Genomic DNA, 57,671 nt, shown 5'->3' with positions numbered 1-57,671 from the left:
CGCGATTCCGGACGCAAGATTCCAGACGGAGGCGGGCCGCTCCCCGCGTCCGACACCCCTCCTCGATAGAAAGTGGATGTGAGATGAGCAGTGTTCTCGAAACGTCGTACTTCCCCGCTGACGTGTCTGACCCGATAGAGGAGCAAACGGTGGGTGGGCTGCTGCGAGAGTGCGCCGCGGACTCGCCGAATCTGATTGCAATCAGAGAAGTGGTTCCGACGCAATCGCATTCGCTTTCCGGGGCGGCTGAAACCGATCGCACGTGGACCTTCGCGGAGCTTCTCGACGAAGCAGAGGGGTGTGCGCACTACCTCTTGTCTCGGTTCGACTGTGGAGATCGGATCACTGTCTGGGCTCCGAACGTTCCGGAATGGATGATTCTGCAATACGGCGCCGCGCTCGCCGGGATGGTTCTGGTGACCGCCAATCCGGCGTTGGGTGCGGAGGAACTCGCGTACGTCCTGTCGCAGTCCCAGTCTCGGGGGCTCTTCCACACCGGAAAGTTCCGCGGTGGCGATATGGCAGCGGTTGCATCCGAGGCGATTTCGATTTCGGGAGAAGAAGTTCTCGCAGTCAACTTCGAGGAGTGGGATCGCCAGGTTCGAGGTTGGGCGGGCGAGCGGGGCGCTCTGCCCGAAGTCTCGCCTGACGACAATGCGCAGATCCAGTACACGTCGGGAACCACCGGGGTTCCCAAAGGTGCTCTGTTGCATCACCGAGGATTGGTCAACAATGCCGATTTCGTGAGTCGGAGAGGCCGATTCCCTGAGCGGGGTTCGGTTGTGTCGGCCATGCCGCTGTTCCACACCGCCGGGTGCGGCATCCTGGTTCTCGGCGCCGCGCAGCGAAGAATGTCCATCGGCCTGATCCAGTACTTCGATCCGACTGCGGTTCTCGATGCGGCGGAACGCTTTCACGCTGACGTGATCAGTGGAGTGCCGACGATGCTGATCGCGATGATCAACGACGCCAGCTTCGCGAGCCGCGACTTCTCGGCCTGTTCGGTGGTCGTATCCGGCGGGTCGTCGGTCCCGCCCGAACTCGTCAGCACGGTGGAGTCGGCCTTCGGGGCGGGGTTCAGCATCGTCTACGGACAAACCGAGGCCAGCCCCGTCATCACACAGACCAGCCCGGCCGACACCCACGAAGACAAGTCGGAGACGGTCGGACTCGCGTTGCCGCAGGTCGAGGTGAAGATCTCCGACGTCGTGACCGGGGACAGCGTGCCGCTCGGCGAACAAGGCGAGATCTGCGCGCGCGGGTACCTCGTCATGACCGAGTACTTCCGTAATCCGGAGGCTTCGGCCGACACCGTGGACAAGGACGGTTGGTTGCATACCGGCGATTTGGGGACGATGGACGAACGTGGATACGTCCGGGTTACCGGCCGCCTCAAGGACATGATCATCCGCGGCGGTGAGAACATCTATCCGCGTGAGGTCGAGTCCGTGATCTTCACACATCCGAAGATTCTCGACGTGGCGGTCGTGGGTGTGCCCGACGAGGTGTGGGGTGAGCGAGTTGTCGCCGTCATCCGCTGGAAGGACGAGTCCGACCAACCGACCGCCGCCGAGCTGGTCGAGTTCTGCACCGAGCGACTGGCGCGCCACAAGGCGCCCAAGGAGTGGTTCAGCGCGGAGGCGTTCCCACTGACAGGGTCGGGCAAGATCCAGAAATATCGAATTGCAAGCCTGGTCGGCGAAGGCGTGTACGGCGTCGTCAACTGATCGGTGCACATAGCACGTCGGAGCGATTCTGTCTGGGTTATCCCCGTAAATCGCTTCGACGTGCCCTGTTTATCCTGGTGCCGTGAGTTCAACCTTCGGTGAGACCGGACACAACGCCACCTCCAACCGCATTCGCGCCACAGCGTTTGCGTCGAAGGTGATGTCTGCGTCCGACGCCGTGAAGTTCATCAACCCGGGCGACACCGTCGCGATCAGCGGTTTCGCGAGCGCCGGTACACCAAAGGTTGTCATTCCGGCCCTGGCCGAGCGCATTCACCGGACCCGCGGCAACGGATCGAACTTCACGATCAATCTCCTGACCGGCGCTTCTGTGTCCACCGAGACCGAAAGGCTGCTCGCGGAGGTCGATGGAATCGCGCTGCGCATGCCGTATCAGTCCGAGGCCACCGCACGTCGCCGGATCAACGACGGTCGTATGGACTACGTGGACATCCATCTCTCCCACGTGGCTCAGCAGGTGTGGGAGGGCTACTACGGCAACGTAGACGTCGCGGTGGTCGAGGTCGCCGGTATCACCGAATCAGGGGAACTGATTCCCTCCGCGTCGATTGGCAACAACAAGACCTGGCTGGACGTCGCCGACAGGGTCATCCTCGAAGTCAACTCGTGGGTGCCCGAGGCGATGGAAGGTATTCACGACGTCTATTACGGCACCGCGCTGCCGCCGCATCGCAAGCCGCTCGAGATCATTCGTGTCGAGGACCGGATCGGCCAGACCACGTTCCGAGTAGATCCCACGAAGGTTGTGGCCGTTGTCGAGACCAACTGCCGTGACAGCGCGAGCCCTCTCACTGCACCCGATGCCGTCAGTGAGGCGATCGCCGGCCACGTCCTGGAATTCTTCGACTTCGAGGTGCGCGCCGGACGGATGCCGGCCGATACGTTGCTTCCGCTGCAGGCGGGCATCGGCAATGTCGCCAACGCGGTGCTCGGAGGGCTCGATCGGGGGCCGTATCGCGGCCTGACCTGCTACTCCGAGGTCATCCAGGACGGGATGCTGAAGCTGATCAAGGACGGAACCGTCGCGCATGCGTCGTCGACGGCTTTGGCGCTCACCGAAGAGGGCATCGAAGAACTGACCGCGAACATCGACTTCTACCGCCACCACATCACTCTCCGTCCGCAGGAGATCAGCAACCACCCGGAGGTGGTGCGCAGGCTCGGAATCATCGCCATGAACGGCATGCTCGAGGCCGACATCTACGGCAACGTGAACTCGACGCACGTCATGGGGACGAAGATCATGAACGGAATCGGCGGCTCGGGGGACTTCGCCCGCAACGGCTACGTGTCCATGTTCCTGAGCCCGTCGACGGCCCGCGGCGGTGAGATCTCGGCGATCGTGCCGATGGTTCCGCACGTCGACCACACCGAGCACGACACTCAGGTGTTGGTGACCGAGCAGGGGTTGGCGGATCTGCGCGGTCTGTCGCCGCGGCGACGCGCGCGCCTGATCGTCGACAAGTGTGCTCACCCGGAGTTCCGGCCACTGCTCCACGATTACATCGCTCGCGCCGACGCTCAACCGGGTGCGGGGCAGACGCCGCACATCCTGGGCGAGGCATTCTCGTTCCATCAGCGGTACATCGACACGGGTTCGATGCGCTTGTCCTGACCTTCCGATCGGTGCTTGTACGATCTTCGGACGCCGAGCAAATCAGGAGTGAAGAGCGACATGGCTCGACCGTCGAAACCGTTGATCAGCCGAACCACCGCAGTTGCCGCAGCAATCTCGATTATCGATGCCGAGGGCTTGGACGCTTTCAGCCTTCCGCGTCTGGCTAAGTACCTCGACGTCAAAGCTCCGTCGTTGTATCACCATTTCTCCGACAAGAACGAGATTTTGACGGAGGTTGCGCGAGCAATCGTGTTCGAGACCAGGATTCCGCGTCAGCCCGCGTCAGGTGATTGGCAGGACTGGGTTGTCGCGTACGGCTTGAACTTTCGGGATGTGATTCTGCGTCACCGCAATGCCGCGCCGGTGATGTTGCAGTTTCTTCCGCGAGACCTCGTGACTGACATGTTCGAGGCTGCAGCAGATTACCTCGAGGGTTCGGGAGTTCCTGTGCGGCTGCATGTTCAGATCCTCGACGGCCTCGAGAAGCTGACCTTGGGTGTCACGCTCACTGAGGCGGTGAGGCCCGAGGCCAAGCGTTCCGCCGTTTTTGCCAACGTAGATCGAGTTGCCCACCCGGTCCTCGACGCCGCACTGAAGTCCAATCAACGTACGCCCCGGCAGTTGTACGAACAGATGATGCGAAGTTTCCTCTACGGGGTTCTTCACGCCGACCAGGTGGACAACTCGATCTGATCAAGCGGCAGGTACAGATGCCTTTTCGCCGTCGACGGCAAGTGCGACGGATTCCTTGGTATTGCGAATCTGTGCGTATGTGATCGTTGCGGTGGCGAGCAGGGTCGGTACGACGAAGAGGAAGAAGATGGATTCTGTCGTCCAGGAACGGTCGACGAGTAGACCGATCCCCAACGGCGTCACGATACTTCCGATGCGGCCGAGTCCCGCTGCGATTCCGAGAGCGGAGACACGTGCTTCGGGGCGGAAGAGGATCGGCACCATGACATACAGGCCGGTGTAGGCCGCGGTCATACACAGCCCGAGCAGAGCTGACGCCACCAGCGCGGGGCCGAGTTGAGTCGAGACCAGAGCGAGGACGCCGAACAGTAGCGAGCCGGCGAGGATGAAGCCCATCGTGATCCACATCGAGGCGAATCGAAGGGCCAGGCCGGCGAAGACCAGCGTTCCGAGCGCGCCGCCAAGCGAGAACATCAGTCCACCACTGATTCCGGCGTTGTTGGACATGCCGGCAAGCTTGAGAAGTTTCGGTGTCCAGGTATTGCCGAAGAAGTATGCGATGTTGACCAGGCCGAAGACGATGCATGTCGTCGCCAGGGCCCAGGACTTCAGGTGAGCAGATCCGGAGACGTTCGGTGACCGCCGCACGGGTGTCGCGTGATTACCCGTGGCCGGGACTCCGGTCAGTTTCATCTTGGAAATCAGTTCGTCCAGCTTCTTTCGCGACGACTCGGTTCCCTTGGCGGCGAGGAAGTCCGGCGATTCGGGGATTCCGAAATAGGCGACACCCGCCATTATTGCCGTGACGACCGCGCCGAGCAGGAATGCGGAGTGCCAGCCGTACGTCGACATCAGCACCGCTGCTCCGGCGCCGCCGAGTACACCCCCGAGTGGAATGCCGATCGCGAACAGCGCGATGAGCGTCGAGCGCTTGCGTGCAGGTGCGTACTCGCCGACGATGATCGGCGAACTCGGGATGATGCCGCCCATACCGACGCCGGCCAGCAGACGCGCAAGCGCAAGTTGTGTGACGTCGCCGCTCGCTGCGGACAGTAGAAGACCGACTGTGATGACGACCAGCGAACCGATCAGCAGAGGGCGGCGCCCGTATCGGTCGCCGACCGGTCCCAAGGCGATCGAGCCGACTGCCATGCCGATGAGACCAGCGCTGAAAAGCATGCCGGACTGGGTGCCGGATATTCCCCAGTCGTCCGTGATCGGCAGTATGGCGAGTGACATCGAAAGGATGTCGTATCCCTCGGCCATATTGACCAGCGTGCACAGAAGGACGACCCGTATTTGGAGTCTGCTGAGTGGAGACGCATCGATCAGTTCGCGTGCTGAAGCCATCGTGTTCCTTAGTCGGAAGGGGTGGTTGCGGGTGTGACTTGGCTTGTGCGCTCGGGTGTTGTTCACCAGCAGCAGTTTTCGAGTGGGCACCGAGTCGGTGTGCCTCAAGTCACATTCGTCAATCTAACGCAGTTCGGTTAAATGGTCAAAGCATGCGCCGCCGGTAAACCTAATGACGTATGGTTTAGTGTACGAGACGGGATGATTCTGCTGAGTCTGTTCGACCGTTGGCTCTATTCTGTTGTCGTGCAACAGTTTTGCAGTTGTCGATGGTTGACAGGTCGGTCAGGGGAGCCTACGTTTCGGCGAGATGTAAACAGTTACTGACAACTTCCTGGGACGCTGCGGCCCGCAGGAAGGAAGGAATGGTTTCCCATGGCCCTCTCCGATTTCTTCGACCAAGGGTGGAGCGTCGATCCCGCTGCCATCGCATATCGTCACGGCGACGTCGACTGGACGTTCGAAGAAGCGGGTTCGCTGTCCTGTCGTGTCGCGAACGCGTTGCTGCGAGACGGAATGAAGCCGGAAACGAAGATCGGCGTTCTCTCTCCCAATGATCCCGCGGCGTGGTTATGCGTCATCTCTGCCTGGCGTGCCGGTGGAACCTGGGTGCCTCTCAATCCGAACAGTCCGATCACGGACAGCATCGGGTTCATCAACCAGTTCGATTGCGAGATCCTCTTCTATCACCCTGTGCTCGCCGCAGCTGTAGACGAGATTCACGCTGCAGTCGGCGACCGCATCCAGTACATCCGCCTCGAAGGAGAAGCGGACGCCGCCGAGTGTGTTCGTGACTACGCCCGCGCTTTGACGGACTGGCTCGGCGATTCTCCGTCGACGCATCCGAGGGTCGACGTTCCGCAGGATTCCGTGGCGATGATTTCGCCGACCGGCGGTACGACAGGCGCTCCCAAGGGTGTGATGAACACCCACCGCAGCTTCTCGATGTGTGTTGCGCAGCTGATGCTTGCCATGCACTATCGCGCCGACGAGAAGGTGGTCAACCTCGCGGCTGCCCCCATGACGCACTCCGCCGGAATGCTGACCCTGCCGGCAACTGCCCGCGGCGGCGCCGTGGTCGTGTTGAAGCGGCCGGATCCGGAGACCCTGCTCGAGTCGATCGACCGATACAACGTCACCGACCTGTTCCTGCCTCCCACCGTGATCTACCGGTTGATCGAACATCCGGATCTGGCGAACTACGATCTCACGTCGCTGCGGTACTTCCTCTATGGTTCTGCCCCGATGTCGGCCGAGAAGCTGCGCAAGTGCTTGAAGGTTCTGGGTCCGGTGATGATCGAATGCTTCGGCCAGACGGAAGCTCCCGGCTCCATCAGTTTCCTGCGCCCCGAGCAGCACTTTGTCGCCGGCGAGATCGCCGACGACGCCCGATTGCTGTCTTGTGGTCGGCCGTCGCCGTTGATCAGAGTCGAAATCCGCGACGACGAAGACAACGCGCTTCCGAGCGGTGAGCGTGGCGAAATCTGCGTACGCGGAGACCTGGTCATGAAGGGGTACTACAACAACCCCGAGGCGACCGCCGACACCATACGTGACGGTTGGCTTCACACCGGCGACATCGGATACCTCGACAACGAAGGGTTTCTGACGCTCACCGACCGCAAGAAAGACATGATCATCTCGGGCGGATTCAACGTCTTCCCAGCTGAGGTCGAGCAGGTGATTTGGTCGCACCCCGCTGTGCAGGACTGTGCCGTCATCGGCATTCCGGACCCGGAATGGGGCGAGGCCGTCACCGCTGTCGTCGAGCTCAACGAGGGCGCAGAAGTAGGTGCCGACGAGCTGATTGCTCTGTGCCGCAACAAGCTCGGAGGTGTTCGTAGTCCCAAGCGAATCGACTTCGTCGAACGACTCCCGCGCAGCGTCAACGGGAAGGTCCTCAAGAAGGATCTCCGAGAACTCTACTGGGCTGATCAGGCTCGACGAGTCTGAAGAACAGGACTGACGAATAATGCACCCTTCATTCGACGATGCCGCCCTGCGATGTGAAGGCACGAGCATCAGACTGCTGGCTTCGCAGTGCAGTCGGTGCGAGAACATCAGCTTCCCTTGCCGTGAGCGTTGCGCCAAGTGCTACGCCCCGGCGACCCAGATCGAACTGGCCGAGTCCGGTACCGTCTTATCGCATTGCACTGCAGCATTTCCGATTGCCGGAGCGCAACCTCCCGTGACCATCGCGCAGGTGCGTATCGGTGACGCCGACATCGAAATTCTGGGAGTCAGTGCCGATCCCGTTCGAATCGGTGATGTGGTTTCCGTTGTTCCCCGGAGTGCGGGCACGGAAGACTCACTGTTCACGACATACGGTTTCGAAAAGGAGTCGCGCGATGCGTGAGGTATACATCTCGGGCGTCGGAATGACGCCGTTCGTTTCCAAAACGACGACACCGCCACATGTTCAGGGTGGACAGGCGTTGAACGCGGCCCTCGGGGATTCCGGACTGGACTGGGCTGAAGTCGGCCTGCTCGTGGTCGGTGCCGTCGGTACCGGAATGTCGACCGCTCCGCTGGTTCTGCACGAAATGGCGTGGACCGGGATTCCTGCTGTTGCGGTAGAGAACGCATCAGCCACCGGCACAGCGGCTTTCGAGCAGGCCCGCGCTGCTGTGGCATCGGGGCAGGTGGAAACTGCCGCGGTGGTCGGAGTCGGAAGCCTCGGTGCTCTCTTGATGAGCCGCGCTGCCGAAGGGGAACGTGAACCGGACTTGATTTCTGTATCCGGCATGGCAGTTCCTGCTGTTCCGTTTGCGTTGATGAAGCAGGCTCGCATGCATCGACACGGCGAATCGGCCGACGCCAGCCTCCTGGTGGTGGAGAAGAACCTCTTCAATGCAAGCCGAAACCCCATGGCACAGCGTAACAAAGCATTGACGATGGACGAGTTGAAAGCTGCACCGATGCTGGTGGATCCGCTCCGGCGCGTCGAATCCTGCCCGATCGGTGACGGCGCAGCGGCAGTCGTCATCACCAGCAGAAAACTCGCGAACGCCAGTCGGGCCGTCCGAGTGGCTGCCGCCGTAGCGGAGACGGACAAGTGGCACGGGGCTGCCGCGTTCATGCCTGATCTCGGTGTGACCAAGCGGGTCTCCGCCCGTGCCTACGAGCAAGCTGACATTCGCCCCGACAACGTCGACGTCGTAGAGGTTCACGAGGCTTTCAGCGTCGAAGAACTGCAGTACATCGAGGATCTCGGGTTGGCGGCGGAAGGGAAGGCGTCGTTCGCGATGGCAGACGGCGATTTCCACATCGGAGGCCGTGTCGCGGTCAGCCCCAGCGGTGGACTGATCGGCCGTGGGCATCCCGGTGGAGCTACCGGCCTGTCCCAGTTCGTCGAGATCACGCAGCAGATTCGTGGGCAGTCCGGGGTCCGTCAGCACGACGGTGCGCGGATCGGATTCGCGCAGATGATCGGAGCCGGCGGAGTGAGTTACGCGCACATCCTGGTCGGCGAAGACTAGCGGTTCCGGTACGACAGTCCCCCCGCCTTCGGAACGTGGTGGAAGAATGCGGGGGGTGAACGCAACCGGAGTGCCCACAGAAGTGCTTTCCCGGGTAGCCGCGGCAGGGGCGGACGACGCCGGTGGCCTACCCGTCGAACTGCTGGGTGATTTCCTGGACGTGCTCAGTGTCGCCGTATGCGAGGGGAAGCCGCTGCAGCGTCGCCAGCTGCACCGCTTCCGCGCTCGCGGGGAAGAAGCAGCGCAGCAGGGTGTCGCCCTGCGAGCCCTGCTCGATCTGTATCTCTCCTCGGCCTGGCGTCTGTGGCGTGAACTGCCTGCTGTTATTGCGGCACAATCGGATCCGAATGCCGTCGTCGCGGCCGGCGAAGTGATGCTGCGTGCCGTCGACGATGCCGTCGCCGAACTGGCCGAAGGGTTTCAGTTGGCCAGACGTTCTCTGGTCCGCTCGCAGGTATCGGCACGCCGCGAGTTCGTCGACGACTTGTTGACCGGCGGCGCTGACGTCGTCGGATTGTTGGATCGCGCTTCAGGATTCGGTCTCCACCTCAGTGGTCCGCATGCCGTGGCGGTAGTGACCGCCGCCCGTGAGTTCACCGACGACAACCCTTTGGTGCGCGCCGTCGAACGTGCCGTTCTGGGTAGCAAGGGTGACGCCGACGCGTTGGTCGCCAGCAAGAGCGGCAAACTGGTGGTCGTTTTCGCGGCGCCGGATCGCGATGCCGTCGACCACGTGCTGGCAGGGATTCGTTCGGCTCTCGGACCGGGGACCGATGACGATGGGCGAGTGCAGTTGCAGCGGCGTCCTTTGGACGGCACGTGGCAGATCGCTGTCGGGCGCCCTCGAACCACCGCTTCGGGCGTGGTGGCGTCGTACCGGGAGGCGCTGGACGCACTGGACCTGGCGCAGCGCCTGTCGTTGACCGCACCGATCATCGATGCTCGTGACCTGCTGGTCTACCGGGTTCTGGTCAACGACAGACCGGCGGTCACCGACCTGATCCACACCCTTCTCACACCGCTGCTCGAGGCGCGTGGTGGCGCTGGACCGATGATCGACACACTGCTCGCGTACTTTTCCGCCGGCGGCAATACGGCTAAAACCGCCCGAGACCTGCATTTGTCCGTCCGCGCCGTGACGTACCGGTTGGACCGCATCCGTGAACTCACCGGTCAGAACGTCAACGATCCCAACGACAGCTTCGCGCTCCACGCTGCCGTACTGGGTGCGAAGCTGCTCGACTGGCCGGCCACCGAGCTGACCTGATCAGCTTGCGCGGGCGCGTTCTTCGTAGGCAGCACGTGCCGCGGTGTCGACGTCGCCGAGAAACTGCGTCTCGACGCCGAACAGTCGGCTCAATGCCTCGTACGGCCGCCGGGGGAAGAAGCCCTGTGCCTGCACGAGCAGCCCGGACACCCGCGTAATGCGTACGCGTGGGCGCGGTTTGGTGATCAAGCCGACGACGGCTTCGGCGATTTCCTCCGGCTGAACCTCTCGGAATCCCTTCATTCCCGAAGTGCCCGAGGTGAGTTGGGTGTTGGTGAGCGTCGGCAGCACGGACGAGATGTGAACTCCGGTGCCACGAACTTCCTTGCGGACAGAATCGGTGAAGCCCAACACCGCATGCTTGGCGCCGCAGTACGTCGACAAACCGGGGCACGGGAGTTCGCCTGCAAGCGAAGCGATGTTGATGACGTGTCCACGTCCGCGCGGAAGCATCCGTCGCAATGCGAGCTTGGTTCCCGTGATCACGCCGAGGACGTCGATCTCGATGATGCGTCTGGTCACGGAGTCGTCCTCGTCGACGATCCGTCCGACCGGCATGATGCCCGCATTGTTGACCAGCACGTCGATCGGGCCGAGTTCACCTTCGACGGTGTCGAGGAAGTCGAAGAACGAGGCGGGGTCGGTGACGTCGAGGCGCCCGAACGTGCGGATGCCCAAATCCTTGGCTGCTCGCGCGAGAGTGGCTTCGTCGATGTCGCCGATCGCGACCGTCGCACCCAGGCTGATCAGCCGCTTCGCGGTGGCGTATCCGATGCCCCGGGCGCCGCCGGTGATGACCACTACCTGACCGTCGAAAGGTTTGTTCATTTACTCCAGCGTCTCCAAAGATAGGGGTTGGTTGCAGTGAGATGAATCTGCAGGGATGTGATTGTGGACCAGTCGAAACCGGGTTGCTAGGGCTTCTTGGCCGAAGTGAGACGATAGATTTGTGACTAAGTCACAATCAGGGTGACAAGTCGGGGAGGCGCCATGGACACATCGGAGTTGGACGGCTGGATTGCAAATCTCGCGCCCATCTATCTCCAGCCGGAGGTGATCGACGGTTTCGTTCAACGCATCGACGACGCCATTGCGGTGGCCAATCCTGAAGTGGCGGGTGATCGGGAGCTACGACGCGATGTGGATGCGAGCACTGCGGCGCAGCTTCGAGTCATCGTGGCCGCGATCGCGGGCGGTTCCCAGGAGGTCACGCCGCCGCCGGAGTCGGTTGCGCTTGCACTCACCGTTGCCAGGCGCGGTATGGATCTTCGAGTCCTGCTCAAGATCTACGGTGCCGGACGCCTCGCGATGCTGGGCTTCGTCGACGAGTCGATAGAAGCACTCCCGATCGGTCCGGAACTCAAGCGCGCACTTCTGGTCCGAGTGTGGGGTTCGGCGATGAGATGGCTGGAAGTGACCACCGAATTGTTGGTGGCAACGTATGCGAAGGAGCGTGAGAGCTTGGCGCGCGGCGCTTTTGCGCGTCGGTCCGAGACGGTGCACGCGATTGTCGCAGGCGAAGCACTTCACTCCGATGAGGTGTCGCAGATTCTCGACTACCCGATGCGGCGCCACCACACTGCGTTTGTTCTCTGGACGGACGACACCGATCCGGCCGCCGACGTATTGGCCCGATTGGACTCGTATGCGCGTTCCTTTGTGGACGAGTCGAATGCCGAGCGCGTGCTGACGCTGCCTTCGGGGGCGCGCGAGGTGTGGTCGTGGGTCGCGCATTTCGACGACCATGAGTGGGCGGCGCTCGATCGTGCTCGGAATTCGGATCTTCGTGTCGCGGTGGGGGCCAGCGGTTACGGAATGGAAGGATTCGCGCGCAGTCACCGCGAGGCTCTCGCCACGCAGCGCATCGCGGTCCGTTCCACGGGTTCGCCGGGGGTCACCGTCTACGAAGATGTTCAGGTTCCCTGTCTGCTCACCGAAGATCTGGACGAACTGCGTGCGTTGGTGGCTCGGGAATTGAAAGGCCTCGCCGGCGCGGACGGCGTCACGACGCGTATCCGAGACACCGTTCGGGTCTATTACGAGAACAATTGCACTGCAGCCGCTACCGCCGTGGCGCTCGGTCTGCACAAGAACACCGTGCGGTATCGACTCGATCAGGCCGAAAAGCTGTTAGACCGCAGCGTGGACCAGCGTCGGCTGCCAACAGAGTTGGCGCTCATCGCGCTGGAGAGCTACGGAGCCGCCCTCCTGGCGAACCCGTGACTCGCTACTGCATGTCGTCGAGCCCGGGGAGCGAATAGCCGGAGCTGTCATCCCAATCGGCGGGGGTGTCGTCGAGTGAAACGTCCCAGTCTGCGTCGGGCACCGCTCGCCGGAGTTCGGTCAGAGCGTTGAACCAGTAGACGAGCGAAGGGATTACCTCGGTCGGGTCGCTCGAGATCTTTGTCGAACCGTTGAGCAGAGTGTCGGGGATATCCGACGGATAGAGGTCCAGGACCTCGTAGTCGAACGGAAATTCGTCGTTGTGGACGGCGATGAGTCGGTCGACTTCGGCCTTCTCGTCGTCGGTCAGCGGTGTGGTGCGGACGGCGGAGTAGTACAACGAGGTGCTCATGCTTGCCAGGCTAGAACAAGATGCCGTCCAGCGGCGGTTTCGGACGCAACACCCTCAGATTGCATGGTTTCGGCAACTTCAGGTGTGAAAGTCGTCGATATTTCGACCGGGATGGATAGAAGTCGGCAAGGAACACTGGAGAAGACGGCGAGACGGCCGTCCGAACCCAGTGAAGGAGCTCCCCGTGACCGCAGTCATCAGTGCCATTCGGGTAGGTGGTCAGCGATGAACGTTCCCATGTGGGCGTGGGCCGCGTTCGCCGCAGTCATCGTCGTCATGTTGCTCATCGACCTGCTCGCCCACCGCGGCGCGCACGTCATCGGCTTCAAGGAAGCGGCCTGGTGGAGTGCACTCTGGGTCGGTTTGTCTCTCGTATTCGCGGTGGTCGTCACCCTGACCTTGGGGGTGAACTCGGGCGTCGAATTCACCACGGCCTGGCTGTTGGAGAAGAGCCTCTCCGTCGACAACCTCTTCGTGTTCGCCCTGATCTTCGGTTACTTCAAGGTGCCCCGTGAATACCAGCACCGCGTGTTGTTCTTCGGTGTCATCGGCGCCCTGATCTTCCGCGGTATCTTCCTCGCCGCCGGCGTTGCCGTGGTCAGCAAGTTCACGGCCGTTCTGTTCGTCTTCGCCGCCATCCTGCTCTACAGCGCCTACAAGCTGCTCAAGGACGACGACGAGAACTTCGATCCGGGAACCTCGCTGGCGGTTCGCTTGCTGCGCAAGATCATGCCGGTCCGTGAGGAATACGCAGGAACCAAGTTCTTCGTCAAGGAAGCCGGAAAGCGCGTCGCAACACCACTGTTCGCCGTCGTCGTCGCCATCGAAGCTGCCGACCTCGTGTTCGCAGTCGACAGCGTCCCGGCAGTGCTGGCAGTGAGTGACGATCCATTCATCGTCTACTCCAGCAACGCGTTTGCGATCTTGGGTCTGCGTGCCCTGTACTTCCTGCTCTCGGGCCTGCTCGAGAAGTTCCACTACCTGTCCAAGGGTCTGTCGATCATCCTCGCCTTCATCGGCGTGAAGCTGATCATGCAGGCCAGCCACAAGGTGATCAGCACGTCGATCCCCGAGATTCCCTCACTGGTCAGCCTCGCGGTGATCATCGTGGTGTTGGCAGGCTCGATCATCCTGAGTCTCAAGAAGCCGCTACCGGAAGAGCCTGAGGCCGAAGAGGTTGCGACCGGTGATGCACCGATCGACCTCGAGAAGTCAGGTGCTGACGGCAGCATCGAGAAATCCGGCGTCCAGCTCGCAACCGGCGAGCGCGACGACGATGACGACAAGGTAGATGCTCGGCCCAGAGGCTGACGCCTGATCGGCTGAACGAATCGAAAAGGGAGACCACACAACGACGTGTGGTCTCCCTTTGTCAAATCATCACCAACTGCTTCCCCCGGTTGTGCCCCGAAAGCTGCCCGATCAAGGCCGCTGGGGCATTTTCGATGCCCTCGGTGACATCGTTGCGGTAGCGCAGTCCACCTTCGGCGATTCGAGCGGACGCCCACGCCCGGTACTCCGGGTACCGGTCGTAGTGGTCGTAGCAGACGAACCCTTCGATGCGTAGACGTTTGCGTAGTACAGGGCGTAGGGGAGGCCCGACTTCGCTTTCATCCTGGTTGTATTCGCTGATCATTCCGCACACGACGACCCTTCCGAAATCGGCCATGCGATCGAAAACCGCTCGCGTGATCGAGCCTCCGACGTTGTCGAAATAGACGTCGACGCCCTTCGGACACAATTCGTCCAACTGCTCGCCGATGTTCGCCGTCTTCCTATCTATGCAGGCGTCGAACCCCAATTCCTCCACAACGTATTCGGTCTTCTCACCCCCGGCGATTCCGATCACCCGGGCGCCCGCCAGCTTCGCGATTTGGCCTGCAACCATGCCGACTGCTCCGCCGGCCGCCGAAACCACGACTGTGTCTCGCTCTCGGACGTCGGCGACCAACCGCATTCCGCAGTGTGCGACAAATCCTGGCTGTCCTAGAATTCCGAGTTCATCTCCTAGGGAAGCTCGATTCTCCCTCGGTATGCGGTCCAGGGCAGCGCCTTTGATTGTGTGATAAACCTGCCAGTGCGTGCCGCCTCGAACCAAATCACCTGCCGCAAAGTCAGGATGCCGCGAAGAAATCACTTCGCCGACTGCGATGCCGTCCAAACCGGAGTGCGCAGGCACCACTCCAGCCAAGACGACGTCGCCGATACCGGCAACAGCTCCCAACGGCCCGGGGGCAGAGCTGGTGGACGGTAGGCGTCTTCGTATCGCCGGATCGATCGAAAGATAGTGGGCGCGGAACAGAACTTCGCCGTCCGCGGGCGGCCGGATCGGAACCTCGTCGATCCGAAAATCTTCTACGACAGGCAAGCCGCGGGGAGCTCGAACGACTCGCACAGCGCGGTTCACATATTCGGTCATGCGCAATTTCCAATCTGCTTCGACACCGGTTCGCATCACTTCTCGGGACGATTGCCCGGAATTGATCTCGCCGCCTTACTGATTCACGGCGAAGACGTCTGGGAATTCTGTCCTCGAGCAGCAAGGAGCGCACCTTCCCGCCCGCTCAGTGAGAATGTGGCAACCCGACGTCCGGAGCGCGACTTCATTTCCCATACAGCGGGCGGTTTGTTGGTTGCCTCGTAGTCCGACTGTGAAGCTCTGCGCAGTTCAGTTCAGCGCAGCGCTGACGCTCGTCACCAGTGGTATTCGGCTGTGGATTTTTACGAGGGCGTCAATGATCTGCCAGATCTTGTGTGAGTGATTTTGTCGAGGACGAGAGGTTGACTATGACTTCGCCGGTGGGTTCGGAGCGTGCGGTTCATGACACAACGGATTGGCTCAGAACGGGATTGGTCGATCCAACGGAGCCAGGCTTCCTGTCCGATCCGTACGCGCGGTACGCGATTGCGCGAGAAGTTGCTCCGGTACAACAGCATTCGAATGGCGTATACATGCTTTTCGCCTACGACGACGTGAAACGCGCACTGGCGGACAAGTCGCTGAGTTCGTCGGAACAGTATGCACTCGAGGCACCGCGCAATATGCGGATCAAGGCGGCCGGTGGCAGCGACGCCTACTTGTTGCGCCCATCGTTGTCGAAGCTGGATCCGCCGGACCATCTGGCATTGCGCAAGCTACTGGCGCGCCCGTTCACGCCCAGGGCAATCAAGCGTTACGACGCGCGGGCGAAGGAAATCGTCGACGAGTTGCTTGCCGATCATGGACGGGGCTCCGAGATCGAGCTGGTGACGGAACTTGCTCATCCGCTACCGATTCGCCTTGTCTGCGAAATTTTCGGTATCCCCGTACCTGCCGACACCGATACGATGTTCGAGTGGACCCGTAAGGGACTCAACCTACTCGATCCGTTTCTGACTGCCGAGCAGACCAGCGACTACATTTCCGCTCAGCGTGATTTCTCGGCACACCTTCAGGACGTTATCGCTTGGAAGCGCAACAATCTTGGCGACGACATCCTGTCGGACTTCATCTCCGCCGGCGACGAAGGCGAGATAATCGGGCCGGATCAAGTTGCCGCTACCGTGCAGACTTTGGTCATCGCCGGACTGGACACCACAGTCAATCAGGTCGGTCTCACCATGAATGCACTTATGGGCCATCGTGATCAGTGGGAACGACTCGTCGACGACAGGGCACTGCTCGATCACGCGGTAGAAGAAGTCCTGCGCTATGAGCCGACGGCGCAGTTGATGATTCGCATTGCTCCCGAGGATTACGCGGTGGGAGATGCGGTGATTCCGGCCGGAAATCACATTGTGACGTGGCTGGCGTCGGCAAACCGCGATGAAACTCGATTCGGTTCGAACGCGGACAGATTGGACTGGTCGAGGTCAAATGTCCGGGACCACATCACGTTCGGTCACGGTGCGCACGCTTGCCTCGGTGCGTGGTTGGCCCGGCTGGAGATCAAGACCATCCTGAAGGCGTTGATCGACAAAGCGCCGAAGACCGAGCTCGTCGACGGTGGAGTGACGTGGGGTGGCACGGCCTTTATCCGCGGTGTCTCCGAACTGCGATTGAACCTTTTCTGATTGCACGAATTCGTGAACAGACCACTCGGTGGGCAAGTCGGTGTCAGATGGTCGACGTCTTGTTAGTCTGGGCCGGTGCCTGATCCCGCAACTGCGTGTTACCCGGCATTGCCCGCGACAAGTTGGGCAGTGCTGGGAATGCTCACATTCGGAGAAGAACTCAGTGGCAGCGATCTGAAAAGCTGGGCCGACTGGAGCATCGGGTTCTATTACTGGAGCCCGTCGGTGAGCCAGGTCTATACCGAGCTCAAAAAGCTGGAAACGCTGGGATTCGTCAGTTCGCGGGAGGTTTCGGAATCGGGTGGGCGTCGTCGACGAGTGTTCACGATAACCGAATCCGGTATCGAGGCTCTCAGATCATGGTCACGCCGATCGGAGATCGAAACCCCCGTTCTCAAACATGGAGTGATGTTGAGACTGTGGGTCGGCCACCTCAACGACCCCGATCAGCTCAAGTCGATAGTGCTCGATCACATCGACAACCTCGAGGCAAAGAAGCTCAAGGCAATCGAACACGCCGATAACTCGGAGAATGAACCCGCCTGGGCATTTACCGAGATGAGTCTGCGATGGATAGGCCGCCATTTTCAGATGGAGATCGACCTCGCCGCTCAGTTGCTCGATGACATCGATGAGGCCGCCGCTCGATTCGCGCAAGGCGACGCCAACGCTCTCGGCTTGCCGCAGCCCGTCAATGCCGGTAGTTGGAAGTTGATCTGAGCGTGCGGAGGTACAACTCTCCAGATTCTGCCCCACGCCAATAGAATTGTGCTGTCGAGGTTTTCGTGCCCAGTCTTCGTGCCCAGTCTTCGTGCTTAGTCTTCGTGCCTACTGAGCTCGCATGCTTTCGGTGGTCCGGACGCCCGCATTTCGCCACAGGGAAGCGGCTGTTTCCCGAAGAAGCCCGGTGAGAGGCGAGTTCCGCTCGTCGAGCGGCATTTGTCGGAGCGGTCCGCAGATCGACAGCGCGGAGGTCGCGACGCCGATCGGGCCGATCGGAGTGGCGATCGTGCCGAATCCGTCGATCGGCGTGTCACGGCCGTATCCCACGCCGGTTTTTCGGACCTCGTCGGCCGCCTCTCCTCGCTCGTTGTTGAAGGTGTGGAGGACCCTGCCGACGAGAGTTCCGTCTGCGCGCGTGCTGAAACCGATCCGATTCGGAATCATGCTGGCGAAACGACCTGCCATGTGGGCGCGGCACACCACATTTGAGCCGTCGAGAATCGTCATCTCGACGATCAGTCCGGTACGCCGGTGCAATTCGTACAGGTGCGGATGCGCAGCTGAGTGAAGTCTGTCCTGGTACACGGCCAACGAGCCGAGTTCCACGAGCCGCAACCCGAGTGTGTAATCGCGGCCGCTGCGGTGCAGCCACCGAAGTTGGACCAGATGGTCGAGTATGCGGTGGGCTGAAGACCTTGGAAGCCCGGTTCGTCGGACAATCTCGGCGAGGGTGAGACGATCTCGACCGCCGAACGCATCCAGTAGCAGAGAGACTCGGTCGAGGAAGGCGTTCGGCGTTGCGGGATCGACCTCGAGCTGGAGCGACATGTGTTCCCTCTGCTATCCCGTAGTCAAGTTGGACAACTGCCCTGGACAAGGCTATTTCGATTAGGAATGATGACATGTTTTTTCTGCTTTGTGAAGAAGGCCACCCTGTGGATCGGACGCCTCCGGTGCTCGTCGGCGGAAACGGACCACTGATCGGGAGAGCGGGTTCCTTGCTTGGTGGTGGGCGATCTACGTTGACGTGATCACACGCCAAGTGGACAAACGCGGATGCCGGCGCAGACGTAGCGCCACCCGCCGGGCTGAGAGACCAGGAGACGATATGACGATTCAAGCGGAAGTCACCACGATGCTCGCAACCCTCAACGCTGGATTCCCGGATGTCACCAGTGTCCCGCCGTCGGAGCTACGAACTCTGATTCGGAACCGACGTGCGCCGCTGACGGGTCTTCCCGACATGCTTTCAGTCGAGAATCACGTAATCGACGGTCCCGGTGGAGATCTGGCAATTCGCGTCTTTCGTCCGCATGGAACCTCGAACGACGTTCCTCTCGTGGTCTTCGCTCACGGGGGCGGTTTCGTGTTCTGCGATCTGGACAGTCACGACGAATTCTGTCGATCGATGGCGCAGGGAGTCGGCGCAGTAGTGGTTGCCGTCGACTATCGGTTGGCGCCGGAGCATCCGGCACCGGCAGCCCACGACGACGTCTACGCCGCGGCGGCGTGGGCCAGCGAGCATGCTGCCGAATACGGTTCCGACGCAGGTAAAATCGCACTTGTGGGCGACAGTGCGGGAGGGAACCTCGCGGCGACCGTGGCTATTGCCGCTCGGGATCGGGGTGGTCCGGAAATCGCCCTTCAGGTTCTCATCTACCCCGTGATCGACGACGACTTCGAAACCGAGTCGTATCGGCTCTACGGCACGGGTCACTACAACACCACCGCAGCGATGGAATGGTACTGGCAGCAGTACGCGCCTGAAGGTCGCGACGACGCCCGTGTGATTCCTACGCGTGCGGAGACGCTCGCCGGTCTTCCGTCTGCTGTCGTCGTGACAGCCGAACTCGATCCGCCGTGTTCGTCAGGTGACGCGTATGCGCAGATGCTCGCGACGGCTGGCGTTTCGGTGCGCCATCATCGCTTCGAAGGATTGTTCCACGGCTTCCTCACTATCCCGTCTTTGTCACTGACCGAGCCTGCGCGACAGAAGCTTTGGGCGATGACGCGCGAGGCGCTCGGTAGCGAGTAGGCAGATCACTTCACTGTCAGGAGTCTCTCGGTGAGATTGCCGAACGTGTGACAGATTCTGTCGTGGACCACGGCCTCGGGACATTCGGGGTCGAACCACCGGTCCACCACTGCCCAGTGAATCGGATGATCGAGGTACTGGGTCTGCAGTGAGCCGAGGTCGGTGAACTCCTGCTCCCAGACATGAGTCCATGGTGTGTGCCCGATCGCTGCGTCGACTCGGCTGAGACGCCAGGCGCAGATCGACGAGATATGGGTAGGCATCCTGAGCAGATCCCGTTCGAATTCCTCGAGTACGTCCTGGGGTGTGCTGGGGGATACCCGGATGAACAGCGCTCGGTACACCTGACCGGCGGCTTCGGCGCCGGAACGTCCCGTGGTCCCGGACGAGTACTCGGCACCGTGGAAGTGGTCGACGGCGGCGCAGCGCAGGCTGTCGTCGACCGCATCTCGGGCTGTCTGCCAAGCCATCTCGTCTTCGAACTGAAGATGGACGATCAGATCTCCGCCGTTGATGACGCCGGGAAGTGTCGTACAGACGAGACGACGCAGCGCGTTCGACGATTCGGCAACTGCGGCAATGTTCTTCACTGCAGCGGTCCACTCGTCGGCGCCCGCCCCGTTGGCGGCGTGCACGACTCTTGTCACGTTATACATTGCTCAGTCCTTCGATGTCCTTTGCTGCGGCGGCCATGGAGCGACTCCGTTCGATTATGAGCGGAGCCATTGCATCCCACCACTGCCTGAGGGTGGAGTCTCTGCGGCCCTGGCGCGTCATCGACCACCAGCCGGCCGTGCCGTCGACCGTCCAGGTGACGGTCAAGGTGTTCGGGTCTTGATCGCACCACAACGGAGGGCTGACGAGTACGTCGGCGAGTGTCATGCCGCGACGCTGTGCACTCGGCAAATACTGGTCGAGTAGCGCGTCGACGAACTGTCGACCGCATCCCGGTTTCGTGACTATCCGATCGATCACGTAGAGCGTTTCATCTGCCATTGGTGAAGACTACTTTCCCCTAACCCGTTGTGATGCTTTCGATCTCACACAGCGGGAGATAGCGAATTTGGTCATGTGCCCGGCATTTCGACACCTCCCGTCAGGCGGGAATCGTTGCTGTGCAACAGAATCGGATGATGCAACATGGCGGACAACGATTGCGTGAAATGCAGTCGAACTCAGGTCGAACACATACGTCATGTGTTCGATGTCGTGAAGTGGAAGAGCCTTGGAGGAGCAGTTGAATCACTCGCTGGTAGGGAAGACCGCGCTGGTGACCGGGAGCAGTCGAGGCATCGGCAGGGCGATCGCCAGGCGACTGGCGGCAGAGGGGGCAACCGTGGTCGTCACCGCACGGTCGACTCGGCCTACCGCGGCAGTCCGTGCCGACAGTAATGTCGTCATCGGCGGTACGTTGTCCGAGACCGTCGAGATGATCGAGTCGCAACACGGTCGTGCACTTGCCATTCCGGCCGATCTCGAGGATTCCGAGGCTCGCGACGGATTGATCGAGAAGGTCGTCTCGCGGACCGGAGGTATCGACATCCTCGTGAACAATGCCGGGTTTGCCGACTACGCGCCGATCGAGAAGATGTCGCTGGCGACGTTCGAACGGACCCTCGACCACTACATTCGCGCGCCGTTCGCCCTGTCGAAGGCAGCCATCCCCTACATGCGAGAGCGCGGCGCAGGCTGGATCGTGAACATCGGTTCCTCGACGGGACTGAATCCGATCAGGCCCTTCCGCGACTACAACAAGACGTCGGGTGACGTGATTTACGCGTCGATGAAGGCAGCACTGCACAGGTTCACACAGGGCCTCGCCGCGGAGGTGCTGGACGACAATATCGCGGTCAACTCGGTGGGGCCTTCCACTGCGATCTCGACTCCCGGCGCCGACGCACTCATTCCGGATGGATACGAAACCGAGCCCGTCGAGTATCTTGCCGAGACGGTACTGGCCATGTGTTCTCTTCCCGCGGCCGAGCGGACCGGCCTTGTAGCCTTCAGTCTTCATTTTCCCTGGTATCAGGATCTGGTCGTGAAGGCGCTCGACGGGCAAGGGCTGATGCCCAGACGTGAGCCACCGACGTGGTGCAATCCCAACATTCTGCCCGAAGGAATCTGAAGTCTTTGTCGAGCAATAGTTTCGGCGACACAACCCGAGGAGTGGAGATGTCCCACGCTGAACGCCGGTTCGGTACCGGTACGGCCGTCGTGACCGGTGCGGGGGCCGGTATCGGTGCAGGGTTCGCCCGTCACCTTGCGCGGCTGGGAATGACGGTGGTCGTTGCCGACATCGACGAGGAGCGTGCGTCGCTCGTCGCCGAGGACATTCGCGCGGCCGGTGGGAGAGCTGACGTCCATGGAGTGGACGTAGCGGATGCCGATGCCGTGAAGAGGATGGCGGACAATGTGTTCGATCGTCACGGCAGCGTCGAGTTGCTTGTCAACAATGCCGGAGTGGAGACGGCCGGGTTGCTGTGGGAAGTCAGTGGTGCGCGGTGGAGACGGTTGATGGAGATCAACGTCGACGGCGTCTTCTATTGCCTTCGTGCTTTCGTGCCATTGATGTTGAAGGTGGGTAGGCCGGCGTGTGTGGCCAATCTGTCTTCTGTCGGCGGGATCAACAGCGCCGCGGTGCAAGGACCGTACATCGTCAGTAAGTTCGCTGTGCTGGCGATGACCGAGAGCTTGCACCAAGATCTGTCGTTGGTCGACTCTCCGATTCAGGTCAGTGCTGTTGTTCCACACTCGATCCGGAGTGAGATCTTTCGTGCGGCCCAGCGTGACGCGCCGACTACGAACGTCACGGCAAACGCTGTCTTCGATGCAATGCAACAGGCGAACGTCGAATCCGGACTCGACCCGCTCGATGCCGCCGAGCACATGACCGAAGCAATAGCGCGTGGGGACTTCTGGGTGTTCTCCGACGACGACGCGTGTCGGCAGTTCACCGACCGCCGAGCCGCTCAGCTTCGAGACCTGCTACCTCCCGCCGATCCTCGCACAATGCTCACACGCATGGGCATCTCGTGAATGCGGAGCTGTTCGGAGCAGGCCTGTTCACGCGCTGCCGTTGACAGACGTCGACGCACTCTTGGGGAGGCCTGACCAACCCACCAGGCCGACCAGAGCGAAAGCTACGGCGGCAGTGACGAAGGTGACGGTGAAGGCGGATTCGCTGGGCAGAGCGGATACGCCCTCTGGCAGGTTCGCGATGGTCATCGAGGCGAGAATCGTAGTCACCACTGCACTGCCCATGGCGCTGCCGGTGGAACGGGAGATCGAGTTGATGCCGTTGGCTATTCCACTCTGGTGTCGCGGAACGCTCGACATGATGATCGCGGGCATGGCCGCGTAGCCCAGGCTCACGGCGGCGCCGATCACGATGCCGGCACCGATGACCGACGCGGTGTGCGTGTGGTCGTACGCGAGCCAGGCGAACGGCACCGCACCACAGATGGCGGTGAGTCCCAGGACGAAGCGTGGCCCACGCACTCTGATGAGCCGCCCACCGATCGGTGCTGCGATCAGCGAGGCAATCGCACCCGGCAGCAGGAATTCCACCGACGCACGCAGAATGCTGGCGTCGAATCCGTATCCCGTGAGGGCGTGGGGAAGCTGCACGAGATAGGAGATGCCCAGGAAGTTGGCGAACATTCCGAAGCCCAGCATGACCCCCGCCAGATTCGCCATCATCACGGGCCGGTGGACGAACATTCGCATGTCGACCAGTGGTTCGTCGACGATCTTCTCGATCCAGACCCAGACTGCGAACATCACGATCGAGCCCAGGAAAACACCGATGGTCACGGGTGAGAACCAACCCCATTGGTGGCCTTGCGAAATCGACAACAGGAGCAGAAGGAGTGCAGCGCCCAGGCTCAGCGCGCCGATGACGTCGACGCGCCCGCCGCTCTTGTGCTTGGTTGCCGGAACCAGCGTGATGACGGCGACGAGGGCAAGCAACGCGAACCCGGTGGCCATCCAGAAGGCGTTGCGGTAGTCGGCATCCGGAGCCGATGTGAGAAGTCCGGTGGCTACGAGGGCGAGCCCGCTGCCGAATGCGAGAGTTCCGCTGACCAAAGCCATCGCGCCGGGAAGCTTGTGTGGGCGGACCTCTTCGCGCAGGACCGACAGAGCCAGCGGGAAGATGGCGGTGGCGGTCCCCTGGAGGACGCGTCCGAGGATGAGAAGTGGCAGATTGTGTGCCAGTGCGGCGACGATCGAACCGATGACCATGACGACCAGAACGCCGACCAGCGTGCGCTTCTTGCCGTGCTGATCGCCGTAGCGGCCCAACAGGGGAGTGAAAACGGCGGCCGACAGCAACGTCGCCGTCGTCACCCAACTGATGCCGGCCGCGGATGCGCCCAGATCGGACTGAATACGCCCCAAAATCGGGACGGGCAGTGTCTGCATCATCGAGACGATCATCGCGGCCAGGCTGAGCGCCCCGATGATGACGGCCTCGCGGCGCGGCGATGTTACGACGGATACATCCGGGGTGTCGTGGACCGTTGGCTGCGCAGCGCTGTCGGTCGTCACTGAATTCGTCAAGTGGGTCCTTCTCGGGAATTACAAGAGAAATTGCTTAATGTGCCGAAGTAATTTTCTCTGGATGGTAAGTCCGCGAGATCGATCCCGTCAATGCTGGTCAGTGAGCCCCTGGGGTCAGTTCGGTGTATTCAGGACCAACTCGGCGTGTTCCGGACTAGAAGGGGTAGACCGGGAGTGCGCTCTGCGCAGTCACCCACTGCGTTTCGGTGAAGGCGTCGAGGTTTGCGCCGATACCGCCGACGCGGCCACCGTTACCCGAAGACGCCATACCGCCGAACGGGATGACTGCTTCGTCGCCGACGGTCTGATCGTTGATGTGTACGAGGCCGGTGGGGATTTGTTGGGCGAGCTCGAGCCCGCGCATGGCGTCGGAGGTCAGAATGCCCAGTGACAGTCCGTACTCGGAATCGTTGGCTATGGCGACGGCCTGTTCGACGGTGGCGAAGGAGGTGACCGGTGCGACTGGCCCGAAGACTTCGTCGGCGAATGCCGGCGCGGTGAGTGGGGTGTCGGCCAGCACGGTGGGCCGGTAGAAGAGATCTTCGTAGGTGCCGCCGGCCGCCAGTTTTGCTCCGGCCGCGATGCTTCCGGTGACCAGGGAGTGGATGTGGTCGCGTTGTCCGGAGTCGATGATGGGTCCGAGTGCGACCTGACCGGTGAACGGGTCGCCTACCGGAAGCTTGTCGGCGTGTTCGGCAAGGAGTGCGGTGTAGTCGGCGGCGATACTTTCGTGGACGAGTTGGCGGCCGGTGGTCATGCAGATCTGCCCCTGGTGCATGAAGGATCCGAAAGCGCCTACAGATGCGGCCTTTTCGAGGTCGACGTCGTCCATGACGATCAGTGCGTTGTTTCCCCCGAGTTCGAGGTGTGCTCGTTTGAGATGGCGGCCCGCCAGTTCACCGACAGCGCGTCCTGCCCGGGTCGACCCGGTGAATGCGATGACGCGAACGCTCGGATGAACCACGATTGCCTCACCGGCGTCAGCGCCACCCGGCAGCATGCCGAACACTCCGGCAGGCAAACCGGCTTCTTCGAAGATGCGGGCAAGAACCACACCGCCACAGATCGCCGTGCGCGGATCAGGCTTGAGGATCACCGAATTGCCCAGTGCCAGTGCGGGAGCGACTGCACGGATCGACAGAATGATCGGGAAGTTGAACGGTGCGATGACGCCGACGGTGCCGACGGGGACGCGACGAGAGAAGCTCAGCCGCGGTTGCTCCGAGCGCAGCACCTCGCCGATGGGGTGTGCGGCCAAAGCTGCTGCGTTGTAGCACTCTTCGGCAGCGGTGTGGGTTTCCAGTCCGGCTTTGGCGGGAATGCTGCCGGCCTCGCGGATTACCCATTCGCCGATTTCGTCGGCGTACTGCTCGAACAGTTGACCGGCGCGGCGTAGAACGGCGGCTCGTTCGGTGTACGGCCTTGCTGCCCAATCCTTCTGAGCTGCAGCAGCTTTTGATGCAGCGGCTGCCACGTCGTCTGGTGTTGCCATGCCGACCGTCGTCAACTGCTTGCCGGTGGCCGGCTCGACGACAATACGATCGTCGGCGCTACCGCGAACCCATTCGCCGTCGAAGATCTTCGATTCCCACACAGGTTCGCTCAGCAAACGCGTCATGGCCGCTCCTCGGTAAAGGGATGCAACCGCGCGCCGCATCACATGGTTGTGCACCACGTTGCTCCGTGAGGGGAGTCGATCACCATCGCACTTTCACTCAGTGAAAGACGGATTCATGGCGTCCTTGAGCGCTTGGATCAGATCGGCGAACTCGGTCGAGTGGGTGGCGCCGCTGCGGGTCACTCCCGAGACGGGAATTCGCAAGCGGCCGTGCGATTCTCGCATGAAGCTGATGCCGGCGCGTGGAGATTCGCCTGCGGTGATCGAATACAGCAGGGTCCAGGCGCGCGGGTTGGTGATCACGTCCAGCGTGGCTGTGTGATCGCTCGGAATTGCAGGGCCCAGTTGGACGCGTCGATCTATCTCGCGGAACGCGTCCTCGACCACCTTGTGAATGAGCACCTGGCTTTGGCGCGGCGGCAGGAGCAGGGGGTATGCGGCCAGATCATTGAGGTCGACGCTTTGCTGGCCGGCCAGGGGGTGCCGGCTCGACATGACGACCAGGAGATCTTCGACGCCGAGGTCCAAGGGTTCGAGTCCGGGGCGGTCGACGCCGCCGCGAATCAGCGCGATGTCGGCGTCACCGGAGGCCACGGCGTCCATGCGGTGGGCAAAACTCTTGATGACGAACTCGACGTCCAGGTCCGGATGAAGTTCGCGCACGTGTGCGATGGCGTCCAGCGTCTGAGCGGCGAAGCTCATGTTTCCGGTGATCCGGATCCGGGCTCGTGGGTCCCGTGCGACGGAGTAGGCCATCGTTTCGAGGCTGAGGACTTGCTGCGCGATGGGCACGAGTCGCGATCCTGCCGGGGCAAGGCGAACGGCTCGGGTCGAGCGTTCGAAGAGTGTCGCGCCAAGCTCCTTCTCCAGTCGGGCGACCTGATGGCTGATCGCCGACTGCGAGATGAAGCAGCGCTCGGCAGCGCGACTGAAGCTCAGTTCCTCGCTCACGACGAGGAAGTACTTGAGTTGGCGGAAGTCCATGAGGACAGCTTACTTATGAGCAATCGAGATAACAGTCTTGCGAATACTCCAGCTAGCTGGACCCGACCCATGATCAGTCCATACCGTAATAGTCATACTTTCAATTTGGTTGAGGAGATTTGTTGTGGATAGAACAGCTGCGGGTCGCGCTGACATCGACGCGACTGGACACGAGCAGACTCAGGTAGTCATCGTCGGTTCGGGATTCGGAGCCCTCGCCGCGGCCAAGACCCTCGCGAAGTCCAAGACGCCGTTCGTCCTCATCTCCGCCACCACCGAGCACCTCTTCCAGCCTCTGCTCTACCAGGTGGCGACGGGCGTTCTGTCGGCAGGCGAAGTTGCTCCGCCCATCCGCACGATCCTGCAGAAGTACCCCAACGCCGACGTGCGTCTCGGTCGCGTCGTCGAGGTCAACGCCGAAGAGAACACCGTCGTCTACGAGGCTTCGGGCACCCGCCACACTCTCGGATACCGCTCGCTCATCGCAGCCACCGGTGCCACCCAGGCGTACTTCGGTCATGACGAGTTCGAAAAGGTCACCTACAAGCTCAAGACCGTCGAGGATGCCGAGGTCCTGCGTAAGCAGATCCTGCGTTGCTTCGAAGAGGCTCACACCACCAACGACGCGCTGGTTCGCCGCAACCTGCTCAGCTTCGTTGTCGTCGGTGCAGGCGCGACCGGCGTCGAGCTCGCCGGACAGATCAAGGAACTGGCGCGTCGCTACTTCGCCAAGTCCATCAACAACATCAGCGCCGACGAGGTCACGGTCACCATGGTCGAGGGCGCGGGCGTAGCGCTTCCGGCCTTCGGCGGCAAGCTCAGTGAGTACACACAGGCCTCGCTCGAGAAGTCGGGCGTCGAGGTTGTTCTCAACACCATGGTCACCGCCATCGACGAGCACGGTGTCACCGTCTCTTCGGCAAAGACCAAGGAAGAGAAGCGCATCGACGCCGAGACCGTCATCTGGTCGGCCGGTGTTCGCGCCAACGACTTCGCAGCAGTGCTCGGCGAGGCGACCGGTTGTGAGAGTGACCGTGCAGGTCGTCTGCTCATCAATCCGGACTTGACCGTCGGCGGGTTCGCCAACGTCTTTGCCATCGGCGACATGACTTCGCTGAACGGTCTGCCGGGTCAGTCGCCCGTTGCAATGCAGGGTGGCCGTCATGCAGCGAAGACTGTGAACGGAAAGGTCAAGGCCGGAACGCCTTTCAAATACTTCGACAAGGGCAGCATGTCGATCATCAGCCGATTCAGCGCTGTGTGTCGCGTCCGCAAGGTCGAGTTCAAGGGCACGATCGCCTGGTTCATGTGGCTGGCCGTGCACGTGATGTATCTGGTGGGCTTCCGCAACCGGTATGTCGCTGTGATGTCGTGGTTCGGTTCGTTCATCGGTCACCGTCGTCCGCACTTCCACTACGCGCAGGAGCCGATGAAGATCGAGGCCACGCCGCCGGTGACCGAACGCGAACCGGAATTGGCGCACTCCGCGTAGCTTCGCACCGCCTGAACACGTTTCGCCTGATGTCAGTCACACTGTGTGAATGGCATCAGGCGAGCGTTCGTTGATCGGCCGGGCATTTATCGTGCTCGGTGCCTTCGACGCGAAATCGCCGCGGTTGACGCAGTCGGAGATCAGTCGTCGCAGCGGTTTGCCTCTGCCCACCGTCCATAGACTGTGTGGGCAGTTGGTGGCTGAGGGCGCACTCGAGCGTCGGAGTGACGGCAAGTACCAGGTCGGAGTCCGGTTGTGGGAGATCGGCGCTCTTGCTCCCGGCGCTCACGGCCTACGGCAGGTGGCGTTGCCGTTCCTCGAGGACCTGTACGAGGTCACCCGAGAGAACGTGCAGTTGGTCGTTCGTGAGGGCACCGAGGCTCTGTACCTCGAGCGCTTGTCCTCGCGTAGCGCCGTCACCGTGGTCGGCCGTGCCGGCGGAAGATTGCCGTTGCACGCGTCCAGCGGTGGATTGATTCTCCTCGCGCACGGCGGAACCGAGCTTCTCAACGACGTCCTTCGCGCCGGCCTCGAGTCGTTCACTCCCAAAACCATTACTTCCGAGCGGATTTTGCGAGCAACTCTCGACGAGATCAGGCGCGCCGGATTCGTGGTCTGTCGCGAGTATCTGAACGTCGGAACCCTTGCCGTCGCCGCTCCTGTCCGCGAAGCCGGGGGCAGTGTCGTGGCAGCGGTCTCGACAGTTGTTCCGGTGGAGCAGGATCCGGCTCCTTTACTGCCGGCGTTGGTCGCGGCCGCCCGTGGAATATCACGCGGGCTTGGTAGCGGTGGGTTTCGATAGCTCGTTTCGGTCTTTCACTGAGTGAAATTGCAGCTGTTCAGAGGAGTGATCGTGGTCGAGGGTGGTCTCAATCGTCACTCACCTCAGGAGCTCTCTGTATGTCTTCTTCACGCACCCAGGTCGGAATCGTCGGTGGTGGTCCCGCCGGGTTGATGCTCTCGCATCTGTTGCATCTGAAGGGAATCGATTCGGTTGTCCTGGAATGCCGCACCCGCGAAGAGGTAGAAGGCACCATTCGTGCCGGCGTGCTCGAACAGAACACGGTTGATCTCATGGTCGAGACCGGACTCGGTGATCGACTGAAGCGGGAGGGCCTCGAACATCACGGAATCGAGTTGCGATTCGGTGGACGAGGGCACCGAATCGCGTTCGACGAACTGACCGACGGGCGAGCAGTCACGGTGTATCCGCAACACGAGGTGCTCAAGGATCTGATCGCGCGGCGTCTCGCTGACGGCGGGGACATTCGATTCGGAGTGTCCGACGCGCAAGTACACGATCACGAATCGGATCGCCCGAGTATCACTTTTGTCGACTCGGACGGAAATGATCAGAAGCTCGAGTGCGCCCTGGTGGCCGGTTGCGACGGTTCACGCACCGGAACGCGAAAGCTGATTCCCGAACCGTCGATCCGAACGGATCATTTCCGCCAGTATCCCTTCGCGTGGTTCGGCATCCTGGCCGAGGCGCCGCCGTCGTCCGAAGAACTGATTTATGCCAACCATGAGCGCGGGTTTGCACTGATCAGCACACGGACGCCCGAGGTACAGCGTCATTACCTTCAGGTCGATCCGGACGACTCCGTGGACAACTGGTCCGACGATCGAATCTGGGACGAGCTGCACATGCGCGTCGACGGTGAGGGGGCGGAGATCAAGGACGGCAGGATCTTTCAGAAGTCGATCCTCCAGTTCCGCAGCTTCGTGTGTGAGCCGATGCAGCACGGCAACCTGTTTCTTGCAGGGGATGCGGCGCACACCGTGCCGCCGACCGGCGCGAAGGGAATGAATCTCGCGATCGCCGACGTCTACGCACTGGCGAAGGCAATGGACGGTTTCTTCACCTCGTCCGACCGAAAGATGCTGGACGGGTACACCGAAACGGTGTTGCCGCGTGTGTGGCGGACGCAGCACTTCTCGTGGTGGATGTCGTCGATGCTCCATCGCTTGCCAGACGACAGCGGTTTCGGGCATCGCCGACAGTTGGCCGAGTTGGACATGGTCACGCGTTCCGTGGCGGGACGAACGCTGATCGCCGAGAACTACGTCGGAACTCCCTTGCATCAGTAGGCCGATTCGCAGGTTGCACGGTGCGAAATCAGGGGGAGTGGGGTGCCAGGTGTCACCAGGACCCCGAAGTTCTTGGTATGTGTCCGCCTGGCGGGAAGCCGCCGAGCCGAAGTAGCGGGAGCTTTGTAACCTCGAACACGTCCTTGTCCAACCGAGGGTGGCTGATGCTTCGACCGCACTGCGGGGGAGTCGTCGTATGACTGAGCGTTGCAAGAAGTGACTGTTCAGGATCCACTGTCTCCCAAGCCGATCGGTGCGAACCGACTTCGAGCTCATCGAGGCACTTCAGTCGCTCCGGTCAACTGAACAGAGGGATCTGCCGATGAAGTTCAGCCTCGCCGTGGCGATGATTCCCCTCTCTCAACTCGTTGCACTTGCGAAAGTGGCCGAAGAATGCGGCTTTTCTTCGATCACGATGCCCGACTCACTGTTCTTTCCCGAGCGGGGCGCTACCGGGTATCCGTATACCGCTGACGGTGTGCGGATGTGGGACGCGAAGACACCATTTGTAGACCCCATGATTGCCGCGGCCTTCATGGGACCCGGAACGTCGAAGATTCGCTTTTATCCGCAGGTGCTCGAGCTCAGCTCACGCAATCCTCTGCTGCTGGCAAGCCAGGTGGGGTCGGTCGCGAATCTGACAGGAGGCCGCTTCGGTCTCGGGGTCGGTGTGGGCTGGGCGCCAGAGGAATTCGAGTGGTGCGGCGCTTCCCCCAAGGATCGAGGCCCGCGAGTCGACGAGATGCTCGAGGTACTGCGACTGGTTCTAGGCGGCGGTATGGTCGAACATCACGGCAAGTTCTTCGACTTCGACAGGCTGCAGATGAGCCCGGCGCCGATCGATCCCGTCCCCATCTACATCGGAGGACATTCCGCGGCCGCATTGCGCCGTGCAGCGCGAGTGGGTGACGGTTGGACCTCGGCTACAGTCTCTTTCGCTGATCTGCAAGCTCTCATCGCGAGGATCGGCGTCCTGCGGGTCGAGTACGGGCGGGCCGAGTCCCCGTTCGAAATTCAGGCCGTCTGCGCCGATCGCTTCGGTCTCGACGGCTCCCTGGAACTGGCCGATAGCGGAGTGACGGAATCGATCGTCATTCCTTGGGCCATGTACGGCCTCGGGTTCGACTGCGACCTGGAAGCGAAGAAAGATGCGGTACGCAGGTTCTCCGAGGAAGTCATCTGCAAATTCTGAATTCACGTAGCGCACCCGTGCTGCAATGACCCGTGTGCGGGGATCAATCCGTATGCGGGCGTTGCGGCTCCAACATCCGTTCGCGCAGACTGTCGTAGATAGGTGCCGACCCTGCCGACGTGGTGACGAATACCGCTGCCGCAGTGGCAGCGAGCATCGGGACCAGCGTCGACGTCACCGCGGTCATTTCGACCACGATCACGATGCCGGTGAACGGTGCGCGTACTACGGCGCCGAAGAAGGCCGCCATACCGACGGTGGCCATGGTGACCGTGAGCCCGGCGTCCACTCCGGGCACGAAGCTCGACAGTCCGGTGAAGATCGACCCCCAGAGCGCGCCGAGAGCGAGTAAGGGAGCGAACAGTCCGCCGGGAGTTCCAGCGGCATACGAGAGCGGGCCGGTGAAGAACCGAACCACCAAGTACAGCAGCAGGATCGGCAGTACGAAGGTCCTTCCGCCGACGATCATCTGTGCAAGAACGTCGCCGCCCCCACTGGCCAACGGGTCGAGGAACAGCGTCAGGCCGATGACGGCGCCGATCGTTGCGCCGATGACAGTCGGTGGGATCTTGTCGAGCCGTGCCACGATGTCGAGTAGTCCTAGAATCAGGCGGTTGTACGCAATACCCAGTAGCCCCGTGAGGATTCCGAAGACGACGAACAGTGGCAAGAATGCGAGTTGCGGTGTCGGGACGGTGCCGACCTCGAAATCGGGTTGATCACCGATGACGATCCGTGCACAGCCCACCGCCACTGAAACACCGAAAAGCGTTGGCAGCACGGTGCGCAGCCGGAACGAGTGCGTCACCTCCTCGCAGACGAACAGTGCCCCCGCGATCGGCGCGTTGAATGCGACAGCGAGACCTGCTCCGGCCGCGGATGTTTGCAGCATGGCGACGTCGGGTTCGGTGAGGCGGGCTCGCCGTCCCGCTTCTGCTCCGATCGCCGCACCCATGTGTACGGTGGGGCCTTCACGGCCGAGAACCAGACCGGAGCCGATCGCCAAGAGGCCGCCGATGAATCTGGCGGGCACGAGATTGATTCCCGGCGGTTTCGCTTCACCGCGGGACACCGCCTCGACGTGCTGGATGCCGCTTCCCTTTGCGAGGGGCACTCGTCTGACGATCAGTACGGCAAGTACGGTGCACAGGGCCACCAGGAGGACCGGCACGAGCCACCCGACGTACGGAACGTGATGCGCCCAGTTCACGATCGCCTGACGAAGTTCGTCGGCCCTGATCAGACACCAACGGAACGCGCCGCCGACAAATCCGACCCCGACGCCGGCGACCGCAGCGAGTAGACACAGCAAACCCAGTCCGCGGTTGGAGTCACGCGGTTCGGTGCCGCCATCGTCCTCGGTCATCGTGATCAGCCCTACCTGATGGTCACAACTCGCGACAGGTGAATTGAGCTTCCTCATCTTGGACGGTAACCCATCCCGCTACCCGCAGGGTCGGATCGAGGTTGTGCAGCCTGGTCACAATTCGACAAGCAGGCTGATTCCGAGAACTGTCATCATCACGGCGATCAGAGCATCGAGAACCCGCCACGCGTTGGGTTTCGCGAAAAGCGGCGTCAGCAGACGTGCGCCGTAACCGAGGGCGCCGAACCAGACCACACTTGCCGTGATGGCACCGGCTGCAAACCACCAACGTCCGATCTCGCCGCGACCGTTGGCGATAGAACCCATGAGCACCACGGTGTCGAGGTACACGTGTGGATTGAGCCAGGTGAGGGCCAGTGCCATCGTGACGGCGGCAAGCCTCGACCCGTCGCCATGTCGATCCGGTGCCAACGTCTGGGGGTGAAGTGCCCGCTTGGCGGCGAAGATCGCATAGCTGAGGAGGAAAACGGCGCCGGCGATACGAACGAACGTGATCATCGACGGTGCGTGTTCGAGGAGGGTCCCGATTCCGCCGACGCCCGCGAGGATCAGAATTGCGTCTGACAACGCGCACACTGCGACGATCGGGAGTACGTGCGATCGCGTCAGACCTTGGCGAAGAACAAACGCATTCTGGGCGCCGATTGCGACGATCAAAGACAGTCCGACCCCGAAACCGACGAGGGCCGACGCAGGGTCGTTGGTGCTGAGCATGTCGTCGAGCCTGCCGCTCGGATTTCAGTCAGTCCAGCTAATGATTCTTAGGATGCATCAGAGTAGCTTCAGATTATGTTGGATTTCGAGCAACTGAGGGCATTGCACGCCGCGGTCGACGAGGGAACCTTCGAGGCGGCGGCGCGGAAGTTACACATCACGCCTTCGGCGGTCAGCCAACGAATCAAAGGTCTCGAGACCTCGGTTGGCCGGATCCTGGTGCAGCGCACAAAACCCATCCGGGTCACCGATTCGGGGAGAGAAGTCCTGCGTCTTGCCCGTCAGATAGACGCACTGTCGCGTGACACCGTGCGAGAACTCGGCCTTGAAAATGGTTCAGGGATGTTTGCACGCGTCTCGATCGCGGTCAATGCCGATTCGCTGTCCACCTGGGTTCTCGGGGCCCTCGCGGAGTTCACGCAAGAAGTCAGTTTCGATTTTCATCTCGACGATCAAGACCACACCACTGAACTACTGCGCGACGGTTCGGTCATGGCTGCCGTCACCTCTGTTGCGTCACCGATTCAAGGGTGTACCTCCAGCCGTTTGGGCATCATGCGGTATCGGCCGATGGCGAGTGCGGAGTTCTGCCGTCGTTGGTTCGCAGACGGTGTCACGGCCGAATCCCTTTCGGAGGCGCCGCTGGTTGTGTTCAATCGCAAGGATCTACTGCAGGATCGCTACCTCGATCAAAAGGTCGGCCACCCCGCCGATCCGCCCCGTCATCTTGTTCCTTCATCGGCAGACTTCGCGGACGCCGTCAGGCGGGGATACGGCTGGGGATTGATACCGGACCTGCAGCGCGGCGACGACGATCGCTCCGGCGTGCTGATCGGATTCGATCCGGACTTCGTGGACGACGTTCCGCTGTACTGGCAGCAGTGGAAACTGTCGTCACCTGTCTTGCGCCGGATCTCCGAGGTGGTGACCAGACGCGCCCACGAGGTGTTGCATCAGCCGTCGAACTGATGCATACCGTACGTGTGGTGTTGTGCTCAGGGAACAAAGAACCTGGACAAGTTGATCCCCTGGGACCGTTTCTTCGGCCGCAGGACGCCGATAGTGTTTTGAGTCACACACGAATGAAAGGTGCTGACTCTCGTGGCGAACCTCGGATATCTGGCTTGGGATCTTGCAGAGAAGTACGGGCAGAAGCCGTGCTTGCGGGACGACCACGTCGAACTCACGTATGAAGAGTTCGCAGATCGCACGGAAGCTGTTGCCGCGCAATTGGCCGGACTCGGAATCGGCCTCGGTGACGTGGTGGCGATCATGCTGCCCAATCGCGTCGAGTTGCTGATCGCGATCATGGCTGCCTGGCGCATCGGTGCTGCCGCTACACCCATCAATCCGATGTTCACCGCGAACGAAGCGGACTACCAGATCGCGGACTCCGGGGCCGAGTTGGTCATCACCGCCACTGCCGACGCACCCTCGGGCGGCCGCGCAGTGTTGGCCGTCGAGGATCTGGCGACAGTGCCGCCGACCGATCCCCGACCCGGAATCGATGTTGCAGCAGACGATCTGGCGTTGCTCATCTACACCAGCGGCTCCACCGGACGGCCCAAGGGAGTGATGCTGACTCATGCCAACCTGCAGTTCATGGCTTCGTCGATGGGCAAGAACATCGGTGTTACCGGCGCGGATCACTGCCTGCTGATTCTGCCGCTGTTCCATGTCAACGCGATCTGCGTCAGCGTCTTGACGCCCTTACTTGTCGGCGGACAGGTGAGTGTCACCGGGAAGTTCTCGGTTTCGAGATTCTTCGACGACGTCGCGCGGCTTCGCCCCACGTATTTCTCGGCGGTGCCGGCAATCTACGCGATGCTGACCTCACAGCCGGAAGACCCTTCGATCGACACGTCGTCCTTGAGGTTTGCCGTGTGCGGTGCGGCGCCGATCAGCAAGGAACTCCTCGAACGCGCTGAGCAGCGTTTCGGTTTCGTGATCGTGGAAGGTTACGGACTCACCGAGGGGACCTGTGCGTCGGCCTGCAATCCTGTGGACGGCGTGCGCAAACTCGGTACGGTCGGCCCGGCGTTGCCCGGCCAGCAGATTTCCATTCTTGCCGAGGACGGAACCTTTGCGCCCGCCGGGACTGCCGGAGAGGTGGTCATCAAGGGTGGCAACGTGATGCGTGGCTATCTGGGTAAGCCGGAGGAAACTGCGAAGACCGTCAAGGATGGTTGGTTGCATACCGGTGACGTCGGAGTCCTCGACGAGGACGGCTACCTGACCCTGGTCGATCGCATCAAGGACATGATCATCCGTGGGGGAGAGAACATCTACCCCAAGGAGATCGAAAACTCGCTCGCTACACACCCTTCCGTGCTCGAGGCAGCCGTCATCGGCGCTCCGCACCAGGTCTACGGAGAGGTGCCAGTTGCCTATGTTGTCGCCTACCCCGATGCGCCCGTCACCGAAGACGAACTGCTCGAACATGTCACGGCCTTGCTCACCCGAGTAAAGGTGCCAGTGGCGATCTACGTCGTCGATGCGCTTCCCCGAAACCCGGTGGGCAAGATCGACAAACCTGGAATGAGACGAGCTCTGAGCGCAACTCCCGCTCACTAGTCACTTCCCCGTAGTACCAGCACAACTCGACGACGTCCGTCGAGTCGATCCGTCATGCCCACATTCCGTATTTCAGGAGCACATCATGGGATTCAAAGAAGGAAACTTCCCTCCCGTCGATCCGGCAACGTTCATGGACAAGCCGTTTCTCGAGCGTCTGCGTGACATGTCCACGCACTGGGTGGATTACGGCTTCGGTACGCCGAAGATGGTCCACACCGTCTACATCATGAAACTGTTGTTCCTTTACCTGGCAGCTGGAACAGCCGTTGCCACTTTGACTTCCGGCCTCTCGTGGTTCGACATCGGATCGTGGTGGAACCAGCCGATCGTCTACCAGAAACTCATCATCTGGACGATGATGCTCGAGATGCTGGGCTTGGCAGGATCCTGGGGGCCGCTCGCCGGCCACTTCAAGCCGATGACCGGTGGAGTTCTCTACTGGCTCCGCCCCGGCACCATTCGTCTGCCACCGTGGCCGGGCAAAGTGCCGCTCACCTCGGGTGACACCCGCACGGTGTTCGACGTCTTCATCTATGTCGCCGCAGTCGCCAATCTCCTTGTTGCCGCTGTTCTCTCCGGTGTTCACACCACAGGAATCGACTCGGCAATCGCTGACAATGCCGGACTGGTGCGCCCGACGGTCTTGTACTCCTTCCTGGTACTCATGGTGATTCTCGGGTTGCGGGACAAGGTGCCCTTCATCGCTGCCCGTAGTGAGCAGTACCTGCCGGCGATCTTCTTCTTCACATTCCTGCCGTTCGTCGACATGATCCTGGCGCTCAAACTGCTGATCGTCATGGTGTGGATCGGTGCCGGTGTCTCGAAGTTCGGTCGCCATTTCTCGCTGGTGGTTCCTCCGATGCTCAGCAATACCCCGTGGATCCCGTCGAAGAAGATCAAGCGCGCCCACTACCGGAATTTCCCGGAGGATCTGCGGCCTTCACACCTGGGCGGCGGCGTCGCACACGTGGCCGGAACGATGGTCGAAATCGTCACCCCGTTGATACTGCTGTTCTCGACGAACAAAACCCTCACGATCCTCGCCGTGATCCTCATGGTCGGATTCCATCTGTTCATCGCGTCGACCTTCCCGCTTGCCGTCCCACTCGAATGGAATCTTCTGTTCGCCTACGCCTCGGTCTTTCTGTTCCTGGGATTCCCGGCATGGGACGGCTACGGACTCGGCGCCATGTCCTCACCGTGGATTACCGCGGGAATTGTTGCAGCCCTTGCCTTCTTCCCCATTCTCGGAAACCTTCGACCCGATCTGGTGTCCTTCCTGCCGTCGATGCGCCAGTACGCCGGCAACTGGGCATCCGCGACGTGGGCATTCGCGCCGGGCGCTGAAGCCAAGATCGACCAGTTCATCAAGCGTCCGTCGCCGGATACGCGCAATCAGTTGATGACGATGTACCCCGAAGATGTGTCCGATGTCGTTCTGCATCAGCTGTTGGGCTGGCGTTCCATGCACAGCCAGGGGCGTGCGCTGTTCTCTCTGATGATCAGGCACCTCGGCGACGACATCAACACGTACTCACTGCGGGAAGCAGAGTTCATGTGCAACTCCATCGTCGCCTTCAACTTCGGTGACGGGCACCTGCACGACGCGAAGTTGATCGCAGCCATTCAGCGTCGCTGCAATTTCGCACCCGGTGAGTTCCTGGTGACCTGGATCGAATCGCAGCCCATCCACAAGGGAACGCAGGAGTACCAGGTGATCGATGCCGCTCTCGGTGTCATCGAACGAGGTACTTTCAAGGTCGCCGACGCAGTCGCCGAACAGCCGTGGTTGCCGAACGGGCCCATTCCGTTCGACGTTCAGTGGACACTGGACGTACGGGCCGACCGCGCGGCAACGGATCCGCAGGTTGTCTCCGAACCGAAGATGCGTACGAGGGTCAGCGGTAGCGAGCAAGAGGTGAGTAAGTGACAAAGGCCGTAGTCGTCGGCAGCGGGCCCAATGGGCTCGCTGCCGCGGTACACCTCGCACGTAGCGGTGTGGACGTGCAGGTGCTCGAGGCTGCCGACCAGATCGGCGGAGGCACCCGCTCCGGTCCGATCGACGTGCCGGGGTTGATCCATGATCACTGCTCGGCGTTTCACCCGATGGGTATCGGCTCGCCGTACCTGTCCAAGCTGGACCTCGAGCGATACGGGCTGATCTGGAGATGGGCAGAGGTGGACTGCGCGCATCCGCTCGACAACGGGGACGCTGGGGTTCTGTACCGCTCGCTGGAGCAGACGGCTGCGGGACTCGGCGCTGACGGGCCTCGATGGCAACGCATGTTCGGTGACTTGTCGACTGGGTTCGATGCGCTGGCGTCCGATCTGATGCGCCCGATCGTCAATGTTCCGCACCATCCGCTGCGGCTCGCAGCTTTCGGTCCGCGAGCGCTGCTTCCGGCAACGGTGACCGCCAAACTGTGGAAGACGGACAAGGGGAAGGCGCTGTTCGGCGGGGTTGCCGCACACGCCTTCTATCCACTCAACCGTCCGGCCACCTCGGCGGTGGGATTGATGATCACTGCTGCTGGTCACCGCTACGGTTGGCCGGTTGCCGAGGGAGGTTCGCGGTCGATCACCGACGCGATGGCTGCGATGCTCCTCGATCACGGCGGCAAGATCGACACCGGCGTTCGGGTTCGTACGGCCTCCGAGATTCCGGACGCCGATGTTGTTCTGCTGGATGTCAATCCGGGGGGTGCGCTCGAAATTCTGGGCGATCGACTCCCTGGCCGAGTGGCGAGGGCCTATCGAAAGTTCAAGCAGGCTCCCGGAGCATTCAAGGTCGATTTTGCGATCGAAGGTCATGTGCCGTGGACCAATCCGGACTGTGCTCGGGCCGGAACTGTCCATCTGGCAGGTGGTTTCGACGAAATCGTGGCCGCTGAGCGTGAGACGAATTCAGGCCGCATGCCGGACCGGCCGTTCGTGCTGCTAGGTCAGCAATACCTGGCTGATCCCACCCGATCTGCCGGGAACGTTCATCCGCTGTATGCCTATGCGCACGTGCCTCACGGTTACGCCGGCGACGCTACGGAGGCGATCATCCGTCAGATCGAGAGGTTTGCGCCAGGATTCCGGGAGCAGATTGTCGCGACGTCGAGCAGTGGTACAGCTGACCTGGCAGAGGACAATCCGAATCAGGTAGGCGGCGACATCATCGGAGGTGCCAACACCGAACTGCAGGTTGTCTTGCGTCCGCGCGTCGCAGTCGATCCGTACAGCACGGGGATCGCGGGCACTTACCTGTGCTCGGCCTCGACCCCGCCGGGTGCCGGAGCACATGGAATGTGCGGGTACAACGCAGCCGAATCGGCTCTGAAGTACCTGCGACGAAAGGGTGCGGAAGTTCTGTGAGTAGTCCATCGCACAAGGAGCGAGGCGCCGGTGCGATGCGGCGCCTCGCCCGAGTGCCTGCAGCCGCGGAGCCGGAAGTGCTTGCGGTGGTTGCCGAGTTGGCACGACGACTCGACGAGCGCAGCGCCGACATCGCGCGTGAGATGGCCTTCATGATGGCTCACGAAATCGACCAATTGGATGCAGACGCCAAATTGCTCGAAATGCTCGAGGCCAGCGTGCAGGGAAACATCACGACGATCATCCACGTATTGGCCAACGACATTCCGATCGATCATCTCCAACCCACGACTGCTGCAGTGGAATACGCGCTGCGTCTGGCGCAGCGGGATGTCCCGTCCAACTCCCTTGTCCGGGCCTATCACATGGGCCAAGGCGATCTGATGCGGATCTGTCACGACGAGATCAGCACACTGGATATTCCGGCGCGACTCACTTTGGCTGTCCTGAAACACACTTCGGACGTGGTCTACAGCTACATCGACTGGATCACGCTCTACGTCTTCGACGCGTACGAGCGGGAACGCAGTCGATGGATGGCAGCGCAGGGAAACCTCCATTCGGCCGCAATCCACGCCCTCCTGTCCGGCACCAACGCAGATACCGCTGCTTTCGAAGCGGAGACCGGGTACCGCCTGGGTCAGAACCACGTCGCCCTGGTGGTCTGGTCGACGTGGGATGCCGACGTCATGGGCATCAATACGCTGGACCGACTCGTACGTGATCTCGGCGCAGCGGCGGGAGCGGACAAGCCGCCGATCATCACCGCCATCGATCGACGCACGGTGTGGGCGTGGCTGCCGTTCGGTCGCCGGGTGCCTGCGCCGGATCCGGAGGTTCTCGCGGCGGCAGTGCCGTTGGACGGCGGGGCGCGGGTGGCAATCGGACTGCCGGGGTCAGGGGTCGACGGTTTCAAACGGTCCCACGAACAGGCAACCGCCGCCTATTCGGTTGCTGCCGTCCCGGATACACCGCAGCGACCTGTGGTGAGCTTCGGAGACCGCGGCGTCGCTGTGGTTTCACTTCTGTCCGAGAACATCGATTCGACGAAGTCATGGGTCTGGGAGGTGCTTGGCCCGTTGGCGGAAGATACGCCCTCTGCTGCATCCTTGCGGACGACGTTGAGTGTGTACTTTGCACATGGTGAAAGTCATCTGCACACTGCCAATCACATGAATCTGCACCGGAATACGGTGAAGTATCGCATCAACAAGGCGCTCGGCGATCCAGTTGCTGCCGGCCGAGACAAGTTGGATCTTGCTCTGGCCCTGCAGGTTTGTGAGTTGTTGGGCAGATCGGTCTTGCGCCCCGCGCGAACGTCGTGAGTTGTGGAAAGTTGTGGACGCGCCACGGCCTGTGGGCTCCGTATCGGGTTTTGATGTCCGATGCGGAGCCTGGCCGTGTTCTGTTGTCGCCAAAGAGGTTTGACCCCTCAGGTTTTGAAGGTGGTGTTCGCGGGCCGCGGTTGCTGCCCGGGGTCGATCGAGGGCGGCGGGACGAACCAGGGTTTGTTGTCGACACCGATGCGGATTTCCCATTTCCCGACGAACCCGGATTTTCGGTGCATCAATCGATGATGTGAACGGCACAGCAGCACCAGGTTGTTCATCACCGTCGGGCCACCGTTGGCCCAGTGCCGGATATGGTGCGCATCCGTCCAGGCAGGCACACATGAACACCCCGGGAACGCGCAACCCCTGTCTCGGGCGATCAACGCCACTCGCTGTTCGGGGGTGACCAATCGTTTTCCGGGTTTCGCATCGAGCGGTACGCCGTGATCGTCGAGCAGGACGGTGGAGAGGAAGCAGTCGCAGCCGAGGAGTCTGGTCTGTGATACGGACAGTGGTCCGAGCCAGGGCATGTGCCCGACATCAAGATCGGCCAGGTCCAGAGAGTCGTCATCACCCGAATCCGAAGACTGTGCGGCACAATCCCGATGCTCCGCCAGATCCCGAGCATTGATGTGCACGTTCACATGCGGACGCTGACCACCATCGGTACCGGTTTTCGCGCAGTCCAGGTAACGGCGGATCAGTTCGGTGAACCCGTCCGCCGTGCGCTTCGCCGTCGACCGAGCATCCGGGGTTCCATCGGGTGCCGGGGTGGGCATCGTCAGATTCGACAACGCCGACAGCAGCATTTCCCCGGTCAGGGCGTCGAAATCGCCGCGCACCACCACCCGACCGTTCAATGTCGACGCGATCCGCAACTCATTGAGATCGACATCCTCGGCGGGCGGGATCTCATCCGATTCGAACAACCTCTCCAACGTCGCGATCACGTTCCGCACTTTCGTCGTCGTCGCCTCCACACCCGACGCAGCCGCAAGCAGTAGGTCGATACAGCGAGGGAGCGCGGCGTCCGGCATGCCTTTCGGGGGTGACTCACAGAACGCCACGATCAACACAGCATGATCGAACGAACAATCCCCGCAATCGAACCGAGCCGCCACAGCCGGAAACGGCCGCAACGCTGCACCCAGCGCGGCGATCTTCTTCCCGTCCCGGACCTGCAGCATCGTGTTGGCCGCCAACCACGCACCCACACCGCGGCTCGCAATCACCTGATCATCCGGACGCATCGACAGTTCGTCGACCACCGCCACTCGAACGGCTTCCAGGCGCAGAATCTCCGCGCTCGCCGACACCGCAGCCGCACGTAACTCAGAAGCAGGTAACTGCCACAGACGTCCGCGTAACCCCACCGCAGAACCAGACACCACGTCCGACAACAAGACACTCATTGAATCCCCCGATCCCCTCCCCAAATCATATTCGAATATGTGTTCGAGTCAAGCGGTCATTCACCAACGAATCGGCCTGACTCTGTGATGTCAGCGGGTTGTCATACTGTGGTCGAGTGACTTCGCCGTGGACAGCTGGGCAGGTGGCGTCGGTAGCTCCCGACGCCGCATCGCTGGCCGCTGCGCGCAAGTTGGCTGGTTCGTGGAGCCATGCCGGCAACAGGGGTCTCGCGCTCTGGGGGCTGTGTCAGGGCAGCGGCTCGAAGCCGTATCAAGCAGTGGTCGACCTGCGGGGCCCTGCATACAAGTGCTCGTGCCCCAGTCGAAAGTTTCCGTGCAAACATGCTCTGGGGCTGTTGGTGGAATGGTCGGAAGGGCGTGTGCCGTCGGCGGACGAGCCCGCCGACTTCGCGGCAGAGTGGTTGTTGCGCCGCGAGGAGAAGGCCGAGACCCGCGGCGAAAGGGCTGAGACCGGCGACGAGGCTCCCAAGAGGGCTCCCGACCCGGCGACAGCGCAGAAGCGCGCCGACCGCGTTGCGAGCGGTCTCGTCGAATTGGACCTGTGGATCACCGATCAGATTCGCAGTGGTCTGGCAGCGATGGACACATCCTGGGCGGGCTTCGACGCAGTAGCTGCTCGAATGGTGGATGCTCAGGCGCCTGGTGTCGCAGGCACACTTCGAGCCTTGGCGGGCACCGTTGCGTCTACCGAGAACTGGCCCGAGAAAGTCCTCGACGAGTTGGCTCGGTTGCACCTGCTGGTTGCTGCGCATCAGAAGCTGTCCGAGTTGCCGGAAGATCTTGCCTATTCGGTGAAAGCACACGTCGGCTATCCGGTCTCAACCGAGAGTGTGATGGAATCGATTCCGGTGAAAGAGAACTGGATGATTCTCGGTTCCGGGATCACCGAGGAGAAGCGACTGTTCACCCGAACGGTGTGGATGCTCGGCAGGAATTCGAAGCGGTGGGCCATGCTGCTCGACTTCTCCCACGGGTCGGCCAATTTTGCCACCGAAACGCCGCCAGTCGGGTTTCTGCTCAACGCCGATGTTCATTTCTATCCTGGTGCCGCGGCATTGCGGGCGCGGATAGGGGTCACGCACGGAGAACCGGAGCCCTTCACAACCATGCCGTTCGGAAGCATCGACACTGCGTTGCAGCAGTTTACCGATGCCCTCGCCGCGGATCCATGGTTGCGCTCGTGGCCGGCAGTGATCAGTTCGGTGGTCCCGTCGTTCGTCGACGGATCATGGTTTGTCGTCGACGAATCGGGCACAGCGCTTCGGGCAGAGGGTGATTCGGATCTTCTGTGGAAGTTGCTCGGCATTTCCGGCGGTTACCCGGTCACAGTCTGCGGAACGTGGAACGCGCTGGCTCTTACTCCGATCTCGGTTTTCACGGGAGGGCAGGTGATCGTGCTGTGAGTACATTGATCTCAGCGGCGCTCCTTGGGACAGCCAGAACAGCAACAACATTCGAGGAGCTGCCGGCTGAAGTGCGTGGCTACGCTCGCGAACTCGACGGCGATCCTGCCGAGATGCTTCTCGCAGGAGCAGCGTTGGAGAGGGCGTACCGCCGTGGTGGTGCGGGCTCCACCACGGCGGCGGTGCCGACACCTGCGCCAGACGATGTTCGATTCACGCTGCCGGAATCCTCATCGGCGCATCTGCTGTCGATGCTCGCGGCCAAGGCGACCTTGCTCGACGAATGGTTCGCAGTCGCGTTGGAGCACAATTACCGTGCGCCTGATCATCTGGTCGCCGGGTTGCTTTCTTTTGCACGTGCAAGTGAAGCTCACCGGGAGAGCATCCTGCAGATTGTCGGCGAGCGTGGTCGATGGCTTGCCGCGCAAAACCCCGAGTGGAGCAAACTCGTCCGAACCAGGGATGCCAACCCGGACGTGTGGCGTCACGGAAGTTCGTCGCAGCGCACACAGTGGCTGATAGACACTCGTCGAACAGATCCCGCGCTGGCGCTGGCCGAACTCCGAAAGTCCTGGGGCACCGAGCGGGGCGAACAGAAGGCTGCCTTCGTCGCGGCGCTGGCAAACGGACTGAGTGCGGATGATCAACCATTGTTGGAGGAAGCCCTCGACGACCGTCGCAAGGACGTGCGACGCGCGGCAGTGGAAGTACTCGGACAACTCCCCGAATCGGAGTTCGGGGAGAGAATGGCTGCTCGGGTTCGGAAATGGGTGCGGGTGGAACGGAAACTCGTTCGGTCCACGCTCGTCATCGTCCCGCCTGAGGAAGTCGATTCAGCGGCGAGGCGAGACGGCATCGAAGACCGGCCGAATCCACACACCGACTATCGTGCCGAGTATGTGCGTCAGGCGATCAGTTCTGCGCCGTTGTCTCTGTGGAACAACATGATCGGTGGACCAGGCAAGGTCTTGGGGATGGGCGTTGACGGAAGCTGGGAGCCGATCCTTCACGACGCGTGGTCCACCGCCGCAGTCGCGCAGAACAATACGGAATGGGCGCTGGAACTCTTTCGTATGCGCGGCACCGCAACCGATCGACGCGTGCTCCCGTTGGTGCAGGCCAAGGCGCTGGCTGATCTGTTGAGGTCCGGAAACGGCGACGCCAACGTTCTGCACCCGGGCCGGGCAGCGATCTACGACGCTCTGCGAGGTCCATGGCCCGAGGACATCACCCGGGCAGTGGTAGCCCAGTGGGAACGAGTTGCGGCCAGACGTGCCGACGGAGGCGCCAAGGCCGGCGAATTCTCACGCTACAAGTACGTCGCATCGCTGCGCCTGGCCGAGACTCGATTTCCTTACAGCGCAGTAACTTTGCTGGAGCGTGCGGCGGAGCGTGCTCGTGACCCCGACTGGCGGCAAACCTTCGCCAGAACTGCCAGTGCCATCACCCACCGCAAGACTCTGCTCGAGGAGCTCAAGTGACTGACAGCGTAACCGTGCCCACCACGGAACCGGAAAAGCTCGCGCAACCGGCAAAGCTGATGCGGCCCCACGCAGAGCAGGAGTACGCGCTCGAACTCGAAGCACTGGCCGCGCAGGATGCTCGTCCGCGTCCACCGTCGTGGAACTTGTCGCCCTGGGCCGTCGTGACGTATCTGTTGGGTGGCACTCTCGACGACGGAACCGTCATTTCGCCGAAGTACGTCGGTCCACGGCGGTTGATGGAAGTGGCCGTCGCAACTCTTGCCACCGACCGGGCGCTACTGCTGTTGGGGGTTCCCGGTACGGCCAAGACCTGGGTCTCCGAACACCTTTCGGCCGCAATCTCGGGTGCGTCGACGCTCCTGGTTCAAGGCACGTCGGGTACGCCCGAGGAAGCTATCCGCTACGGCTGGAACTACGCACGTCTTCTCTCCGAGGGGCCGACCGCCGGTGCGCTGGTGCCTTCTCCCGTGATGACGGCGATGGAAACCGGGAAGATCGCCCGCGTTGAAGAGTTGACGCGTATCCCGGCCGACGTGCAGGACGCTCTCATCACCATTCTCTCCGAGAAGACGTTGCCGGTGCCGGAACTGGGCATCGAGGTGCAGGCAGCCAAGGGCTTCAATCTGATCGCTACCGCCAACGATCGCGATCGCGGTGTCAACGATCTGTCGTCCGCACTGCGTCGACGGTTCAATACCGTAGTCCTCCCGTTGCCGGCCAGCGAGGAAGACGAGGTGGCCATCGTGGCACGTCGAGTCGAACAGCTGGGCGCAGCACTGGAATTGCCGACAACCCCCGCAGCAGCCGAGGAAATTCGCCGGGTCGTCACCGTGTTCCGGGAACTGCGATCAGGCGCGACCACCGACGGCCGCACCAAGTTGAAGTCCCCGTCCGGAACTCTGTCGACGGCGGAGGCGATCTCGGTGGTCACCAACGGTTTGGCGTTGTCTGCGCATTTCGGGGACGGCGTACTGCGGGCATCCGACGTCGCTGCCGGAATCCTGGGTTCGGTGATCAAGGATCCGGTCGCAGACAAGGTGGTGTGGAACGAGTACCTCGAGGCAGTAGTGCGTGAACGCGGCGAGTGGTCCGATTTCTACCGGGCGTGCCGCGAGGTCACCGGGTGACCATCGTGATTCCGGACCTGCGTGTCCGGGTCTTCGGTATCCGTCACCACGGCCCGGGATCTGCTCGTTCGGTTCGGCAGGGTCTGGAAGAGTTCTCGCCTGACGTCGTCCTGATCGAAGGGCCTTCGGACGCAGACCCGTTGGTGATGCTGGCGGCGTCGGAATCGATGAAACCGCCGATTGCGTTGCTCGCGTACGCCACTGGCGAGCCGTCGAAGGCGGCCTTCTGGCCGTTTGCGGTGTTCTCACCCGAATGGCAAGCGCTGCAGTGGGCTGCGAAGAACGGTGTGCAGGCACGGTTCTGCGATCTGCCCGCCTTCAACGTGTTGGCGGATCAGGGGATTCGTACTGTCCGCGAGGGCGATCCTCTGTCGGAACTGGCCGCGGCCGCGGGTTTCGACGACACCGAACGCTGGTGGGATTCGGTGATCGAATCGAGCTCGGGCGCAGATTCTTTCGATGCGATCACCGAGGCGATGGAGGCGCTGCGTGAGACAGTGCCGATCGACGAGGAGACAGCGCATCGCGAAGCGTACATGCGTCAGGTGCTGCGAAAGACGTTGAAAGATGGCGCTGAGCGGGTAGCGGTCGTCTGCGGAGCCTGGCACGCGCCGGCGTTGGTCGGAGCCTTGGGGCCGGCGGCACCCGATGCTCGCATCCTCAAAGGAATGTCCAAGGTCAAGACCTCGCTGACGTGGGTTCCCTGGACTCACTCACGTCTGGCATCGGCATCGGGTTACGGCGCCGGAATCACCTCGCCGGGCTGGTATCACCACCTGTTCACCGCGAACGACAAGACGATCACGCGGTGGCTCACCAAAGTTGCGCGGGTGCTCAGGGACGAGGACCTTCCGATCTCGAGTGCTCACGTCATCGAAGCTGTCCGGTTGGCAGATACGTTGGCGGCACTGCGTTCTCGACCCTTGGCGGGATTGTCGGAGGTCACCGAGGCAACGAGGTCGGTGATGTGCGACGGGAACGACGTTCTTCTGGATCTGATCACGCGAAGATTGGTTGTGGGCGAAGCGCTGGGCGCGGTGCCCGAAGAAACTCCGACGGTTCCGCTCGAAGCAGACCTGCGAGCACGTTCAAAGACTTTGCGGCTCAGACAACAAGCGGGAGCCAAGAATCTCGATCTGGACCTGCGACGCGATATCGACGTCGAGCGTTCCCAGTTCCTGCACCGACTGGGGATCCTCGAGATCGATTGGGGGACCCCGGCCGACAGTGAGGTCCGTTCCACCGGAACGTTCCGGGAGACTTGGGCGCTGCAATGGAAGCCCGAATTCTCGGTCTCGGTGATCGAGGCGTCGCTGTGGGGCACGACGGTGGCTGCAGCGGCAACATCACGTGTCGTCTCGAAGATCAACGAGCCGGACATCTCTCTCGCGTCACTGATCGGACTACTGGAGAACTCGCTCCTGGCGAACCTGCCGGCAGCGTTGTCCGCTGTGCTGGAAAGTGTGAAAACGGTTGCGGCACTAGATCATGACGTGTCGCACCTGATGGCGGCGCTGCCCACGCTGACGCGAACGCTGCGGTACGGCGATGTGCGCGGAACCGACGTGTCGGCATTGGTCGACGTCGCCGACAGCCTGTTGATCCGCATTTGCACCGGCCTCGTAGTCGCCGTCACGGGCCTGGACGATCCCAGTGCCGAGGAGTTTCGCGAACACCTCGACAAGGTTCACTCGGCAGTCATGGTTCGTGACGATCGCGATGCGAGCGCACGGTGGCTGCAGGCCATGGCCGGCGTGATCGACCGTGACGACGTCAACGGATTACTCGTCGGCCGGATGGTGCGGCTACTGCGCGACAGCGGTTCGATCACGGAAACCGCTGCAGCCCAGCGCTTGTCTCGGGCCCTGTCCGTGGGAAGCACGCCGACCGCCAAAGCCGGGTGGGTCGACGGGTTTCTCGGTGGAGGAGGGCTTGTGCTCGTTCACGATCGAGCGTTGCTCACGCTGATCGACACGTGGGTTCGCCAACTTCGTGAGCAGGACTTCATCGACACGCTTCCACTGCTTCGACGTACGTTCGGAGCGTTCGAGGCGGGGGAGCGTCGAGCGATCGGTCAGGCGGTCAGAGGTGGACGACGCGTCGAAACGACAGTGGAGACCGATGCTCGACGCGGCAGAGCGGCAATGGCGGTCGTTGCGGACATCTTGGGGGTGGGCGCATGAGCGACGACGATCAGCGCCTTCGACGCTGGAGACTGATGCTCGGGGAATCCGCCGAAGAATCGACGGGTGGGCTGGGCCAACCGGGCGAGCGTCGAATGGATGCAGCTCTTGCCGCACTCTACGATTCGTCCGGCCCGACCAAGGGGCGACGCCGCTCAGCCGGATTGGGGGCGTCGGCTCCGTCCGTCGCCAGATGGCTCGGCGATATCCGGACGTACTTTCCCAGCACGGTGGTGCAGGTGATGCAGAAGGACGCGATCGACCGACTGGGTTTGGCGCAGTTGCTGCTCGAACCGGAACTGCTCGATGCCGTCGAGCCCGATGTGCATCTGGTCGGGACGCTGCTGAGCCTCAACCAGGTCATGCCGGAGGCCAGCAAGGCCACTGCTCGAATGGTCGTCGGCAAGGTGGTTCGGGAAGTCGAAGAGCGAATCGCGCAGAAAACGAAGGCCGCAGTGACCGGGGCACTCAATCGTTCGGCCAGAACGTCGAATCCGAAGTTGCGTGACATCGACTGGGACCGAACCATCCGAGCAAATCTGTCGCACTACCTTCCGGAGTATCGAACCGTCGTCCCCGAGCGGCTCGTCGGATACGGCCGCAAGTCGAAATCCGTGCAGCGCGACGTAGTCCTGGCGATCGACCAATCGGGTTCGATGGCGTCCAGCGTCGTCTACGCGTCCGTGTTCGGCGCGGTGTTGGCGTCGATGCAGGCGCTGAAGACTTCGCTCGTGGTTTTCGACACTGCCGTCGTCGACTTGACGGACAAACTGTCCGATCCAGTCGACGTCCTTTTCGGGACCCAACTTGGTGGGGGCACGGACATCAACCGCGCTATCGCGTACAGCCAGTCACTGATCTCGCGTCCTGCCGAGTCGATGTTCGTTCTGATCTCGGACCTCTACGAGGGCGGTATTCGCAACGAGATGTTGCGCCGGATGGCCGCCATGAAGAACTCCGGCGTTCAAGTCGTGGTTCTACTGGCACTCTCGGACGACGGGGCACCGTCGTTCGATCACGACAATGCAGCGTCGCTGAGTGCCCTCGGGATTCCCGCGTTTGCGTGCACGCCGGACAAGTTTCCGGAACTGCTGGCGGTGGCTCTGGAACGCGGGGACGTGTCGGCTTGGGCGAATCAGCTCAGCCTCGAACAGCACTGACCGGTCTGCTTCGAGGACCTGAACACCGGGTACACCCGCACGATGGGTGACGGACAGGTTGCTGGTTCGACGACGCAAGCGGGTTCAGGACTGGTTCTCACGGTGTTGGCATCCAGCCAATTCCTGATGACCTTGGACAGTTCGGTCATGAACGTTTCGATGGCAACCGTCGCCGAGGACGTCGGCACGAGCATCACCGGTATTCAAACCGCGATCACGCTGTACACCCTGGTCATGGCGACGCTGATGATCACGGGCAGCAAGCTGGGGTCGATGATGGGTCGTCGCCGGGCCTTCGCGCTCGGCTTGATCATCTACGGCGCTGGTTCTCTGACAACGGCGCTCGCTCCCAATCTTGCGGTCCTGCTGATCGGATGGTCGTTCCTCGAAGGCGTCGGTGCGGCACTCATCATGCCCGCGATCGTCGCGCTCGTCGCCACCAACTTTCCGGCGCAGAAGCGCCCGGCTGCCTACGGTCTGGTCGCTGCCGCCGGCGCGATGGCCGTGGCGGTCGGGCCGCTGATCGGCGGCGCCGCGACGACATTTGCGTCATGGCGTTACGTGTTCGTCGGCGAAGTCGTGATCGTTGTCCTGATCTTGCTGGTGCTGAGCAAGGTGGTCGACGTCCCACCGTCGAAGTCGCGCCTCGACTACGTCGGATCGATCTTGTCTGTGGTCGGGCTGGGCATGATCGTCTTCGGCGTACTGCGCTCGAGCGAGTGGGGTTGGGTGCAGGCCAAACCCGACGGACCGCAGTTGGTCGGGCTTTCCCCGGTGGTGTGGCTGCTGATCGCCGGGCTCCTGGTCGTGTACGGATTCCTGCGCTGGGAGGGACGCCTGGCCGCTGCGGGGAAGGAGCCGTTGCTTGATCCGGCGATGCTGCGAAACCGCGAGCTCAGTGGCGGGCTGTCGATGTTCTTCGCGCAGTTTCTGGTGCAGGCGGGCGTGTTCTTCGCGGTTCCTTTGTTCTTGTCCGTAGTTCTGGAACTCAGCGCTCTCGAGACCGGAATTCGCATCCTGCCGTTGTCGGCGGCGCTCGTCGTGGCGGCGATCGGTATTCCGAAGCTACGGCCTACCGCGAACCCGCGACGCGTGGTCCGAGTCGGATTGTTGGTCATGGTCGTCGGCATTCTGATGCTCGTTGCAGGCATGGACCCCGGCGCCAATGCGGCGATCGTGATGATTCCCATGCTGTTCATGGGTTTCGGCTTGGGGTGCCTGTCTTCGCAGCTCGGAGCCGTCACGGTGTCCTCGGTCCCGGACGAGCGCAGCACCGAGGTCGGCGGGTTGCAGAACACCGCCACCAACCTCGGCGCTTCCTTGGGAACTGCCCTGATCGGATCGGTTCTCATTGCCACTCTCACGACGTCGGCGATCGCCGGAATCGAAGACAATCCGGCGGTTCCGACATCGGTGCAGCAGCAAGCGAGCACCGACATGGCCTCGGGCGTGCCGTTCCTGTCGACGACGCAACTCCGATCCGCTCTCGATGACGCCGGCGTCGCCGAGTCCACGGCGGATGCGATCGTGGACGTGAACGAAGAAGCCAGGCTGGACGCGTTGCGTGTCGCTTTTGCCGTGGCAGCGCTGCTCGCAATCGCCGCGTTGTTCCCGACCGCTCGAATCCCCCGCGTCGCGGTCGGCGACAAACGTGGTTCGAGCTAAGAATCAGCAATCGCGAATCGACCTGGACGATCGACGGAACGACCTCTGGATATAGTGATCTGCGCACAATCGATTCGTCAGATGGCTACCGTTGTGAAGGAAACAAGCAGCGAGTCTGAAACACTGACGTTTCACCGGATAAGGGTTCGGTGGGGAGCCAGGGGAGGTTCGGATGGCCAGGCGAGCGGATTCGACGCCCGCTGATGGCGCCTGCGCAGATGTCGGGATGCCTCGCTGATGAGCCGTCCGAGTCGATTGGGCAGGCAAGATCCTGCTTCGGAGGCCGACTGCAACAGCCTGTTTCGCCGTCAGATAGACGAAGCTGCAGCCGTCGCGCCGTTCGCCAATCTTGCGTACATGGCGAGTTTGGTCGTGATTCTGACCTACACCGTCCCGCCCGGACGTCAGACGCTCAGGTGGTTGGGTGGCGCCCTCATCTTTCTCGTCCTCGCGAATTCGATCCGAGTATGGATTCCCCTTCGCTGGCGGCCGTCGAAGCACACCCCGCGCTACGACTACGTGGGTCTGCTCGTCGAAGTGATCGTGGTCGCGACCCTCGACGTCACACTTTTCGCTCTGCTCTTTCACGACATGGACGTCTTCCGCGACTTGGTTCTGATCGCGACGATGGCCGGGATCATGGGCGCCGGGACCGTGACGTTCTCGAGTCTGAGATCGGTGAGCCTGACCTGGATCTACATTCACGGCCTCGGCGTCTTCACTGTTCTCGTCGTCCACGCCGAACCCCACTTTCGCATACTTGCGATTCAGTTGTGCATCTACATGTTTGCGCTCACCGTAGGGGCGGTCTATCTGTCGGCCTCTTTCCAGAGACGTTGTCTCGCAGAGTTTCAGGCGGAATCCGAGCGTCAGACTGTGGCGTTGTTGCTCGACGGTTTCGAGGGCGGTTCCCGCGACTGGCTGTGGGAGTGCGACACCAACGGCCGGTTCTCCCACACCTCGGCACGTCTCGCCGAGGTCGCAGGTATGACGGTGGACGAGTTGCAGCAACTCACCTTCGGACAACTCCTCACCAGACTCCAGATCGCATCGAGTCCGGAGGGGCGTGCGGCCGCGGCCCAGATGATCGACAAACTCGAATCGAGTGCTCCCTTCCGGGACACTGTCGTGCCGGTGCATGTCGACGGTAGGCGACGCTGGTGGTCTCTTTCCGGCAATCCACGGGTCCTCGAATCCGGCGTGATTCTGGGTTGGCGCGGTGTCGGTTCCGACATCACGGAGAGGTATGTCCACGAGCAGGAGATCCTTCGCCTTGCGGCCACCGACTCGTTGACCGGGTTACCGAACCGTCGTGCGTTCGGAGTGGCGCTCGAGGAAGCGATCGATTCCCGCGTGCCGGAGAAGCAGGTTCTCGTCGGGATTCTCGACCTCGACAACTTCAAATCGGTGAACGACACCCTTGGCCATCCGATCGGGGACCAATTACTTCTCGAAGTCACGAAACGCCTTCGCGACGTGATCGGTTCGGACATGTGCTCGCGGATGGGCGGTGACGAATTCGGGCTGATCGTCTGCACCTCTTCGCGCGACGATCCCGGTGTGATCTTCGATCGGTACCTGGAAGTGCTGCACGAACCATTCTTTGTCGAAGGCAATCGGATCGAAGTGCGGGCCACGATCGGTTACTCGAGCGCGCCCGAGGATTCGACGGACGCCGACGGATTGGTGATGCTGGCGGATCTGGCTCTGTACGAGGCGAAGTCGACGGGACGCAATCGAGTGGGTAAGTTCTCACCGCTGCTGCGGGCGAGGGCATCGGCGCGGGCGACGGCGTTGCACGAGCTGGACAGAGGGATCGAGGAAGGGCAGTTCGATCTCCATTACCAGCCTCAGGTCGACACTCAGACCGGTGAAGTGGTGGCCTTCGAGGCTCTTCTTCGGTGGAACCATCCCAGCCGCGGCCTCATCGGGCCCAGCCAGTTCATCTCGGTGGCGGAGGAAACCGGAATGATCATTCCCCTCGGCGCGCAGGCAATGGCGATGGCGACCGCCGCTGCTGCGGGGTGGCCGACCGGAATTGGCGTCTCGGTCAACGTTTCACCAGTGCAGTTGGTGTCGCGAGAGTTCGGTGCGATGGTGAAGAAAGCGCTGACGGATTCGGGCTTGCCTCCGCAACTGCTGCAGCTCGAAATCACCGAGACAGGTGTTGTGGACGATCGCGCGATCCGGGATCTCTACAAGCTGCGTGAGCTCGGGGTTACCGTCGCACTCGACGATTTCGGCACCGGCTATTCGTCCTTCGCCACGCTCCAGAGACTTCCAATCGACGTTCTCAAGATCGATCGCATGCTGGTCACCGACTCGGACGATCCGAAGATGTCCGTGGTGAAGTCCATTGTCGAATTGGCCGCGGCCCTCGGTATGAAATCGTTGGCCGAGGGCGTGGAGACCATCGAGCAGTTCCGCCGCGTCCAGTGGGTCGGGTGTGACCTGGTCCAGGGTTACCACATCAGCAAGGCTCTGACCGCTGAGCGCGTCGATGTGTATCTTGCCGCGACGGACACGGAAACCGGGCGCAGCGTCCACCCACTTACGTGGCTGTGAATCAGATCTGAGCCGAGCGGATCGTATTACCGCCTGCCGCCTTCGCTTGATACATCATCGAATCCGCGACATTTGTCGCCGCCAGGATTGCGGAAGCACCGCCGCTCCACGCCTTCGATTCGGCGGTCATCATCACCGCTCCGACGCTCACCGTTGTGGGGATCGCGTCGGAACAATCCGACAGCGCCGCGTTTATCCCTTCGATCAACAGGGTTGTCGATTCGGGATTGCCGGCGATGACGGCCAGGTATTCTTCCCCGCCGGTTCGAGCGATGACTCCGCGTTCGCCGAGATGTGTGCTCAATCGGTTCGCGGTTCTCCTGATGACATGATCGCCTTCGGCATGACCGTGAAGATCATTCACCGTTTTGAATTTGTCGATATCGACGACGATGAAGGCGAGAGATGAAGAATCGTCTCGGGCGCTCTCGAAGAGATCGCCGACTGCCCCTTCCAGTCCCCGACGGTTGAACAGTCCAGTGAGGGGATCCCGGTCCGAATACTGGGCATCGCGGTAGAGAGTGCGCCAAGTCAGGTGCGCAAAAATGGGAACGAGTGTGACAGCTCCGAAAAGAACGGTGCCGCGGGCCAGAAGCGTCGTGATATCGACGTCGCCTTCCAGATATGCAAGAACGAAAACGGTGGTCGTGACGGTCGTCGACCAAACGACATGAGCGACAAGCCACTTTGCGCTGACAAAAAGCGTCGCAAAGGTTCCGGTGACCGCGAAGACGATGCAACCGAACGTCCCGGACGAGCGATCCGGCACCAGGAGGACGGCAGCCGCGATCCCGAGATCTGCGAATATTCCGAATGCAAGCAACCCCCGGCGTCCGGGAAACGGTTGTGTGAACCAGCATGCGGCGATTCCCACACACGTACAGATCATGAAAATCGAAAGAGCTTTGCCGGGGGTGGTCGGCGGCGTATCTGGACCGATCAATTTGTAGAAAGCGGACAGTCCGAAGATGATCGTCATCATTCCGAGCAAGGTTCGGAAGATCGGAATGATTGCCCGGCCGGATCTCTGGTGCTTTATCCACTCGTAGTCGTGTGGTTCGTTGAACCATTCGTGAAGTGTTCGCCAAGAACTGTGCCCCTCGGAGGCGATGACAGGGCTCGGCATGCTGTCCATTTTGCCTTGAATTTAGGTAAAGAGAAAATCTATGTTCGACCGCTTCCATCGGATCGGCTCTTTTCGGGGAAGAGGTTCAATTATCGAGTCGAGCGCTTACTCGATGCTTGTTTCAAGCTTTCTTCGAACTGCTGTGTGCGTTGTTCGAGGCGGTCGCGAACGATCCGACTTTTCGCGTACGAGACTTTCTCACGCCGTAAGCGGCGAGGATGACCCCCAGCGCGACCAGGCTTTGGACGAATTCCGCGCGCGTGGGTTCGTTGAGACCCATTCCCACCAGGATCACGAGAATCAGACCAGTGACCACTATCGGCAGGCCGGGATACAACCAGACACGGAATTTCAGAATCTCGGGGCTTTCGCGTTCCCATCGGCGTCGGAGGCGTAGTTCGGATACACAGATCAGGATGTAAACGAACAAGCAGATTGCGCCCGACGAATTCACGAGGAACAAGAAAATCGTATCCGGCCAGATGTAGCCGGCCGCGATACAGAAGTACCCGGCCACGGTGCAGGCGAGTACGCCCTTCACCGGCACGCCGCGGCTGTTGGTCCGTGTCATCCAGGCCGGCGCGTCGTTGTAGACGGAGAGTGCGAAGAGCATCCGTGACGCCGTGTACAGGCCGGAATTGAGGCAGGACAGCACCGCGACCAGAACCACGAGATTGAGAATGTCGGCGGCGCCGGGAATTCCGAGCAGGTCGAGTGCGGAGATGAACGGAGAATCGCCGACGACGAACGAATCCCACGGCAGCATCGTCACGAGGAGGAAGGTGGCGACAACGAAGAACGCGAGAATGCGGAAGACGACCGTGTTCGTGGCCCGCCTGATCGCTCCGGCGGGTTCGGCGGATTCCGCTGCGGCGATCGTGACCAGCTCGGCTCCGGTCATGGAGAAGATCACGGCGACAACGCCCACCAGTACGGGGGTGAAGCCGTTCGGCAGAAATCCTCCGTGGCCGGTCAGATTGCTGAAATCGACTTCACTGCCGGGCCAGATGCCGAAGACGAACAGACTGCCGAGCACGATGAAGCCGATGATGACGGCGACCTTGATACCCGCAAACCAGTATTCAGCCTCGCCGAAGTTGCTGACGGAGAGAAGATTGACCCCGGTCATCACCAACAGGAGTACCGCTGACATGAGCCAGAGCGGGACACCATGGATCCACCGGGAGAGCAAGGTTGCTCCGACGACGGATTCGATGCCGACGACGATCACCCAGAAATACCAGTAGAGCCAGCCAGTGGTGAAACCCGCCCAGTCGCCCAACGCCATGCGGGCGTATTCGGTGAACGATCCCGTACACGGCTTGGCCACGGCCATTTCGCCGAGCATGCGCATCACCAGGAACACGATGATGCCGCAGATCGCGCACGTGATGACTGCGCCGGGGCCGGCCTGGTTGATGATTCCGCTCAGCCCGACGAAGAAACCGGCGCCGATGACGCCGCCCATGGAAAGCATGGTCAGGTGGCGCTTCTTCAAGCCTGTTTTGAGTGTCGAATGAACGCTGGCGGCTTCGGCTGTTTCGGTGCTGCTGTCGGGCATCTGGGCTCAGCTCCTATTGCATGACGCGATCAGTTCTTTCGGAGAGACGCTAAGCTCATCGTGTGATCCAGAACATGGACTTGATGTACAAATCTGAACTGGAAACTGTCAGTTCTGTCCACTGCCCATTTATCCACTGCCTTTCTATTCACTGCCTTCGGAGGTTCCGGTAATGCCGATGACTGTCCGACGGCTGGCTGCCACCACCTCGCTCGGCCTCACGATCGTTGCCGGTCACGACGACGTGGATCTGTCGATCAGCTGGGCGCACGCAATCGAATTGCAGGATCCGACCCGTTGGCTCGCCGGTGGAGAGCTTGTCATGACGACGGGGCTGCACCTTCCGCGTTCGGCGACAAAGCAATACGAGTACGTCGAGCGCATCGCGCAGACCGGTGCGGTGGCACTGGCGTTCGACACCGGCACCGTGCACGAGAGGGTGCCGGACGCGATCATCAGGGCCGGCGACGAACTGGGTTTTGCCGTGCTTTCCGTCGCCAAGGAGACGCCGTTCATCGCCATTTCGCGGGCCGTGATCGACGAACTGACCGCCGACCAGATACGAACGGTGCAGGCGGTGGTCGACGCGCAGGAGAAGTTGGCGCGTGCCCTGCTCGACGGGGTGCCGGCTCTGATCACTGCCCTGGGTCGAGCCGTTCACGCAGCAGTCTGTGTTCTCGATCGGGACGGCGCGGTGCTGGCTCTGACGGAAGGTGCGAGTTCGTCTCTGCCCGAACGCATCAGGGAGCGATCAGGTAAGGAGCGCAGCCGGATCGTGGTGGACGACGACGGTCACCTGGCCATTCACCGCCTTGCTGTGAGCGGCACGCTGGCCGTGGCGTCCGAGGCCGCCTTGGATCAGTCCGAGCGATTGTTGGTGGGCCACACGGTGTCGCTGTTGACCATCGAGCTTGCCAAGCCGTTGCGGGTTGTCGATGCCGAACAGCGGCTGAGGTTGGCCGTTACGACGATGGTGCGCCAGGCCGGCGGTGACGTCGACGAAAGTCTGTTGCGGTACTTCGGATTCGAATCCGAAACCACGGTGGTGGCAACCGCCTTGACCGATGTCGGACCTTTGCTTGCGGCCACCGACATCACTTCAGCGGCCCTGGAAGAA

47 protein-coding genes (2 of these 47 running past the window's edge) are annotated in these 57,671 nt (G+C 61.7%); 32 read left to right on the top strand and 15 right to left on the bottom strand.

What is annotated here, in order from left to right; all coding sequences use genetic code 11:
• The 4 genes from RA302_RS27330 to RA302_RS27315 form a co-directional block, all read left to right on the top strand.
• On the top strand, positions 1 to 69 hold the end of the coding sequence (locus RA302_RS27330) for a crotonase/enoyl-CoA hydratase family protein (RefSeq protein ID WP_223304467.1). It extends 810 nt beyond the left edge of the window; the window shows 69 of its 879 coding nt (coding positions 811–879); its start codon lies beyond the left edge, outside the window; the stop codon is at positions 67 to 69.
• Between the two features lie 14 nt (positions 70 to 83).
• Positions 84 to 1,727, top strand: a complete 1,644-nt coding sequence (locus tag RA302_RS27325) for an AMP-binding protein (RefSeq protein ID WP_007730513.1) — start codon at positions 84 to 86, stop codon at positions 1,725 to 1,727.
• Positions 1,728 to 1,809: 82 nt separating this feature from the next.
• A complete protein-coding gene (locus RA302_RS27320) occupies positions 1,810 to 3,363 on the top strand; it encodes an acetyl-CoA hydrolase/transferase family protein (RefSeq protein ID WP_007730514.1) in 1,554 nt (517 codons plus the stop codon).
• Between the two features lie 60 nt (positions 3,364 to 3,423).
• Entirely contained in the window at positions 3,424 to 4,059 is a 636-nt protein-coding gene (locus RA302_RS27315) for a TetR family transcriptional regulator (RefSeq protein ID WP_030536123.1), read from the top strand.
• Here the strand turns inward: RA302_RS27315 and RA302_RS27310 are convergent, their stop codons facing one another.
• Positions 4,060 to 5,409, bottom strand: coding sequence for an MFS transporter (locus tag RA302_RS27310; protein WP_030536122.1), 1,350 nt, complete (start codon positions 5,407 to 5,409; stop codon positions 4,060 to 4,062).
• 375 nt (positions 5,410 to 5,784) lie between these two features.
• Between RA302_RS27310 and RA302_RS27305 the strand changes: the two genes are divergently transcribed.
• The 4 genes from RA302_RS27305 (at position 5,785) to RA302_RS27290 (ending at position 10,155) form a co-directional block, all read left to right on the top strand.
• Positions 5,785 to 7,362 (top strand): AMP-binding protein, encoded by a 1,578-nt coding sequence (locus RA302_RS27305; protein WP_030536121.1) that lies wholly within the window; start codon positions 5,785 to 5,787, stop codon positions 7,360 to 7,362.
• A gap of 235 nt (positions 7,363 to 7,597) precedes the next feature.
• Positions 7,598 to 7,765: a hypothetical protein gene (locus tag RA302_RS27300; protein ID WP_003942869.1), complete on the top strand. Its 168-nt coding sequence runs from the start codon at positions 7,598 to 7,600 to the stop codon at positions 7,763 to 7,765.
• Positions 7,758 to 8,888, top strand: a complete 1,131-nt coding sequence (locus tag RA302_RS27295; RefSeq protein ID WP_003942932.1) for a thiolase family protein — start codon at positions 7,758 to 7,760, stop codon at positions 8,886 to 8,888. Before RA302_RS27300 ends, RA302_RS27295 begins: the two co-directional genes overlap by 8 nt.
• A 55-nt stretch (positions 8,889 to 8,943) precedes the next feature.
• A complete protein-coding gene (locus RA302_RS27290) occupies positions 8,944 to 10,155 on the top strand; it encodes a helix-turn-helix domain-containing protein (protein ID WP_030536120.1) in 1,212 nt (403 codons plus the stop codon).
• Here the strand turns inward: RA302_RS27290 and RA302_RS27285 are convergent, their stop codons facing one another.
• Positions 10,156 to 10,983 carry an SDR family oxidoreductase gene (locus RA302_RS27285; RefSeq protein ID WP_003942902.1) on the bottom strand — a complete coding sequence of 276 codons (828 nt, stop codon included), beginning with the start codon at positions 10,981 to 10,983 and terminating at the stop codon, positions 10,156 to 10,158.
• Positions 10,984 to 11,145: 162 nt separating this feature from the next.
• On the opposite strand from RA302_RS27285, the gene RA302_RS27280 reads away from it, so the two are divergent.
• A complete protein-coding gene (locus tag RA302_RS27280) occupies positions 11,146 to 12,378 on the top strand; it encodes a helix-turn-helix domain-containing protein (RefSeq protein WP_030536119.1) in 1,233 nt (410 codons plus the stop codon).
• A gap of 4 nt (positions 12,379 to 12,382) precedes the next feature.
• Here RA302_RS27280 and RA302_RS27275 read toward each other — a convergent pair whose 3' ends face one another.
• Positions 12,383 to 12,730 (bottom strand): hypothetical protein, encoded by a 348-nt coding sequence (locus RA302_RS27275; protein WP_030536118.1) that lies wholly within the window; start codon positions 12,728 to 12,730, stop codon positions 12,383 to 12,385.
• A 225-nt stretch (positions 12,731 to 12,955) separates the two neighbouring features.
• Here RA302_RS27275 and RA302_RS27270 point away from each other — a divergent pair, with 225 nt between their 5' ends.
• Complete coding sequence (locus RA302_RS27270) at positions 12,956 to 14,041, top strand: TerC family protein (RefSeq protein ID WP_003942925.1); 1,086 nt, start codon at positions 12,956 to 12,958, stop codon at positions 14,039 to 14,041.
• 61 nt (positions 14,042 to 14,102) lie between these two features.
• Here the strand turns inward: RA302_RS27270 and RA302_RS27265 are convergent, their stop codons facing one another.
• Positions 14,103 to 15,149: an NADP-dependent oxidoreductase gene (locus RA302_RS27265; protein ID WP_030536117.1), complete on the bottom strand. Its 1,047-nt coding sequence runs from the start codon at positions 15,147 to 15,149 to the stop codon at positions 14,103 to 14,105.
• Between the two features lie 368 nt (positions 15,150 to 15,517).
• Between RA302_RS27265 and RA302_RS27260 the strand changes: the two genes are divergently transcribed.
• Together RA302_RS27260 and RA302_RS27255 are read left to right on the top strand one after the other, a co-directional pair.
• Positions 15,518 to 16,783 (top strand): cytochrome P450, encoded by a 1,266-nt coding sequence (locus RA302_RS27260; RefSeq protein ID WP_030536116.1) that lies wholly within the window; start codon positions 15,518 to 15,520, stop codon positions 16,781 to 16,783.
• Positions 16,784 to 16,921: 138 nt separating this feature from the next.
• The gene (locus RA302_RS27255) at positions 16,922 to 17,503 is read left to right on the top strand and encodes a PadR family transcriptional regulator (RefSeq protein WP_050656919.1); all 582 of its coding nucleotides are present in this window, start codon (positions 16,922 to 16,924) and stop codon (positions 17,501 to 17,503) included.
• Between the two features lie 108 nt (positions 17,504 to 17,611).
• On the opposite strand, the gene RA302_RS27250 is transcribed toward RA302_RS27255, so the two are convergent.
• Positions 17,612 to 18,334, bottom strand: coding sequence for a helix-turn-helix domain-containing protein (locus RA302_RS27250; protein ID WP_007730520.1), 723 nt, complete (start codon positions 18,332 to 18,334; stop codon positions 17,612 to 17,614).
• A gap of 280 nt (positions 18,335 to 18,614) precedes the next feature.
• Here RA302_RS27250 and RA302_RS27245 point away from each other — a divergent pair, with 280 nt between their 5' ends.
• Entirely contained in the window at positions 18,615 to 19,541 is a 927-nt protein-coding gene (locus RA302_RS27245; RefSeq protein WP_030536114.1) for an alpha/beta hydrolase, read from the top strand.
• A gap of 5 nt (positions 19,542 to 19,546) precedes the next feature.
• Here the strand turns inward: RA302_RS27245 and RA302_RS27240 are convergent, their stop codons facing one another.
• Complete coding sequence (locus RA302_RS27240) at positions 19,547 to 20,197, bottom strand: Dabb family protein (RefSeq protein WP_030536113.1); 651 nt, start codon at positions 20,195 to 20,197, stop codon at positions 19,547 to 19,549.
• Positions 20,190 to 20,537 (bottom strand): hypothetical protein, encoded by a 348-nt coding sequence (locus RA302_RS27235; protein WP_007730530.1) that lies wholly within the window; start codon positions 20,535 to 20,537, stop codon positions 20,190 to 20,192. Before RA302_RS27235 ends, RA302_RS27240 begins: the two co-directional genes overlap by 8 nt.
• Before the next feature lie 241 nt (positions 20,538 to 20,778).
• On the opposite strand from RA302_RS27235, the gene RA302_RS27230 reads away from it, so the two are divergent.
• On the top strand, positions 20,779 to 21,666 hold the full coding sequence (locus RA302_RS27230) for an SDR family NAD(P)-dependent oxidoreductase (RefSeq protein WP_030536112.1): 888 nt from the start codon (positions 20,779 to 20,781) through the stop codon (positions 21,664 to 21,666).
• 47 nt (positions 21,667 to 21,713) lie between these two features.
• The gene (locus RA302_RS27225) at positions 21,714 to 22,577 is read left to right on the top strand and encodes an SDR family NAD(P)-dependent oxidoreductase (RefSeq protein ID WP_030536111.1); all 864 of its coding nucleotides are present in this window, start codon (positions 21,714 to 21,716) and stop codon (positions 22,575 to 22,577) included.
• A 27-nt stretch (positions 22,578 to 22,604) separates the two neighbouring features.
• Here RA302_RS27225 and RA302_RS27220 read toward each other — a convergent pair whose 3' ends face one another.
• The 3 genes from RA302_RS27220 to RA302_RS27210 form a co-directional block, all read right to left on the bottom strand.
• Complete coding sequence (locus tag RA302_RS27220; RefSeq protein ID WP_202426560.1) at positions 22,605 to 24,101, bottom strand: MFS transporter; 1,497 nt, start codon at positions 24,099 to 24,101, stop codon at positions 22,605 to 22,607.
• Between the two features lie 154 nt (positions 24,102 to 24,255).
• Positions 24,256 to 25,719 (bottom strand): aldehyde dehydrogenase family protein, encoded by a 1,464-nt coding sequence (locus RA302_RS27215; protein WP_030536109.1) that lies wholly within the window; start codon positions 25,717 to 25,719, stop codon positions 24,256 to 24,258.
• A gap of 93 nt (positions 25,720 to 25,812) precedes the next feature.
• Positions 25,813 to 26,703, bottom strand: coding sequence for a LysR family transcriptional regulator (locus RA302_RS27210; protein ID WP_003943104.1), 891 nt, complete (start codon positions 26,701 to 26,703; stop codon positions 25,813 to 25,815).
• Between the two features lie 124 nt (positions 26,704 to 26,827).
• Between RA302_RS27210 and RA302_RS27205 the strand changes: the two genes are divergently transcribed.
• The 4 genes from RA302_RS27205 (at position 26,828) to RA302_RS27190 (ending at position 31,478) form a co-directional block, all read left to right on the top strand.
• Positions 26,828 to 28,195 (top strand): NAD(P)/FAD-dependent oxidoreductase, encoded by a 1,368-nt coding sequence (locus tag RA302_RS27205; protein ID WP_003942969.1) that lies wholly within the window; start codon positions 26,828 to 26,830, stop codon positions 28,193 to 28,195.
• Between the two features lie 49 nt (positions 28,196 to 28,244).
• Entirely contained in the window at positions 28,245 to 28,997 is a 753-nt protein-coding gene (locus tag RA302_RS27200) for an IclR family transcriptional regulator (protein ID WP_030536108.1), read from the top strand.
• A 98-nt stretch (positions 28,998 to 29,095) separates the two neighbouring features.
• Positions 29,096 to 30,286, top strand: coding sequence for a 4-hydroxybenzoate 3-monooxygenase (locus RA302_RS27195; protein WP_007730544.1), 1,191 nt, complete (start codon positions 29,096 to 29,098; stop codon positions 30,284 to 30,286).
• Between the two features lie 322 nt (positions 30,287 to 30,608).
• Entirely contained in the window at positions 30,609 to 31,478 is an 870-nt protein-coding gene (locus RA302_RS27190; RefSeq protein WP_007730547.1) for a TIGR03619 family F420-dependent LLM class oxidoreductase, read from the top strand.
• Between the two features lie 43 nt (positions 31,479 to 31,521).
• On the opposite strand, the gene RA302_RS27185 is transcribed toward RA302_RS27190, so the two are convergent.
• Together RA302_RS27185 and RA302_RS27180 are read right to left on the bottom strand one after the other, a co-directional pair.
• Entirely contained in the window at positions 31,522 to 32,844 is a 1,323-nt protein-coding gene (locus tag RA302_RS27185; RefSeq protein WP_030536107.1) for a ClC family H(+)/Cl(-) exchange transporter, read from the bottom strand.
• A 114-nt stretch (positions 32,845 to 32,958) separates the two neighbouring features.
• The gene (locus RA302_RS27180; RefSeq protein WP_030536106.1) at positions 32,959 to 33,579 is read right to left on the bottom strand and encodes a LysE/ArgO family amino acid transporter; all 621 of its coding nucleotides are present in this window, start codon (positions 33,577 to 33,579) and stop codon (positions 32,959 to 32,961) included.
• Positions 33,580 to 33,654: 75 nt separating this feature from the next.
• On the opposite strand from RA302_RS27180, the gene RA302_RS27175 reads away from it, so the two are divergent.
• The 5 genes from RA302_RS27175 to RA302_RS27155 all read left to right on the top strand — a co-directional run bounded on the left by RA302_RS27175 (position 33,655) and on the right by RA302_RS27155 (position 40,841).
• Positions 33,655 to 34,548: a LysR family transcriptional regulator ArgP gene (locus RA302_RS27175; RefSeq protein ID WP_030536105.1), complete on the top strand. Its 894-nt coding sequence runs from the start codon at positions 33,655 to 33,657 to the stop codon at positions 34,546 to 34,548.
• 132 nt (positions 34,549 to 34,680) lie between these two features.
• A complete protein-coding gene (locus RA302_RS27170; protein ID WP_030536104.1) occupies positions 34,681 to 36,153 on the top strand; it encodes an AMP-binding protein in 1,473 nt (490 codons plus the stop codon).
• Between the two features lie 85 nt (positions 36,154 to 36,238).
• Positions 36,239 to 38,086 (top strand): DUF3556 domain-containing protein, encoded by a 1,848-nt coding sequence (locus tag RA302_RS27165; protein WP_030536103.1) that lies wholly within the window; start codon positions 36,239 to 36,241, stop codon positions 38,084 to 38,086.
• The gene (locus RA302_RS27160; RefSeq protein ID WP_030536102.1) at positions 38,083 to 39,516 is read left to right on the top strand and encodes an NAD(P)/FAD-dependent oxidoreductase; all 1,434 of its coding nucleotides are present in this window, start codon (positions 38,083 to 38,085) and stop codon (positions 39,514 to 39,516) included. Before RA302_RS27165 ends, RA302_RS27160 begins: the two co-directional genes overlap by 4 nt.
• A 35-nt stretch (positions 39,517 to 39,551) precedes the next feature.
• The gene (locus tag RA302_RS27155) at positions 39,552 to 40,841 is read left to right on the top strand and encodes a helix-turn-helix domain-containing protein (protein ID WP_030536101.1); all 1,290 of its coding nucleotides are present in this window, start codon (positions 39,552 to 39,554) and stop codon (positions 40,839 to 40,841) included.
• A gap of 107 nt (positions 40,842 to 40,948) precedes the next feature.
• On the opposite strand, the gene RA302_RS27150 is transcribed toward RA302_RS27155, so the two are convergent.
• On the bottom strand, positions 40,949 to 42,259 hold the full coding sequence (locus RA302_RS27150) for an HNH endonuclease signature motif containing protein (RefSeq protein ID WP_238054092.1): 1,311 nt from the start codon (positions 42,257 to 42,259) through the stop codon (positions 40,949 to 40,951).
• A 116-nt stretch (positions 42,260 to 42,375) separates the two neighbouring features.
• Between RA302_RS27150 and RA302_RS27145 the strand changes: the two genes are divergently transcribed.
• From RA302_RS27145 to RA302_RS27115, 7 genes are all read left to right on the top strand, one after another.
• Positions 42,376 to 43,683, top strand: a complete 1,308-nt coding sequence (locus tag RA302_RS27145) for an SWIM zinc finger family protein (RefSeq protein WP_030536087.1) — start codon at positions 42,376 to 42,378, stop codon at positions 43,681 to 43,683.
• Complete coding sequence (locus RA302_RS27140; protein ID WP_030536086.1) at positions 43,680 to 45,164, top strand: DUF5691 domain-containing protein; 1,485 nt, start codon at positions 43,680 to 43,682, stop codon at positions 45,162 to 45,164. Before RA302_RS27145 ends, RA302_RS27140 begins: the two co-directional genes overlap by 4 nt.
• Before the next feature lie 59 nt (positions 45,165 to 45,223).
• The gene (locus RA302_RS27135; protein ID WP_030536085.1) at positions 45,224 to 46,294 is read left to right on the top strand and encodes an AAA family ATPase; all 1,071 of its coding nucleotides are present in this window, start codon (positions 45,224 to 45,226) and stop codon (positions 46,292 to 46,294) included.
• The gene (locus tag RA302_RS27130; protein ID WP_030536084.1) at positions 46,291 to 48,477 is read left to right on the top strand and encodes a DUF5682 family protein; all 2,187 of its coding nucleotides are present in this window, start codon (positions 46,291 to 46,293) and stop codon (positions 48,475 to 48,477) included. Before RA302_RS27135 ends, RA302_RS27130 begins: the two co-directional genes overlap by 4 nt.
• Entirely contained in the window at positions 48,474 to 49,637 is a 1,164-nt protein-coding gene (locus tag RA302_RS27125) for a VWA domain-containing protein (protein ID WP_030536083.1), read from the top strand. Before RA302_RS27130 ends, RA302_RS27125 begins: the two co-directional genes overlap by 4 nt.
• 42 nt (positions 49,638 to 49,679) lie before the next feature.
• Positions 49,680 to 51,302 (top strand): MFS transporter, encoded by a 1,623-nt coding sequence (locus tag RA302_RS27120; RefSeq protein ID WP_030536082.1) that lies wholly within the window; start codon positions 49,680 to 49,682, stop codon positions 51,300 to 51,302.
• Positions 51,303 to 51,539: 237 nt separating this feature from the next.
• Positions 51,540 to 53,867 carry an EAL domain-containing protein gene (locus RA302_RS27115; protein ID WP_007730571.1) on the top strand — a complete coding sequence of 776 codons (2,328 nt, stop codon included), beginning with the start codon at positions 51,540 to 51,542 and terminating at the stop codon, positions 53,865 to 53,867.
• A 1-nt stretch (position 53,868) separates the two neighbouring features.
• Here RA302_RS27115 and RA302_RS27110 read toward each other — a convergent pair whose 3' ends face one another.
• Positions 53,869 to 54,993 (bottom strand): GGDEF domain-containing protein, encoded by a 1,125-nt coding sequence (locus tag RA302_RS27110; protein ID WP_064113656.1) that lies wholly within the window; start codon positions 54,991 to 54,993, stop codon positions 53,869 to 53,871.
• A gap of 121 nt (positions 54,994 to 55,114) precedes the next feature.
• Positions 55,115 to 56,554, bottom strand: coding sequence for an amino acid permease (locus tag RA302_RS27105; protein ID WP_030536080.1), 1,440 nt, complete (start codon positions 56,552 to 56,554; stop codon positions 55,115 to 55,117).
• A 178-nt stretch (positions 56,555 to 56,732) separates the two neighbouring features.
• On the opposite strand from RA302_RS27105, the gene RA302_RS27100 reads away from it, so the two are divergent.
• Positions 56,733 to 57,671, top strand: partial view of a PucR family transcriptional regulator gene (locus RA302_RS27100; RefSeq protein WP_230793203.1) — the 5' portion only. Its footprint extends 594 nt past the window's final position; the window shows 939 of its 1,533 coding nt (coding positions 1–939); its start codon is at positions 56,733 to 56,735; its stop codon lies beyond the right edge, outside the window.

It is taken from the genome of Rhodococcus sp. DN22, from assembly GCF_036669995.1.
Taxonomy (GTDB): domain Bacteria; phylum Actinomycetota; class Actinomycetes; order Mycobacteriales; family Mycobacteriaceae; genus Rhodococcus_F; species Rhodococcus_F erythropolis.
The sequence above is the reverse complement of the archived record's forward strand: the minus strand, read 5'-3'. Positions and strand labels throughout refer to the sequence as shown.

Excerpts from the sequence above, each read along its gene's own strand:
- RA302_RS27325 (WP_007730513.1), top strand. The coding sequence starts at position 84 with ATGAGCAGTGTTCTCGAAACGTCGTACTTCCCCGCTGACGTGTCTGAC.
- RA302_RS27315 (WP_030536123.1), top strand. The coding sequence starts at position 3,424 with ATGGCTCGACCGTCGAAACCGTTGATCAGCCGAACCACCGCAGTTGCC.
- RA302_RS27310 (WP_030536122.1), bottom strand. The coding sequence starts at position 5,409 with ATGGCTTCAGCACGCGAACTGATCGATGCGTCTCCACTCAGCAGACTC.
- RA302_RS27305 (WP_030536121.1), top strand. The coding sequence starts at position 5,785 with ATGGCCCTCTCCGATTTCTTCGACCAAGGGTGGAGCGTCGATCCCGCT.
- RA302_RS27295 (WP_003942932.1), top strand. The coding sequence starts at position 7,758 with ATGCGTGAGGTATACATCTCGGGCGTCGGAATGACGCCGTTCGTTTCC.
- RA302_RS27285 (WP_003942902.1), bottom strand. The coding sequence starts at position 10,983 with ATGAACAAACCTTTCGACGGTCAGGTAGTGGTCATCACCGGCGGCGCC.
- RA302_RS27280 (WP_030536119.1), top strand. The coding sequence starts at position 11,146 with ATGGACACATCGGAGTTGGACGGCTGGATTGCAAATCTCGCGCCCATC.
- RA302_RS27275 (WP_030536118.1), bottom strand. The coding sequence starts at position 12,730 with ATGAGCACCTCGTTGTACTACTCCGCCGTCCGCACCACACCGCTGACC.
- RA302_RS27270 (WP_003942925.1), top strand. The coding sequence starts at position 12,956 with ATGAACGTTCCCATGTGGGCGTGGGCCGCGTTCGCCGCAGTCATCGTC.
- RA302_RS27265 (WP_030536117.1), bottom strand. The coding sequence starts at position 15,149 with ATGACCGAATATGTGAACCGCGCTGTGCGAGTCGTTCGAGCTCCCCGC.
- RA302_RS27260 (WP_030536116.1), top strand. The coding sequence starts at position 15,518 with ATGACTTCGCCGGTGGGTTCGGAGCGTGCGGTTCATGACACAACGGAT.
- RA302_RS27255 (WP_050656919.1), top strand. The coding sequence starts at position 16,922 with ATGCTCACATTCGGAGAAGAACTCAGTGGCAGCGATCTGAAAAGCTGG.
- RA302_RS27250 (WP_007730520.1), bottom strand. The coding sequence starts at position 18,334 with ATGTCGCTCCAGCTCGAGGTCGATCCCGCAACGCCGAACGCCTTCCTC.
- RA302_RS27245 (WP_030536114.1), top strand. The coding sequence starts at position 18,615 with ATGACGATTCAAGCGGAAGTCACCACGATGCTCGCAACCCTCAACGCT.
- RA302_RS27240 (WP_030536113.1), bottom strand. The coding sequence starts at position 20,197 with ATGTATAACGTGACAAGAGTCGTGCACGCCGCCAACGGGGCGGGCGCC.
- RA302_RS27235 (WP_007730530.1), bottom strand. The coding sequence starts at position 20,537 with ATGGCAGATGAAACGCTCTACGTGATCGATCGGATAGTCACGAAACCG.
- RA302_RS27225 (WP_030536111.1), top strand. The coding sequence starts at position 21,714 with ATGTCCCACGCTGAACGCCGGTTCGGTACCGGTACGGCCGTCGTGACC.
- RA302_RS27215 (WP_030536109.1), bottom strand. The coding sequence starts at position 25,719 with ATGACGCGTTTGCTGAGCGAACCTGTGTGGGAATCGAAGATCTTCGAC.
- RA302_RS27210 (WP_003943104.1), bottom strand. The coding sequence starts at position 26,703 with ATGGACTTCCGCCAACTCAAGTACTTCCTCGTCGTGAGCGAGGAACTG.
- RA302_RS27200 (WP_030536108.1), top strand. The coding sequence starts at position 28,245 with ATGGCATCAGGCGAGCGTTCGTTGATCGGCCGGGCATTTATCGTGCTC.
- RA302_RS27195 (WP_007730544.1), top strand. The coding sequence starts at position 29,096 with ATGTCTTCTTCACGCACCCAGGTCGGAATCGTCGGTGGTGGTCCCGCC.
- RA302_RS27190 (WP_007730547.1), top strand. The coding sequence starts at position 30,609 with ATGAAGTTCAGCCTCGCCGTGGCGATGATTCCCCTCTCTCAACTCGTT.
- RA302_RS27185 (WP_030536107.1), bottom strand. The coding sequence starts at position 32,844 with ATGACCGAGGACGATGGCGGCACCGAACCGCGTGACTCCAACCGCGGA.
- RA302_RS27180 (WP_030536106.1), bottom strand. The coding sequence starts at position 33,579 with ATGCTCAGCACCAACGACCCTGCGTCGGCCCTCGTCGGTTTCGGGGTC.
- RA302_RS27175 (WP_030536105.1), top strand. The coding sequence starts at position 33,655 with ATGTTGGATTTCGAGCAACTGAGGGCATTGCACGCCGCGGTCGACGAG.
- RA302_RS27165 (WP_030536103.1), top strand. The coding sequence starts at position 36,239 with ATGGGATTCAAAGAAGGAAACTTCCCTCCCGTCGATCCGGCAACGTTC.
- RA302_RS27155 (WP_030536101.1), top strand. The coding sequence starts at position 39,552 with ATGCGGCGCCTCGCCCGAGTGCCTGCAGCCGCGGAGCCGGAAGTGCTT.
- RA302_RS27150 (WP_238054092.1), bottom strand. The coding sequence starts at position 42,259 with ATGAGTGTCTTGTTGTCGGACGTGGTGTCTGGTTCTGCGGTGGGGTTA.
- RA302_RS27135 (WP_030536085.1), top strand. The coding sequence starts at position 45,224 with ATGCGGCCCCACGCAGAGCAGGAGTACGCGCTCGAACTCGAAGCACTG.
- RA302_RS27125 (WP_030536083.1), top strand. The coding sequence starts at position 48,474 with ATGAGCGACGACGATCAGCGCCTTCGACGCTGGAGACTGATGCTCGGG.
- RA302_RS27120 (WP_030536082.1), top strand. The coding sequence starts at position 49,680 with ATGGGTGACGGACAGGTTGCTGGTTCGACGACGCAAGCGGGTTCAGGA.
- RA302_RS27115 (WP_007730571.1), top strand. The coding sequence starts at position 51,540 with ATGAGCCGTCCGAGTCGATTGGGCAGGCAAGATCCTGCTTCGGAGGCC.
- RA302_RS27110 (WP_064113656.1), bottom strand. The coding sequence starts at position 54,993 with ATGCCGAGCCCTGTCATCGCCTCCGAGGGGCACAGTTCTTGGCGAACA.
- RA302_RS27105 (WP_030536080.1), bottom strand. The coding sequence starts at position 56,554 with ATGCCCGACAGCAGCACCGAAACAGCCGAAGCCGCCAGCGTTCATTCG.